Raw genomic sequence first — 57,671 nt, 5'->3', positions numbered from 1 at the left:
GAACGAGTTGCTCCTTCTCCACCCTCTGCTGGTGTAGTCATATGATAAGCATCTGCCGTTAATCCATAACCAACAACTTCTGCGTATATTTTAGCATTCCTTTTTATAGCATGATCTAATTCTTCTAGTATAAGTATTCCTGCACCTTCACCCATTACAAATCCATCTCTATCTTTATCAAATGGTCTTGATGAAGTTTTAGGGTCATCATTTCTAGTAGACATAGCCTTCATATTACAGAACCCCGAAAATGCAAGAGCTGTTACTGGAGCTTCACTTCCTCCAGCTACCATAATATCCGCATCTCCTCTTTGAATAATCTTAAAAGCATCTCCTATTGAGTGAGTTCCTGATGCACATGCTGTACATACGTTAGTGTTTGGCCCTTTAGCTCCTAAGTATATAGAAACTTGACCCGCTGCCATATTTCCTATCATCATTGGAACAAAGAACGGACTTACTCTTTTATTACCTTTATTTAAAAGAATCTTATGTTGTTCTTCTATAGTCTCAACTCCACCTATACCAGATCCGATTATAACTCCCATACGATTTCTTTCTACTGTATCTAAATCAAGTTTCGAATCTTCAACTGCCATTTTTGCAGATGCTATGGCAAACTGAGTGAATCTATCTAATCTTCTAAGTTCTTTTTTGTTTATATAATCTTCTCCATTGAAATCTTTAACTTCACCTGCAACTTGTGTTTGAAAAGTACTAGCATCAAATCTAGTTACAGTATCAATTCCACATACTCCAGATTTTATATTATTCCAAAATGTTTCTTTTCCATTTCCTACAGGTGTAATACATCCAAGACCTGTTATAACAACTCTCTTTTTCATAGAGAATACCTCCAACTATTTATTAGCTTCTATAAATTTAACTATATCTCCTATAGATTGGAATTTTTCGGCTTCTGTATCTGGTATTTCAACATCAAATTCATCTTCAAGCGCCATTATTATTTCTACTGCATCTAATGAATCTGCTTCTAAATCCTTCATTAAAGAAGTTTCCATAGTTATTTCTTTATCCTCAACACTTAATTGCTCTCTTATTATTTCTACAACCTTATTAAACATATTTTCTTCCTCCTGAAATTTAAATTAATTTTATTTTCAAAATTTTCAATCATATAGTTTTAAAACTTATCTATAAATTTATAAGCTTTATTTATTATTGCATTACCATTCCACCATCTACATTTATAACTTGACCAGTAACATAGCTTGACATATCACTAACTAAAAATGCTACAACATTAGCAACATCTTCAGGCTTTCCAAATGTATTTTTAGGAATGTTATTTAACATATTTTGTTTTAAATCATCACTTAGTATTTTTGTCATATCTGTATCTATAAATCCTGGTGCTATTGCATTTATATTTATATTTCTTGATGCTAATTCTCTAGCTGTTGATTTAGTAAACCCTATTACACCAGCTTTTGAAGCACAGTAATTTGCTTGACCAGCATTTCCTATAACTCCTACTACAGAAGACATATTTACTATTTTTCCATACTTTCTTTTCATCATAGGCTTAGTAACTGCTTTAGTGCAGTTAAATACACCTTTTAAGTTTATTTCTATAACTTTATCAAAATCTTCTTCTTTCATTCTCATAAGTAATCCATCTTTAGTTATACCAGCATTATTAACTAATATATCCACTTGCCCAAATTCCTTTATAGTCTTATCTACCATATCATTAACTTCTTCAGATTTAGAAACATCACACTTTGCAGTTATGCATTTTACTCCAATAGCTTCTATCTCCTCTTTAGTTTTTAGAGCTTCCTCTTCTTTTGAAGTATAATTAATTACTAAATTTGCTCCAAATGAAGCAAGTTTTTTAGCAACTTCTTTACCTATACCTCTTGAACCTCCAGTAACTATAGCAACTTTTCCTTCTAAGTTTATCATTATATCTCTCCATTTCTGTAAATTTGTATAAATTCATTTAAAGACTCTACACCATCTACGTTATAAATGTTTACATTAGCTTTTTTCCCAGAAGATATTTTTTTAATGAAACCTTTTAATGTTTTACCTGGTCCTATTTCTATAAAAGTATCATAACCTTCATCTAATAACTTTTCTATTGAATCTTCCCAAAGTACCGAAGAGCTAACTTGCTTTATAAGTAAGTCTTTGCCTTCATCTTCATAGTAGGCAGCATTTACATTAGAAACTACAGATACTTTTGGTTTCATAATATTAACTTTATCTAATTCTTTAGATAATTTATTTCCAGCTTCTTTTAACATTGATGAGTGAAATGGCCCACTAACATTTAGCTTAACTGCCCTTTTTGCACCATTGTCCTTAAACCTTACAATAGCTTCATCTATTTTATCAAATTCTCCTGATATAACTATTTGACCTGGAGAGTTATAATTTGCAACTTCAACAATTCCATTATCTATGCTATTTATAACAGCTTCTACCTTAGTTCTATCTAAACCAAGTATTGCAGCCATAGCACCTTGCCCATTTGGAACTGTGTCTTGCATGTATCTTCCTCTTTTTTTAACTAAAGATACTGCATCTTTAAAATCAATAGCATCAGCTGCTACTAATGCGCTATATTCCCCTAAAGACAATCCTAGGCATGCATCATAGTTTAAATCTATTTCTTCCTTTATAGCTTCTAATACAGCTATACTATGAGTTACTATTGCAGGCTGAGTATTTTCTGTTTTTGATAGTTCTTCGTCACTACCTTCAAACATAATATGTTTTAAATCCATGTCAAGAACGCTACAAGCATCATCTATTATACTTTTAGCGGTGCTATTTTTTTCATATATATCTTTTGCCATCCCTACATACTGAGCACCTTGACCTGGAAATACTAATGCTATTTTTCCCATAGCTTACCTCCTAGTTTATAGATTGATGTTTGGCATAATATTTCTTGCCTCGTTAACCATACTATCAATAATTTCTTTACAAGACTTTACATCTTTTATTATGGATGCTATTTGACCTGCCATAAAAGAACCATTATGTACATCGCCTTCTTTTGTAGCTATCCTTAAAGAACCCACACCTCTTTTATCTATCTCTTGTGAGTCAACACCTTGCTTTTCCATATTTAAAATTTCTTTGGCTAACTTATTTTTTAGAGTTCTGACTGGATGGCCTGTACTTCTACCTGTTACAATAGCATCTCTATCTCTTGACTTTAATACCATATTTTTATAATTTTCATGTACACTACATTCATCGCTGCATATAAATCTAGTTCCAATCTGAACTCCACTAGCTCCTAATGCAAAAGCTGCAACAATCCCTCTACCATCGGCTATTCCTCCAGCTGCTATGACAGGTATATTAACAGAGTCCGCTACTTGAGGAGTCAATACCATTGTAGTTAACTCTCCTATATGACCACCAGCTTCTGTACCTTCTACTATTACAGCATCTGCTCCTAGTTTTTCCATTCTTTGAGCTAGGGCAATACTTGGAACTACAGGTATTATCTTTGTTCCTATTTCTTTTAAAGAATTCATATATTTAGCAGGATTTCCTGCTCCTGTAGTTATTACAGGTATTTTTTCTTCTATTATCAATTCTATTATTTCATCTACAAATGGAGATAATAACATAACGTTAACTCCAAAGGGTTTATCAGTTAATTCTCTACATTTACGTATTTCTTCTTTTATAACGTCTTTAGGAGCATTCCCTCCTGCTATTAATCCTAAGCCTCCTGCATTTGAAACTGCACTTGCTAAATAAGCATCTGCAACCCAAGCCATCCCACCTTGAATTATAGGATATTCTATATTTAATAACTCACAAACTTTATTCATTATTTCCTCCTTGTATACTCCAATTAATTACTGAAGCTCCCCAAGTTAAACCACCACCGAAGCCTACTAAAACAACATTATCACCTTTTTTTATTTTTCCTTGTCTATAAGCTTCATCCATTGCTACCGGAACTGATGCAGCAGACATATTTCCATATTTATCTAAATTTACAAAAACTTTATCTTTATCTAATTTTAATTTTTTAGCAGATGCATCTATTATTCTAGTATTTGCTTGATGCGGTATAAGGCAATCTATATCTTCAGTAGTTAAATTTGCCAATTCAAGAGCCTTTAGAGATGCTTCTCCCATTATTCTCACTGCAAACTTATAAACGCTATTTCCAGCCATTTTTATACTGTGTAATTTATTATTTATAGTGTCTTGAGCTGCTGGAAGTTTTGAACCTCCAGCTGGTATATTTAAGACGTCTGCTCCGCTTCCATCAGATCCTAGATACGTAGATAATATTCCTCCACACTCAACATTTCCTATTACTACAGCTCCTGCTCCATCTCCAAATAATATAGATGTAGTTCTATCACTATAATCTAAAAATCTAGAAAGAGTTTCAGCTCCTATTACTAAAACATTTTTATACATTTTAGTGTCAACAAATTGCTTAGCTATAGTCATTCCATATATAAATCCCGAGCATGCTACTGATATATCAAATGCAGCTGCATTGCTTGCTCCTATATTTTCTTGTACTAAACATGCAGTTGAGGGAAAAATCATATCAGGAGTTGCAGTCGCTACAATTATTAAGTCTATATCCTTAGGAGTTAAATTCGCACATTCAATTGCCTTTAGTGCTGCTTTTGTAGATAAGTCTGAAGTTGCTTCATTTTCGCTTGCATGTCTTCTTTCACTTATTCCAGTTCTTGTTTTTATCCATTCGTCCGATGTATCCATTATCTTTTCAAAATAGAAGTTGTCAATAATAGTTTCTGGAACATAACTTCCAACTCCTAAAATACCAGCTTTTTTGTTCATATTTAATTTAAACCTCCAAGATGAGTTTATTTTATTATTCTACTTGCTTATCTTCCATATCTTTTATAAACTCTTTTATATCTTCAACAACATTTCCTTTAGCAAACTTTATTCCTTGGTTTATAGCATTTTTTATAGCTGTTGAATTTGAACTTCCATGCGCCTTTATAACTCCACCGTTAACTCCAAGTAGCGGTGCACCTCCATACTCTGAATAGTCCATAAAGCTTTTTAATTTTTTAAGGTCATCCTTTATAAACATAGCTCCTATTTTTCCTTTAGTGCTACTTAATAAAGTTTCCTTTATAAGCTTCATAACAGACATGGCTACACCTTCTGCCGATTTTAGTAATATGTTTCCTGTAAATCCATCACAAACTATTATATCTGTATAAGCATTTATAATATCTCTTGCCTCTACATTTCCTATAAAGTTTATATCTATATTTTTAAGCTCTTCGTAAGCTTTCTTTACTAAGTCATTTCCTTTTCCTTCTTCTGAACCTACATTAGCTAATGCTATTTTAGGATTATCCATTCCTAAAACCTTTTTAGCATATATATTACTCATTGCTGCAAAGTCAACTAAATTTCTAGGCTTACAATCTACATTTGCTCCACCATCTGCTATCATTGTCATTCCTCTTTTTGCATTTGGTAATACAGGGCATAAACAAGGTCTATCTATACCTTTTATTCTCCCTACTACAAATAAACCACCTGCAAGAAGTGCTCCTGTACTTCCTGCCGATATAATTGCGTCTGCCCTACCTTCTTTGACCATTTTAAGTGCAACAACCATAGAAGAGTCTTTTTTAGCTCTAATAGCCTTTACTGGCTTGTCTTCATTTTCTATAATTTCGGTAGTATGAACTATTTCTAACTTACTTCTATCAAATTCATAATTAGAAAATTCTTTTTCTAATATTTCTTTATCTCCAGTTATTATTAGATCAACATTATATTCTTTTATAGCATTAACTGCGCCCTCTACATTAGATTTAGGTGCATTATCTCCACCCATTCCATCTATTACTATTTTCATAACTTTCCTCCTAGTCTAATTCTTCAAATATGAATTTCCCTCTAAATATTTGTTCTTGTGCTTTATTATTAACAATAACTTTTACATAGTGCTTTTTATCAGCTTTTTTATAAATTTCAGCCTTCGCTATAAGCCTATCCTTTTGTTCTATTAATTTCAAGCATTTTACATTTGCAAATCTCATAATAACTTTTGGCGCATCTATTATAGCCATTGCTAATGAGTCTGCTAGAGAGAATATATATGTGTCTTTTAAAGTATTAGTTTTAGAGTAAAGCATGTCTTCTGTAACTTCTAACATAGATATTCCTAGTTGCCCTACAGATAAGTCAATTATTTCACCTGTAATTTCTTTAATTCCTAAAGTTTTAACTTTTGAACTTTCTGATTCTGCTATTGTCTTAACTCTTTCTCTTAATTCCGGTATATTTAAACTCATTCTATCTAATCTGATAGTCTGAATACTAACTTCGAATAGTGCTGCTAATTCTTCATCCGTATAAAAAGGGTCCGCCTGTAGCATTTCAACAAGTTCTTTTTGTCTTTGGGCTTTGCTTTTCTTTTTCATATTACCTCCAAGTTTTTATAGCTGTAATTAGTACCAGCTACTAATAGTAGTATATAGTATTGCATTAAATTTATCAACACTTTTATTATTATTTTTATTATTAACTTTAAATAAGAATATATTTTTATTATATCATTTATATATAAAATATCCATTATATGACATTGTAAATAAAAAAAACATGTAGACTAATCTACATGTTTTTTTTAGAAGTTATTACTTAGATACAACTTCTTTACCTTTATAATATCCACAATCTGGACACACTCTATGTGGTAATTTTGGCTCATGACATTGTGGGCAACTTACAAATCCTGTTGCTTCCATTTTTGAGTTAGCTGCTCTTCTCATATCTCTCTTTGATTTAGATGTCTTACGCTTTGGTACTGCCATTTACGCCACCTCCTTAGTCATTTTTAAATATATCTTTTAATTTAGCAAAACGGGGATCTATAGTCTCCTCGTCGTTCGCGATTTCATTGCAAGAGCATTCTTCTTTATTTAAGTTTACTCCGCATCCTTGACAAAGACCTTCGCAGTCTTCATTACACAACACCTGTGCCGGTAATTTAAAGTCTAATGTTTGTTCTATTAGATCTACAATATTTATAGCTTGTCCATCATATATAAACGCATCATCATCTTCGAAAGTATCTTCATCAAAATTTTCTTTAACTAAAAATCCTTGTATAGAATATTCGATAGGAACTTCTACTTCTTCTAAGCATCTTGAACATTTATCAACGATTATAAAACTTACATCTACATCAAGGTATAATCCTTTATTAGTATTTGAAATTTTACCATCTACACTTATCGGAGAAGATAGTTTATAACTTTCTTCACAATAATTAATAGTATCAACTTTTTGAGAAAAATTCAAGTCTATTTTATCAGTTTCTCTTCTAATTAATCTATCCAAACTAATTTGCATTAAATTCACCTCAATACATTACCAAATTTATTATACAAATCTAGCATTTGTTTGTCAAGTATTTTTACTTGATAGATATTTTTGACAGTATATAAATTATTTTATAATCTAAATACTCTCAATATTATATCACAAAACAAAACTTAAGGTAGGTTTTACCCTACCTTAAATTATTATATGCATTTATAATTATTTTACTAAAGAAACAGTATCTCTAGCTATAACTAATTCTTCGTTAGTTGGTATTAATAATATCTTAACTTTTGAATCTTCTGTAGATATTACTCTTTCTTTTCCTCTAACCTTGTTAGCTTCTGCATCTAACTTCATTCCTAAGAATTCCATGTCATTAGCTATAGCTTCTCTTATTTCTATACCATTTTCACCAACACCAGCAGTAAATACAACAGCGTCTACTCCGTTCATTTCTGCAGCATAAGATCCTATGTATTTCTTAACTTTTTGAACATAAGCATCTAAAGCAACTTGAGCTTTTTCGTCACCTTTTTCAGCAGCTCCTTCTATATCTCTAAAGTCACTTGATATACCAGTCATTCCGTATACCCCTGACTTTTTATTCATTAAATCAGATAATCCTTTAGCATCTAATCCTTCTTTTTCCATTAAGAATGGTAATATAGCAGCATCTATATCTCCACATCTAGTACCCATTATTAATCCTTCAAGTGGAGTGAATCCCATAGATGTATCTACACACTTACCACCATCAACAGCAGCTATAGAAGCTCCGTTTCCTAAGTGACAAGTTATTATCTTAACGTCTTCTATGTTCTTTCCAAGCATTGCAGCAGCTCTTTGAGATACATATTTGTGAGAAGTTCCGTGGAATCCGTATCTTCTTACACCGTACTTAGTGTATAACTCATGAGGTAATCCGTATAAGTAAGATTTTTTAGGCATAGTTTGGTGGAAAGCAGTATCGAATACTCCTACCATTGGAACACCTGGAAGTATTTCTTCACAAGCTTTTATACCCATTATGTTAGCTGGGTTGTGAAGTGGTGCTAATTCTATACACTCTTCTAATGCAGCCATAACTTCGTCAGTTATCTTAACTGAACCAGCGAATTTTTCTCCACCGTGAACAACTCTGTGTCCTACAGCTTCAACTTCACTTATTTCTTTAACTCCACCGAATTTAGCGTCAACAACACCTTCTAATACTAATTTTATAGCATCTTGATGGTTTTTCATAGGTTGTTCTATAACTAATTTACCTTCTACACCATCTTTTTCTTGCTTAAGTATAGAACCTTCTATACCTATTCTTTCAACTAATCCTATACATAAAACTTCTTCATTTGACATGTCTATTAATTGATATTTTAATGAAGAACTACCACAGTTTAATACTAATACTTTCATTAGTATACCTCCTTAAGTTTATAATTAATATGTAAAAAAACCTTCTCAGGCTTATTATTCACAAATTTTTTATTGTTGTATACATTAAACATTTCGTCATAAATAATATAACACTTTTCAATGTAAAAGTATAGTCTTTATTGTATTAATTTGTTTAATATATTTTACTTAACATAGATTATTTTTCTCCATTTGTTATAATATTATAATATAATTATTTATTTTAATTATTTTTTAAATTATACATTAAATATAAATTTAACAATTTTTTAATTTAAATTCATTTATATTTAGCAAAGGAGATTTTTATGAATATACTCGGACTTGTAGTTGAATACAATCCTTTTCACAATGGACACTTATATCATCTATCTAAATCGTTAGAAATAACTAACGCTACTCATAGTGTTGCTATAATGAGCGGCAATTTCTTACAAAGAGGAGAACCCGCTTTATTTGATAAATATACTAGAGCAGAGTCAGCTGTTAAAAACGGTGTTGATTTGGTTCTTGAGCTTCCAACTATGTTTGCTTGCCAAAGTGCAGAAATCTTTGCTCATGGAGCACTAACTACTCTGAATTCTTTAAATTGTATAGATTCTATTTGCTTTGGTAGTGAAGAAGGACATGTTGATATACTATATACAATTTCTAAAATATTAGTTGATGAGCCCGATGAATTTAAATCTTACTTAAAAAAATATTTAGACGAAGGACTACTATTTCCTACAGCTCGAAGTTTTGCTTTATTTGACTATATTAATAAGCATAATTTAGTAGATATCTCTAAAGAAGACCTTTTATCTGTTTTAAACTCTTCTAATAACATTTTAGGACTAGAATATATAAAAAGTCTACTAAAATTAAAAAGTAATATAAAACCTTATACTATTTCTAGAATTTCTGCTTCTTATAACTCAGAAAACATAGAAAGTAATATATGTTCTGCTACTGCTATTAGAAAGTCACTAAAGGAGAATAATAACTTGTCACTAATATCTAGTGTTGTTCCAAAGCCTACTTACGATACATTAGATAATAAACTAATAAGTAATTTCAATCCTATGTTTGATGATAAGTACTTTGATTTGCTATCTTCAATAATACTTAGAGATTATAATATACTAGATAACTACTTTGAAGTTAATGAAGGTATTGAAAATAAAATATACCAAAGTGTTTTCACTTCAAATTCTCTTTATGATTTGCAGCAATCTGTAAAGTCAAAACGATATACTTTAACTAAAATTAAGCGTACTCTAAATAATATCCTTCTTGGAATTACTAAAGAAGATATGAATAAGATAAAAAATATTAATTCTGTTCCTTATGTAAGGGTATTAGCATTTAATGATAAGGGACGTGAGATTTTAAAAGCTATAAAAAATAATTCTGAAATAAGTATAATAAATAAGTTTTCAAATATATCTTTTTCTATGGATGATGATGCGTTTAAAACTCTAATACATTACGATGTAAAAGCTAGTAATATGTATAATATAATTTATTACGATAAAAATAAAAATTTAATAAAAGGTCCTATGGATTTTTATACTTCACCAATATATGTAAGATAATCTTTTATATCAAAAGGCTTAAGAAAATTTCATATAATTCTCTTAAGTCTTTTTTGACTATTAAGTTAATATAATAATCATATATTCAATAACTTAATAGGTGATTTTATGAAAAAAGGTAATCTTATAACGTTTTTTACTCCTGTATTAATTGTTATACTTTTAATTTTAGGTATTATTATTTTTCCAAATGAATCTATAGTCGCAGCTAAAGAAGGGTTAAATATATGGACAACTGTTTTAATACCCTCTCTTTTACCATTTGTAATTGGTGCAAATCTAATTGTAGATTTAAAAATAGTAGATATAATAGGATTTATAATAAACCCTATAACTAAGTTTATATTTAATGTTTCAGGAAAAAGTGCTCTAGTATTTGCTATATCTACTGTATCTGGATATCCAGTTGGTTCTAAACTTGCATCTGAACTTAGAAATAACAATGAAATATCTAAATATGAAGCTCAAAGGCTAGTATCATTTTGTTCAACTTCTGGGCCTTTATTTATAATAGGTGCAGTAGCAACAGGTATGTTTCAAAATTCATCTTTAGGATACCTTATGATTACTTGTCACTATCTAGGATCCATATCTGTAGGTATACTTTTTAGAAACTATGGTAAAGAATCACTACCTAATTCTAAGTATTCATTAAGAAGAAATATAAAAAATGTAATTGATACTAAAGCATCTGATGGCAATGGATTTTTCGTTTTATTTGGAAGTGCAGTATTCAGTGGAATAAATACATTACTTATGGTAGGAGGATTTGTAATAGTATTTGCTGTTGTATTTAAGATATTTTCTTTATTTAATATAATTTCATTGATATCTTCTATACTATCTATTCCTTTATCATTATTTGGTATAACTTCTGAACTTTGCCATGCCCTTATAAGTGGTTTGTTTGAAATGACAATAGGTTGTAGTAAAGTAGCTAGTATAGTATCTATTCCTGAAGTTCTCAGAGCCTCTCTAGCTAGTTTCTTAATTGGTTTTAGTGGATTATCTATATTAGCTCAATGTTGTAATTTTCTAGCCAAGACAGATATCAATACTAATTTATACATATTAAGTAAATTTTTACATGGAATACTAGCTGGTATATTTACATTTTTACTATACCCATTATTCCAATCACCATCTGTTGTATCTAACTTTTCAAACATATACAATGTATTTTATAATAACCCTATATGGAATTATTATATTATTAATTACAAAACAATACTTCCAATATTTGTAATAGTATACATACTTGTAGCACTTATAATTTTAGAAAAAACAAGTTATAAAAATAAAAAAGAAAGCTAATGCTTTCTTTTTTATTTTTAGAAACATACCTGTATTTCAAAGTTGTTGGCGATATGAGTGAAATGAATTTTATCTATTTGGATTTAATTCTGCTTTATCTCTTGCTACTTCTTGTAATATATCTTTTAAATTATATTCTATTGTTGTAAGTACATTTTCTGCATATTCAATAGATCCTAGTTTTATTTCACTAGCTATACTTTCTGCTCTTTTTACTATCTCATTTGCTTTTTCTTCTGCTAATACTACTGGTTCACTAGATTCAACATACGCTTTTACAACTTCTTCAGAGTTTTTCTTTAACTCTTCAATATTATTAGTATACTCTGCTCTTATTCTCTCAGCCTCTTTGTTAGCTTGTTCTACTAATTCAGTTGCCTCTTGCTTTGCATCATTTATAAGTTTATGTCTTTCTTTATTTATCCAATCAGCTTGTTTAACTTCTTCTGGAATTAGTGTCTTAATTTCACTGATTATTCCTAATACTTCATCTTTATCTATACCACTTTTATGTGAGAAAGGTATTGAAGAAGCATTTTTTATAACACTTTCTAATTCTTCAAATAATTCCATCATTTCTAAATCTACATACATATCTTTTCTCCCCTATTAGCTTTTCTTTTTAGTTCTTTTAAAACAATATCAGGTACTAAATTTTTTATATCTGCATTAAATGCTAATACTTCTTTTATTAAAGATGAACTTATAAAAGAGTACTTAGTACTCGTTGGTAATATAATTGTTTCTATATTAGGATTTAACTCTTTGTTCATATGAGCCATTTGCAACTCATATTCAACATCTGCCCCACTTCTTATACCTCTAACTAAGGTATCAATCCCACTTTCTTCACAATAATCTACTAAAAGACCATTAAAACTTACAACTTTGATATTACCTAAGTGGCTTGTACATTCCTCAATAAGTTTAACTCTTTCATCAAAATTAAATAATCCTTTTTTGTTAGGGTTGTACAGAACCCCTATTTGTAGCTCGTCAAACAATTTTGATGCCCTACAAATAACGTCTAAATGACCATTTGTTATTGGATCAAAGCTACCTGCAAAAATAGCCTTTCTTATTTTCTTTTCCATTTTATGTTTATTCCTCCGGTTTATAAAATGTTATAGTAGTATTTCCATATTTTTTATCTCTAGTTTTTTCTAATCTTCCTATATTTTCTGGAAATGCATCCTTACTATCATGTTCTATAATTATTATTCCATCTTCATTTAATAAACTTGCATTATCTATTTTTTGTAATGCATCTATAAACATATTTTTATAATATGGAGGGTCCATAAATATTACATCAAATTTATTTCCTTGTATCTTTAGTTTACTTATAGCATCTTTAAAGTCTGAATTTAAAACTATACTTTCATTTTCTACTCTAGCTTTCTTTATATTAGACTTTATTATAGAAATACTTTCTTTACTTATGTCTACAAAAACACATCTATTAGCACCTCTAGATAAGCACTCTATACCTAAAGAACCTGTTCCTGCAAATAAATCTAGTACATTACTTTCCATTATATATGGATTTATCATATTAAATAAAGATTCTTTGACTCTATCTGTAGTAGGTCTTACATCTTCATTTTTAGGCGTATTTAACTTTAATCCTCTTACTTTTCCTGATATTACTCTCAACGTGTCTTCACCTCATTGTATATTTTAACATAATTTTAATTTAATTTAACGAAATTTCTTCTAAGGAATGTTCAAATTTGTCAATTATTTCGTTTTTTATATATTTATTTTCAAAATTTTGCAATTTATGGTCATTTCCTACGATATATCTAGCTTCTTGTTGTGCTATTTTTAGTATTTTCATATGTTTAAATATATTAGCTACTTTAAGCTCTGGAAGTCCATGTTGTCTTGTTCCAAAGAATTCTCCTGGTCCTCTTATTTCTAAATCCTTTTCTGAAATTTTAAATCCATCATTAGTTTCTTCCATAATTGACATTCTTTGTTTACAAACATCTGATTTTGAAGCATATATTAGAATACAGTATGATTTATGGATACCTCTTCCTACCCTTCCTCTAAGCTGATGAAGCTGAGCTAGTCCAAATCTTTCAGCATTTTCTATTATCATCAAAGTTGCATTTGGAACATTTACTCCTACCTCTATAACTGTCGTTGATACTAGTATATCTATTTCTTTATTTTTAAAACTTTTCATTATAAAATCTTTTTCACTTGCTTTCATTTTTCCATGTAATAAACCTACTCTTAAGTCATTAAAGTATTCTATTTTTAATTCTTCAACAAGCTCTACCGCTGCCTTTGCTTCTATCGCTTCACTTTCTTCTACTAAAGGACATACAATATAAACTTGCCTTCCTTTTTCAACTTCAGCTCTAACTAAAGAATTATAAGCTCTATCTCTCTTACCTTTATCAACTGCAATAGTTTCTATCGGTTGTCTACCTGGAGGAAGTTCATCTATTATAGATATATCTAAGTCTCCATATAGTATAAGTGCTAGCGTTCTTGGAATTGGAGTCGCCGTCATTACAAGTATATCTGAATTAATGCCTTTTGAAGAAAGCTTATTTCTTTGTCTTACTCCAAATCTATGTTGTTCATCAGTTATAACAAGTCCTAATTTATTAAACTCAACCTTATCTTCTATTAAAGCATGAGTCCCTATTAATATATCTACTTCATTATTTTTAACTCTTTCAAGCACATTTTCTTTTTGTTTTTTAGTAAGACTACCTACTAATAGTTCAACTTTCATTCCAAACTTTTCTAAAGTTTCCGTAAGAGAAATATAGTGCTGTTCTGCAAGAATTTCAGTAGGTGCCATTAATGCACCTTGATATCCATTTAAAGCGCAATTTGCAAGAGCTAAAAGTGCTACAACTGTTTTACCACTACCAACATCACCTTGAACTAATCTATTCATAAGCTTATTAGAATTCATATCCTGTGTAATTTCATTTAATGCTCTCTCTTGAGCTCCAGTTAATTTAAACGGTAGAGAATTTAGTATCTCTTCTAATTTTTCATGTTTCTTAAACTTTATACCATTAACTTCATCTACACCATTTTTAAACATGAATAATCCCAATTGTAAAATTAAAAATTCTTCAAATACAATTCTATAAAGAGCAATTTTTAAAGCCTCTTTACTACTGGGTGAATGAATATTTCTTATAGCATAATCTATGCTACATAGTTTATACTTTTCAATTATCCTTTGTGGTAAATATTCTTTTATTTTAAGCTCTTTATCACTTAAAACATTTTTTATTATACTTATAATGTCCTTATTAGTTACTCCGTATGTAAGCGGATATATAGGTATAACTTTACAAGTATTTTTAGGCGAATTTGTAAGATGTTCTACTTCACAAGAGCTTAACTCTATGGTTTTAAATTCTTTTTTTACTTTCCCAAATACTAATATTGTATCTCCTGGTCTGAAAGTATTTTTCACATAATCTTGATTGAAAAATACTAGCTTTGCATATCCTGTTTCGTCTCTTACATCAACTTTAGTTATATTCATACCTTTTCTAGGGCTAGATGTAGATATTCCTACTATTATAACTTTTATAGTTACTTTTTCTTCATTTTCCAATTGAATTATTTTCTTTAAATTATTTCTATCTTCAAACTGTCTAGGGAAATAATACACTAAGTCTTTCAGTGTAAATATTCCTAACTTATTAAGTTTCTCTGCCCTTCTAGGGCCTATTCCTTTTACATATTGTACATCTTTTCTTAAATCCATCATATTTATCACCTATTACAAAAATTAGCTTCACTTAAGTCACTGCGTGGGCGCTACACTTCATGCTGCTAACACAGTTACTAAAAAAAATCCTGTATAATCACTTTTATTAAGTATTATGATTATACAGGACTTTTTAATCTATTCAACTGATATTAAGTAATAATAAAGAGGCTGTCCTCCATAGTATAACTCTACATCTATATCTTCAAACTTTTCTTCTAATTCGTCACGAAGTTTAGAAGCTTCTTCTTCACTTACATCTTCACCAAAGAATAAAGTTATTATTGCAGTATCTTCATCTACTAATTTCTCAACAAGAGTTGTAGTTATTTCATCTACTTTTTCTCCTGCAGATAATAATGTTCCTTCTGCAATCCCTATTATATTGCCTTCTTTAACTTCAATATCATTCATAACTGTATCTCTAACAGCATAAGTTATTTGACCTGACTTAACTAATCCAAGCGAACTCATCATAGCTTCTTCATTTTCCTCAACAGTTGCATCACCATTGAAGTTTACTAAAGCTGTAAATCCTTGCGGTGTATTTTTAGTTGGTATAACCACAATATTTTTTTCACTTATTTCTTTAGCTTGATTTGCAGCCATTATTATATTGCTGTTATTTGGGAATATAAATATATTCTTAGCATTTATAGTATCTATTGCTCTTACGAAATCTTCTGTACTTGGGTTCATTGTTTGACCACCCTCTATTATGTGATCTACTCCAAAGTCTTTAAATATTTTAGCAAGTCCTTCACCCATAGATGTTGCTATAAATCCAAACTCTTTTTCTTCTGCTGAAGAAGCTGTCTCAGATTGTGCATCTAAAACTATATTTTCATGTTGCACTCTCATATTTTCTATTTTTATAGTTATTAATTGACCGTACTTTAAAGCATCTTGAATTACTAGCCCTGGATCATTAGTATGAACATGTACTTTTATTACACCTTCATCCCCAACAACAGCTAAACTATCTCCATACTTTAACATCATGTCTCTTATTCCAGTATCTTCTATTTTATCACTTTCTAGTATAAACTCTGTACAGTAACCAAACTTTATATCTTCAGTGTTTATAGAATTTGCTGAAGTATTTATAGTTTGTACATTATTTACGCTTGAGTCTTTTATTTTTATAGGATTACCTTTTAGAGCCGCGTGCATTCCTTCATATATAAGAACTAGACCTTTTCCACCAGAATCAACAACTCCTGCTTCTTTTAAAGCTTTTAAAAGTTCCGGTGTTCTATTAAGCGATTCGTTAGCTTCTTTTATAACCATTTCTAAAAACTTTAATAAATCATTTTCTCTTTTGTATGACTTTATTGCAAATTCTCCACTTTCTCTAACTACTGTTAGTATCGTACCTTCTATCGGTTTTATAACAGCCTTATATGCAGTATCAGAACCGTTTTTAAACGCTTTTGCTAAATCTTCAGTTGATAATTGTTCTTTACCTTCTATTGATTTTGCAAACCCTCTTATTATTTGTGATAATATAACTCCAGAGTTTCCTCTAGCTCCCATTAAAGAACCTTTTGATAATGCCTTACCTATATCTGTTATATTATCATTTTCTAACTTTGATAATTCCTTCATTGCATAAGATATTGTAAGCGACATATTAGTTCCTGTATCTCCATCTGGCACAGGGAATACATTTAGCTTGTCTACTAAATCTTTATGATTTTGAAGATTATTCGCACCAGAGACAAACATATCTCTTAAAACTTTACCGTCTATATATTGAATCATTTTCTTCCTCCTAATTACTTGACTCTAATTCCTTGCACATTAATATCTATTTTACTTACTTTTATTGACGTTAATTTCTCAACTGTATATTTTACTCTATCTATTATATTGTTTGCAACAGTAGATATATTAGTTCCATATTGTAGTATAACATAAAGTTCTATTGCTATTGTATTATCTTCAAGTTCTTCTACTAAAACACCTTTAAAGGCATTCTCACCTCTTAATAATTCTACTATACCCTTAGATTTATATGCTAAACCTACTAACCCATAACTTTCCATAGCAGATCTATATGCTATTTGTGATATAACTTGCTTATCTATTTCTATACATCCATATTGATTCATTACTTTTGCACTCATGGTTGACCCCCTTAAGTTCATTTTTATTTTATTTTGCTCAAAATATATTAAAACTTTCTATTTTTATAGTTCATAGAAAATTATATATCCTATAATACTATAAATGTGGTATAATTTAAACCTAGCCATATTATTTTAAAAATATTTTTGTAAAATATTAGGTAGATTTAAAGAAAATATTAGTATTTCTTTTTTAATATTTACTTTATACAAAACTATATATATAATTTTATATGATAACAGCAAATTCTTCAATATGTGTAGAGCAAATATATATTTCTGTTGCACGTTTTCAATATTTATGTTAATATAAATATGTTTTTAGTCTTTAAATAGTTATCATTTTAAGGAGGTGTACGAAAAATGGCAAAGATATGTAGCGTATGTGGTAAAGGTAAGGTTTCTGGAAACCAAGTATCACATTCAAATAGACACAGCAGAAGAACGTGGTCAGCGAACTTAAGAAGCGTTAGAGCTATAATAGATGGTACTCCTAAGAGAGTAAAAGTTTGTACTAGATGTTTACGTTCTGGTAAAGTTGAAAGAGCTTAATAATTCTTTAAAAGCCTACTAGTGTTAGTAGGCCTTTTTTATGTTTTAATCTTTTTTACCACTTCTCATAAACTTTAATACAATATTTGAAATCCATTTTGGTAATTTAATTGTCACCATTTTCATAATTTATTCCCCCTGTAATTTAATTTTTAATTTATTTGCCTAGACTTTAAAGGTTATTCTTAGTTTTTTTAATTATTACTAGTTATTTACCTATATAATTGCTTTTTAATTAATAAAAGAATAATAATACCCCACATCCAATAAGTACAAATGCCGTAAGTGCCGTCCATATCCAATTAGGTAGTATCATAGACAGTATTACAGCAGCCCCAGTTGCTAAACATACAATCCCCAACAAACCCTTTGATCGATTTCTCATAATCGCCTCCTATGGCTTTTAAATCTATTAGTTACTCTATATAGTTAAATTTATGCAAAATATTATAAATTTAGACCTGTCCTACTTTTTAATTTAAAAATTTAATACTCTGAATAATAAAAAGAAGTGTAAAATACACTTCCTTTATTTGCTTATACTATATACATGGTCTATTAAATTATTTATACACTTCTTATCTGCTAAGTCAATTGAACTTTCAAATCCTTTTAATAAGTTTTTATCATCATCAGTTAAATCTCTTATACCTTTCGCTTCTATATTCTTTTTCATAAATTTCATCATAGCTTTGTCTATTATACCTAATTCTTTATAACTAAATGCTCCTTTAAAGTGATATAAATCCATTTTATCTATTATCTCACCTTCAAAGTTATTTTTAATAATTTTATTTCTACATTCTTCACTATACGATTCCATTCCAACAACAAATACTATAAGATTTTTATTTAATAGATTTTCATAATTTTTAATTATAAAATCTACACCCTTTATTTTTCCAACATATAAAGGCCCACCATATATTACAGTGTCATACCTATCTAAATCTTTACTTCTTATATCTGATAATTCATATAAGTCTCCTCCTAATTTAAGAGCTATCCATCCTGCATATCGTTTTGTAGTCCCATATTTACTTTTATATATAACTGCTATTTTATCCCCCATAGTATACCTCCCTATTTATAAACTTATAATTATTATTATATGACTAAGTTTATATTTTCCCTTTAATCTTTTTAAATAAAATTCGCTTTGCTCAAATTTACTAAATTATAAATCACATATAAAAAAGATGGTTAAAAACCATCTTTTTTATTTATTTCTTATTATAAGTAAATTTCCTTTATTAACTTTTACACTGCATTTAGATTTTAACATAACATTAGATATACCAATTGGTAATGAGTACTTCATATTATAATCAGTTAATGGATATTCTAGTTCCTTAAGAGTAACTCCTATAGCATCACCTTTTATAGGTATTACAGAAATTGTATCTCCCTTATTTCCATTTATAATTTTTTCTTCATCTATTGCTATATAAATCTCTTCTTTATCAGATATTATTCTAGTACTTATATTCATACATCTTACATAATAAAGTAAATTAATATTTGCAATCATATGATCTACTCTACCACCTAATGCTCCTAAAAAGTCGATTTCTTTTGCACCAAGTTGTTTAGCTAAATAAATACATAACTCTGTGTCTGTTTCATTTTTCTTAGATGGAAATTTCTCAAATTCAACTCCACAGCTTTTATAATAATTTATAATATCATTATATACAGAATCTAAATCTCCTATTATATAGTCAGGTTTTATTTTCATATTATACGTATGATTAGCTCCTCCATCTGCGCAAATTATATAATCATACTCATTTTTAGATATTAATTGTTTTGTATTTTTATAATCTTGGATTTCTCCATTTAAAACAATACAGATTTTCATATATATTTCCTATTTAGATGCATTCTCTCTAAATAATTTAACAGTAGTTGGTATATCTTCACTATTAAATATAGCTGAACCTGCAACTATTATATTTGCTCCTGCTTTGACTACCTTATCTACATTATTAGGTTTTATTCCACCATCAACCTGTATATCAACATTTAATCCTTTACTATCTATAAGCTCTTTTAATTCCTCTATTTTAGGTATCATACCTTCTATAAATGATTGCCCTCCAAATCCTGGATTAACTGTCATTATAAGTACCATATCTACCTCAGATAATACATGTTTTATTGATTCTATTGAAGTAGCAGGATTTAGGGCAACCCCTGCTTTTATACCATAAGATTTTATATTTTGTATAGTTCTATGTAGGTGAGTACATGCTTCTTCATGAACAACTATTAAATCACATCCTGCATCTACAAAGTCTTTTATATAAAGATCTGGATTTTCTATCATAAGATGTGCATCAAATACCATATTTACATCTTTTCTTAGTGATTTTACAATCCCTGGCCCTAAAGTAATATTTGGTACAAAATGGCCATCCATTACATCTATGTGTAAGTACTCACACCCTGAATTTTCTACCTTTTTTACGTCTTCTAATAATCTAGCAAAGTCTGCTGATAATATAGATGGTGCTAATTTAATCATTTTAGTATCTCCTTTTCCCTTGTCTTATTTCATTTAGTAATTGTATATAACTATCATATCTTTGTTTAGATATTTTACCATTTTGGGCAGCCTCTTTTATAGCACAACTAGGCTCATTTTCATGTACACATCTTGAACCAAATCTGCAAGTCTCAAATTCATCAAACTCTATAAAATAATCCTTAAGCTCAGTTTCACTTATATCATCTAAAGTTAATGAACTAAATCCTGGAGTATCAGCAACCATAGCACCACAATCTAACTTTAAAAGTTCTGCATGTCGTGTAGTATGTTTTCCTCTTTTTATTTTGTCACTTACTTCTCCTGTTTGTAATTTAAACTTACTATCTATTTCATTTAGTAAACTAGATTTTCCAACTCCAGATGGACCTGCAAACACGACTACATTTCCACTTAATTCTTCTCTTATTTTATCTATATTTAACTTAGTTTTATTGCTTACAGGTATTACTTTATACCCACTAAGTTCATAAACATTTTTTAATTTATCTAATGTATCATCATCATCTAAGTCTGCTTTTGTAAGCACTATAACTATTTCTAAATTTTCCTTTTCAGCTAAAACTATAAATCTATCTAATAAGGATAAGTTAGGCTTAGGGTTTTTTATAGCAAATACTATAAGAGCTTTATCTACATTAGCGATAGGTGGTCTTACAAGTTCAGTATCCCTTTTACCTATTTCCTCAACTACACCCTTTTTATTCTCTTCATCAACTACACTTATACTAACTCTATCTCCAACTAAAGGTGTGATTTTTTCTTTTCTAAATATACCTCTAGCTCTACATTCATAAAGCCCATTTTCTGTATCTACGTAGTAAAATCCCCCTATTCCTTTTATAATTTTTCCATTTATCATTTATTTCCTCCTTAAATTCTAACTCATATAAATATTGTATCCTATTTTTATATAATATCATAATAAGCTTAAAATTTATTACTATTTATTTCTATTAATTATAATAAGTTACTTTTATAGTATATAGCTTTCTCCAAATAAAAGTTTTACTTTAACCAAATTTAATTAATAATATAAAAAAAGCTCAACCTATTAAGTTGAGCTTTTTTTTATATTATTCTTGTGATTCTGTGCTTACCTCTGGTGCTTCATTAGAACTATCTCCACTGCCTGTTCCAGGAGTCTCTGTGCCTGATCCAGTATTTCCTCCAGCGTTTCCTTCACCAGTTGATCCGCTTCCGTTATTACCTCCTGGAGTTGTTGACCCATTTGATCCATTACCATTTCCATTTCCATTAGGTTTTGATCCATGACCATTTCCGTTAGGTTTTGAACTTGATCCATTATTATTCCCTCCAGAGTGAGATCCTCCGTTTGAGTTTCCTGTTCCTTCACTGGGATTGGTAGGTTGTTGAGTTGTATTGCCTTTTTCATCGTCTTCTTTTGGAACTTCAGGCTTAACCGCCTCTGGACCTCTACTTACAACAACATCTATCTTATCGCCTTCTTCAATAGTTCCAGCTCCTGATTTAGGGCTTTGTCTTAAAACAACACCTTGTTTAAATTTGTCACTATATTCATAGCTTATATTACCTAATTGTAATTTATTTTCTTTTAATGTATTTTCTGCTTCTCCTAATGTAATTCCTACTATATTAGGTACTTCTGCATTTTTTGATCCTTTACTATATACTATGCTTATAGTATCGCCTTCTTTAACATCACTATCTGCTACTGGCATTTGAGATATTACATGATCTTTTTCTACATTTGGATCATACTCATCTCTTAACGTTACATTTAAACCTAATCTTTCAAGTTCTCTTTGAGCATCATCTATATGCATATCTTTAAGATTTGGCGCTTTTAAAACTTCTCCATCTTTAGACCCAAGCACTGGACCTAATAATTTAGCAGCAAAAATTACTTGTGAAAGTAAAACTAACACTAAAACTCCGATTAGTACTTTAAGCCTTTTTCTTGTTTTAGGACTTTCTTCTTTTTCTTGTTTTTTTCTTTTCTTTTTTTCTTTTCTGCTTTTTGGCTTTTCTTCTTCAAGCAGATCTTCATCTTCTTCATCTTCTTCAAAACCTACAGGTACAACCTTAGGCTTTGTAGATTTTTGCATATCTCTTTCATCAATTTTTTGAGTTGCATAGTTATCATATTCTTTTATAAAATCTAAGTCTATATTTTTTTCTATATAATCTATATCTTCTATTAACTCTTCAGCACTTTGATATCTATCCGAGCTTGACTTTTCAGTTAATTTCTTTATTATAGTTCTAACACTTTGAGGTATGTTTACTTTTTCATCAGGTGTAAATTCTATCTCTTCATTTATATGTTGAAGTGCTATAGATATAGGACTGTCTCCTCTAAAAGGAACTTTTCCTATTAGCATTTCGTATAAAACTATACCTAATGAGTATAAATCTGCATTATTACTTACAAATTTACCTTTTGCTTGTTCAGGAGAAAAATAGTGTACCGATCCTATTATGCTTCCAATATTTGTCATAGTAGAGTTTGAAACAGCTTTTGCTATACCAAAATCAGCTACCTTAACTATTCTACCTTCATTAGATATAAGTATATTATGAGGTTTTATATCTCTATGTATAATACCCTTTTTATGTGCTGCACTGAGAGCCATAGCTATCTGCTTAGTTATATCTAGTGCAGTATACTCATCTAAAGTTCCTTCATTTTTTATTATCTCTTTTAGGTTTTGTCCATCAATAAATTCCATTACTATATAATGAACCTTACCATCTTCACCTACATCATACACATTTACTATATTAGGATGAGAGAGGCTTGCCACAGCTTCAGCTTCTCTTTTAAACTTACCTAAAAACTCTTCATCATCTACAAACTCAGGCCTTAGTACTTTAACAGCTACAGTTCTGTTTAATAATCTATCTTTAGCTTCATAAACAAAGGCCATTCCTCCATCACCAATTTTTCTGATGATTTCATATCTGTTTCCTAAAACAGTTTCTCCCACTTTATCACCATCCTATTTATCTTCTATTAATATAACTGAAACATTATCCTTACCAGAAATATTATTAGCTGTATTTATTAACTCTTCAGTTAAATTCATTATGTCTTCATCTTTTGATATTATCTCTTTTATAACTTCATCATCTACAAATCCTGTTAATCCGTCTGTAGCAAGTAGAATTTTATCTCCTCTATCTATCTCTATCTTAAATATGTCTACTATAACTAGTTCATCGGTGCCCATTGCTCTAGTTATATGATTTCTACGAGGATGGTTTTTAGCTTCACTTTTTGTAATAATATTCGCTTCTATAAGCTCTTGAACTACAGAATGGTCTTTTGTTATTTGGTCAAATTTATTATCTTTTAATAAATAGCATCTACTATCACCTACATTGGCAATATATAAGTTATTTTTATATAATATAGCTGTCGTTAAAGTAGTTCCCATACCTTCATAATCTACACTTGATATAGATTTTTCATGTATAATGGAATTCACATTATTGTAAGCTTGTTTAATTATATCATCCACATAATCTATTTTTATGTTTGTACTTTGTAATAAATTCTCTTTAAAAAAACAAATTATATTTTCAACAGCTAATTTACTTGCAACTTCACCTTTTTTATGGCCACCCATCCCATCAGCTAACGCAAATATTCCTATAGATCCATAATCTGTATCTATAATTTCCCCCTTACAGTAATCTTCATTATTTTTTCTCACTTTTCCTATATGGGAGGCACAACTATAAATCATACAACTTCCCCCTTAAAGCTACTTATGCTTTCTTCTTAATTGTCCACAGGCTCCACCTATATCAGAGCCCATAGAAATTCTAACAGTAGCTGGTATATTATTTTTTTCTAAGATATCCCTAAACTTATAAATATAAGCTTTATCTGGTCTTTCAAAATCTCTTTCTTCCACGTTGTTTATTGGTATTAAGTTAACATGGCATAACATTCCTTTTAATAATTTTACAAGAGCTAATGCTTCCTTTTCTGAATCGTTAACTCCTTTTATTAATGAATATTCTAATGTAACTCTTCTATTAGTCTGTTGTATATAATATTTACATGCATCTAATATATCTTTTATAGAATAAGCTTTAGCCACTGGCATAATTTCTATCCTTTTTTCATCATATGGAGAATGAAGAGATAAGGCTAAATTTATAGGTAAACCTAAATCTGCTAATTCTCTCATTTTAGGGGCTATTCCACAAGTTGATAGTGTTATATGTCTATATCCAATATTTAGACCATTCTCATCATTTACTATTTTTAAAAACTGTTTAGTATTTTCAAAATTATCTAATGGTTCTCCGCTTCCCATTAAAACAAGATTTGATACTCTTTTACCCGTATCTTCTTGTATTTTTAATATTTGATCTAGTATTTCCCATGGTTCTAAGTTTCTAAGTAAACCATCTATTGTGGATGCACAGAATTTGCATCCCATTCTACATCCTACTTGATTTGAAATGCATACTGTAACTCTGTCTTCATAATCCATCATTACAGTTTCGATTATATTTCCATCATCTAATAAGAATAAATATTTTTTCGTTTTATCAACTTTTGATTCTAACTTTAATTCAACTTCTATATTACCAATGTATGATACCTCATCAAGCTTTTCTCTTAAGCTCTTAGGAATATTATTCATATCATCAAAGCTTTTAGCTCCTTTATATATCCATGAAAAAATCTGACTACCTCTAAATGGCTTTTCACCTATAGTTTTCATAAATTCTTTCATTTCTAACTCTGTAAAGTTTTTTAATGCCGTCTTTTTCTGATTCATATTATCACTACCTTACTTTCTTTAATTTTGCTATAAAGAAACCATCCATACCATGAATATTTGGATATATTTTTAAATATCCTTTATCTTGATTATCTAAATCTATATTTATTTCATCAATTGGTACTAATTCAAAATTTTCATTTTCATTTAAAAATTCATTAACTACATCAATATTTTCGCTATCTTGAATTGTACATGTACTATAAACTAATATTCCATTAACTTTTACATACTTTGATGCATTTTCTAAAATTGTCTTTTGTATTGATGGCAAATCTTTAAGTTCAGCCTTAGTTTTAAATTTTATTTCAGGCTTTCTTCTTATTATACCCAATCCCGAACAAGGAACATCAGCTAATACATAATCATATTTTTCTACACTCTCTACATCCAATTTAGATGCATCAAAGCTTTCGATTTCTACATTTTCAAGACCTAATCTTTTTACCGTATTATCTATAAGTTTTAACTTATGTTCAAACACATCTCTCGCCACTACTTTACCAGTATTATTCATATGAGTAGCCAAATGAGTAGATTTTCCTCCTGGTGCACTACATACATCTAATACTAAAGAATTTTCTTTAGGATTAATTATTTTTCCTACTAACATAGAACTAATATCTTGTATCGTAAATAATCCCTCTTTAAACAATTTATTATTTTCTATATTCTTAAGATTTTCAACTTTTAGAGCTTCTTCTACTTGAGGTACTTTATAAGCTTTTATATCCATCTCTTCTAACTTATTTATAAGTTCTTCTCTATTTATCTTTAGCGTATTAACCCTTAAATAAATACTTGGTTTTTCACTATTAGCCTCTAATAAATCTTCTGTAAATTCTTTTGAAAAATTATTAATCCAATTCTTTATCATCCAAGGACTATATGAATATTTAGTAGACAAGCTCATTATTTCGCTTTCTATATCTACCTTTAATACTTCTTCTTTGTTCCTTATTATATTTCTAAGAATTGCATTTACAAATCCAGACGATCTCTTATCATATTTTTTAACTAAATTTACAGTTTCATTTACCGATGCATAATCTGATATACTATCTAAAAATGCAATTTGATAAATTCCCATCCTTAGCAATATTTTAACATAAGTTGATAATTTTTGCGTCTTAATCTTTGAAAGTTTATCAATTATATAATCTAGATAATACTTATTTTCTACTACTCCATATATAATTTCTGTAGCAAGTCCTCTTTCTTGATTACTTAAATTTAAATTCTTAAAGTGCTTATTTATTGCTATATTAGAGTAGTTATTATTATCTTCTATATCGCAAAGTACCTTAAATGCTATTTCTCTTGCGTTCATATAAGTTTCTCCTTAAAGTTGTATAAAATTCACTTTATTTAAGCCACTGAGTTGGCTATACGATTCATATCGCCAATGACCTTTAAAAACAGGTCCATTGCTTAAAATTCACTTTTTAAATAGAAAAAGTCCTAGAAATACTAGGACAATCCCCTTTAATCATTGTTTCTATTTGCTATTGCTAATAATCTTAAAAGTTGAAGTACTGACGTTAAAGCTGCCGCGACATAAGTTAGAGCCGCTGCTGTAAGCACATCTCTACTTTGTTTCTTTTCTCTATCATCAACAATACCTAAGTTTGCAAGTTGAACTACTGCTCTATTTGAAGCATTAAATTCAACCGGTAAAGTTACTAGTTGGAATAATACTGATGCTGCAAATAATAATATCCCAATTTGTAAAAATGGACCTCTCATAATAAATCCTAACGCTATTAAAAGCCATGATATATTTGATGAAAAGTTTACTACTGGAACTAATGCACTTCTAAAGTTAAGTGGCATATATCCTTTTGCATGTTGGATTGCATGACCACATTCATGAGCAGCAACTGATATTGAAGTTATTGAAGTTCCATAATAAATATCTTGTGATAATCTTACTACTTTTCTTCTTGGATCATAGTGATCACTTAAGTGACCTCTTACCATTTCTATGCTAACATTATATAATCCATTTGAATCTAATATTTTTCTTGCCACTTGCTCTCCGCTATATCCTCTTTGAGCATTTACTCTTAAGTATTTACTTGTTGTTGAGCTCACTTTAAATTGAGCATACATTGTAAATAATATAGCAGGAATTAATATAATCATTGTTGGATCAAAAAATCCATAACCATATCCATAGTATCCAGGCATATAAAATACACTCCTATCATTAATTTTTATTTATGAAAAAGTTTATAGCTCTTTCAACTTCACTTATATCTATAGTTGTATCTACACAAGGTCCATTAGGTCTTTTATTAAATACCCCAAGTACTGGTATACCTTTAACATCTTGAACTCCTGATGTTAAATCTCTTTCACAAGCAACTGCTATAACTGCTTTAGGTTTATTTTCTATTATAATTTTTCTAGCTAAAGTTCCTCCTGTAGCTACGAATATATTTACATTTGTTTTCTCTTTTAGTTTAACTAAATCGCCTACATTACATAATCCACATTCTGCACAATTTTCTATTTTAGTTGTTACTTTTAATTTACAACTACTCTTTTGTATACAGTGAGGTATTAGTATAAGTATTTCTTCACTATTTAAATTATATTTATTGCTATATATATAATTGTTATTTAACTTAACAAATACTTTTCTTAGCTCATTTTTAGATACACCTATACTATTTCCTATAAGTGTTATTACAGGAAATAGTAAACTTACTATGTTAAAATTAATTTTCATAAAATGCGGACTAACTTTTTTATCTTTAATAACATTATTTGTAATAATTAATGAAAATATTATTATACATACTAATACTACAACTATAATGTTTATTAATACTGAAAAAACATGAGTTAAATTAGATACGAATAAATTTATACCTAATCCTCCAACTATAAGTATTCCTATTAATATACCTACAGTAGTCATATACTTTTTTGCGTCCATAATGTCTTCCACCTAACCTAAAACTATACCGGTTTCTATACTATTTCCTTTTATATATTCTGATACTAAAACTCTTTTCTTTCCTGGCATTTGCATTTCTTCTATTAAAATTACATTATCTTTTGTAGAAACTCTTATACCCTCTTTATCTGCTTTAAGTATTGTTCCAGGTGCTTTTGTACTACTTTCACTTAGAACTTTAGTTTTCCAAACTTTCATAGTAGCATCATTATAAGTTGTATAAGCACTTGGCCATGGACTTACTCCTCTTACAAGATTATGTATTTCTCTTGCACTTTTATTAAAGTCAATATTACCTAATGATTTATTCATCATAGGAGCATAAGAAAATTCATCATGATTTTGAGCTATTCTAGGAGCTTCTCCTTTTTCTATTAAATCTATTGTCTCTTTTAAAGTTTGAGCTCCAATTTCCATCATTTTATCATGAAGTTCTCCAGCTGTTATTTCATCATCAAGATCAAATTCAGATGTTAATATCATATCTCCTGTATCTAAGCCTTCATCCATATACATAGTTGTTACACCTGTTTTTTCTTCTCCATTTATTATTACCCAATTTATCGGAGCTGCTCCTCTATACTTTGGTAATAATGAAACATGGACATTTACACATCCAAGTTTTGGAATATCTAAGATTGATTTAGGTAATATCTGACCAAATGCAACTACTACTATTAAGTCTGGATTTAATTCTTTTAATATATTAACAAATTCTTCATCTCTAGCCTTTACTGGTTGATATACATCTATATCATATTTTAAAGCAAGCTCTTTTACAGGTGGCATACCTAGCTTTTTTCCTCTTCCAACCGGTTTGTCTGGTTGAGTTACTACACCTATAATATCATGTTTTTCATCTATAATTTTTTGTAAACATCCAACTGCAATGTCAGGCGTTCCCATAAATAATATTCTCATTAAATCAACACCTACTACTTTCCTATTTTATCTACGAATAATACTCCGTCTAAATGGTCTATTTCATGACAGAAAGCTCTAGCTAATAGCTCTTCACCTTCCATTTCAAATAATCTACCTTGTCTATCAAATGCTCTTACTTTAACATAATATGGTCTTCTAACAGCACCTGACTCGCCTACAACACTTAAGCATCCTTCGTCATCTACTTGCTCTCCAGAGTTTTCTATTATTTCAGGATTTATAAGTTCTATTAATCCATCTCCAATATCTATAACTACAACTCTCTTAAGTATACCAACTTGTGGTGCAGCAAGACCAACACCATCTGCATTATACATAGTATCTGCCATATCATCTAATAATTGTATTATCTTATTATCTATTTGTTCTACCTTTTTTGATTTTTTTCTAAGTACTGGTTCTCCAATTTGAACAATCTCTCTTAATGCCATTTTTCTTTCCTCCTAAATTTATAATACGCTATTTGGGTTAATATCTATTGATACATTAATTTCTTTATTAAATACTGTATCTCTTTTCGTTATACATATATATTTTATTATACCCTTTAATAAATTAATTTCAATATTATCATCCTTAAATAATATCTGCCATCTGTAATTTTGATTTATTTTAGATATGGAACAAGGATTTGGACCTAATACAAAATCAAAATCATTTATCCCCCTACTTTTAAGTAAGTAAATAATCGAATCATACATATTTTGAGCGTTTTGCTTTACTAATCTTTCATTTTCTCCACTTATTACCACACTTATCATATTATTAAATGGTGCATACCCAAAAGCCATTCTAATTTTTATTTCATCTTCATAAAATCCTTCATAATCATAGTTTATAGCTCGTCTTATTGCATAGTGGTCTGTATCATAAGTTTGAAGTATTACCTTTCCTTCTTTGTCAGATCTACCTGCACGTCCTGAAACTTGAGTAACTAATTGGAATGTTGTTTCAAAACTTTTAAAATCAGGGAAATTTAAAATCATATCAGCAGATAAAATTCCAACTAAAGTAACATTATCAAAATCTAATCCTTTACTAAGCATCTGTGTTCCTATTAATACTTCAGCTTCCTTATTTTTAAATTTATTTAAAATTTCTTCTAAAGAACCTTTTTTGGATGTTGTATCTTTATCCATTCTTAATACTTTGATATCTTCAAATATACTTTTTAATTCTTCTTCAATCTTTTGTGTCCCTATACCAAAAGGTTTTACATAATTACTACCACATTCAGGGCACTCTTTTGGTATTTCTTTTTCGTACCCACAGTAATGGCATCTTCCACTATTGCTTCTTTTGTGATAAGTAAGAGATATATCACAGTTTTCACACTGAAATACATATCCACATTTTCTACAAGATACAAAACTTGCATATCCTCTTCTATTTAAAAATAGTATTACCTGATTTTTATTTTTAATTGCTTCTTCTATTTCTCCTTGAAGCCTATTACTAAATATACTTTTATTTCCGTTATTTAGCTCAGACTTCATGTCTACAACTTCAATTTTAGGAAGAGGCTTTTTATTTGCTCTTTGATTTATTTCAATAAGTTCATACTCACCATTTTTTGCTTTATAATATTCTTCAACTGAAGGAGTCGCTGATCCTAAAACTAAAGATACATAATTTTTCATAGCCATATATCTTGCTACTTCTATTGCACTAAATTTAGGGTTCTTTTCTGATTTATATGATGATTCATGAAACTCATCTATTATAATAACACCTAAGCTGTTAAATGGTGCAAATAATGCCGACCTTGCACCTATTAAAATTCTTACTTTACCAGACTTTATAGCTTTATATACATCATGCTTTTGGCCTTCTGATAATTGACTATGAAATACTCCTACAATATCACCAAATCTATTTTTAAATCTAGATATCGTTTGAGGAGTAAGTGCTATTTCAGGAACTAATACAATACTATCTAATCCTTGGTTTAGTGCATAATCTATAATTTCCATATATACTTCCGTCTTACCACTGCCAGTAACACCTTTTAATATATATGGCTTTTTATCTTCATCAAACATTTCTGATGTTACTTTATTTATTACATAAGCTTGTTCATCATTTAATGTTATATCTTTATTTACCGATTTATATATTTCATCTGGATTTCTATAATAATCTTTTAACTCTAATGTAATTAAATTTTTATCATGTAGAGAGTTTATACTTTGTTTTGATGCTTTTAATATTTCAACTAAATCATTTATTTCAACATTATCATTATTTTTTAGGAATTTTATTATTTCTTTTTGCTTACTTCCTAAATTTATTTTATTTGTCTTTATAAATTCATCTATTTCATCACTTTCAATAGCTAATGATATATAGCATATCTTTTTTTCATTCTTATGATTTTTATATTCCCAACTTAACTTAACGATATTTTTCTTACTCATTCTATCTAATAAGCCGTTTATATTTTGTATATATTTTAACTTTTCAACCTTAACTTTACCTTTACTTTTTAAAATTTCATCTACTATTTTACTTTGATTTTCATTTAACGTTTCTAGAACTTTTTGAAATTGAATGTTACTTAAACTTAAAAGTTCATCACTTAAACTTACAACTTTATAGTTATTAAGCTTATATCCCTTTGGATATATTAAGTTTATACAATCTATATATGTACACAAGTATCTGTTTTTCATCCAATTTACTAATTCTAAATCTTCTACCCTAAATATAGGATTTTCATCTAATAAATCTATAACTTCTTTAGCTTTTATTTTTTCATCTATATCATCTGTAAGTTCAAATACAAAGGCTTCCGTTGGCTTATTTCCCTTTCCAAATGGAACTAAGATCCTATGACCTATATGTAATTCATCTATAAAAAAATCCGGAACTTGGTATGTAAATAGGTTGTCTGTATGTATAGTATTACTTCTAACTATGACTTTTGCATATTTTTCCATATTATAACCTCGATTTTTATCATACTGTTATTTATAATTTAAAATTCATTTCTCAAATTTAGTTTCTAAAAATTATATTTTTTCCATAAACCAGATAAAATATAATTTTATTGTACTTAAAAAATATAAGCATCTATTAAATAGATGCTTATCTTTCAAGTAGTGATTTAACTTTATCTAAAATAACGTTAGCTACTTCTTCTTTTTTCATTTTTGGGTATTCAGTAATGTTTCCATCCTTATCTACGATCTTTACTATGTTAGTGTCAACTCCAAATCCTGCACCTTCTTTAGTTAAATCATTTGCTACTATAAAATCAAAGTTTTTCTTTTTAATTTTACCTTTAGCGTTTTCTATAAGGTCATTAGTTTCTGCTGCAAATCCAACTAATATTTTATCATTTTTAACTTTGCCTATTTCATAAGCAATATCTTTATTTCTATCTAATTCTATAAATAAGTCATCATTAGTTTTTTTGATTTTTTTATCAGAATAATTTTTAGGCTTATAATCCGCCACAGCTGCACTTTTTATAATTACTTGATTATCATCCATATTATTTATAACTGCATCATACATTTCTTGAGCTGTTTCTATTCTAATTAACTTTTTAAGATTTTGTGGTGGATTTATATTTGTAGGTCCAGATATTAAAGTCACATCAGCACCCCTACTTATAGCTTCACTTGCTATTGAATATCCCATCTTTCCACTTGATCTATTTGTTATATATCTTACTGGATCTATACTTTCCATTGTTGGTCCTGCAGTAACTATTATACTTTTACCACTTAAATCTTTTTCTTTTGTAAGTAATTTGACAACTTGATTTACTATATCTTCTGGAGTTGCTAATTTTCCTTTACCAACATCTCCACAAGCAAGTCTACCACTTTCAGGTTCGACGAATTCATACCCTAGTTCTTTTAATATCCTTATATTTCTTTGAACTATAGGATTTTCATACATATTAGTATTCATAGCTGGTGCTATTAATATTTTTCCTTTTGTTGCCATAACTGTTGTTGTAAGCATATCATCAGCTATTCCATTTGCCATTTTCCCTATTACATTAGCCGTTGCCGGTGCTATTAAAAATACATCCGCAGATTTAGCTAGTGATATATGTTCTACATCCCAAGTTTTCGGCTCTTCAAACATGTCATAAACTACATAATTTTGACTTAAAGATTGAAATGATAGCGGAGTAACAAATTCAGTTGCTGACTTAGTCATTATCACACGTACATTTGCGCCTAATTTTTTTAGTCTACTTACAACATCTAATGCTTTATATACGGCTATTCCGCCACTTACACCAATTACAACAGTCTTGTTTTTAAGCATTTGGATTACTCCTCTATTATGTTTTGTCTTTGTTCTGCTTGAGTTTTAGCTTCTTCTATATCTATTTCTTCTTGAGTTAATAATCTATAAGTTATTTCTCCTTCAGCAACTTCTTGAGTAGCTATGCTAACTGGTTTAGTTTCATTTTGTCTATTATAAACATAGATATCTGCACCGTCGATTATTTCTCTAGCTCTTTTTGCAACAGTTCCTACTAAGTAGTATCTATTGTCTATTTTGTTTAATACTTCATTGATTGATGGTTTTAACATATTATAATTCCTCCTTAAACTTTTCTATTATATTATTTTTATATCTAGTAACTTTATTCTTTTCAGCTAATATTATGCTTTCTACTTCTTTTGTTGATTGTTTTACATCTTTATTTACTACAAAGTAATCATAATTTACTATTTGATTTATTTCTTCAAATGCACAGCTGAATCTTTTATCTATTTCTTCTTTTGTTTCTGTTCCTCTTCCAACTATTCTATTTTTTAGTTCTTCAAGAGATGGAGGAAGTACAAATATAAACACTCCTTCAGGATAAACTTCTTTTATTTGCTTAGCTCCTTGCATTTCTATTTCTAATACAACATCTTGCCCTTTTTCTAAGCATTCTATTATAGCTGCTTTTGGAGTACCATAAAAATTATCATAAATTTGAGCATACTCTAAAAACTCACCTTTTCCTATCATATCTGTAAATTTCTCTTTCTCTATAAAGAAATAATTTACTCCATCAACTTCTCCATTTCTTGGTTTCCTTGTTGTTGCTGATACGGATAATTTTATCTGATCATTTTTTTGTAATAACTCTTTGCATATAGTACCTTTTCCAGCACCTGATGGCCCTGATACAACTAATAATAGCCCTTTTCTCTTAAGCATTAATATCTTCCTTTCTCATTATACAAATGTTTCTCATTTTTATTAGAATCTATGTTATAGTTTTTATTTCTATCTACTCTATATTTTGTATTTGTTCTCTTATTTTTTCTAATTCACTTTTTACTTCAACAACTAAGTTAGTTATATTTAAGTCTGATGACTTTGAGCCTATAGTGTTAGTCTCTCTATTCATTTCTTGAATTAAAAAGTCTATTTTTCTTCCTATTGATTCATTTTTTATAACTGTCTTTTTAAGTTGTTCTATATGAGAATTAAATCTAACTATCTCTTCAGTTATACTACTTTTATCTGCGTATATTGCAACCTCTTGAGCTAGTCTATTTTCATCTATTATGCTAGGGTTTTCCAGAATTTCACTTATTCTATTATTTAACTTCTCTTTATAGTCAATAACAACATTATATGAGTACTTTTCAATTTCTTCAATATAATTTTTAAGAAGGTCACATCTCATTGCAATATCTTCTGCTAATTTTTTTCCTTCTTCACTTCTCATTTCTTTTAATTTTACTAAAGCTTCTTCTAATGCTTTTTTAAACATAGACCATAGTAGTTCTTCATCTTCTTCTTTTTCTTCACTTTTAACTACATCAGGAAACTTTGCTACATTCATAACACTTATATCGTCTACTAAATCAAATTTTTCTTTAATTTGTTTTAATATACCTACATATTGAGTAGCTAGTGTCTCATCAAACTTTAAGTTTACATCTTCACTACCTAGGAAGTCAAGTTTTATGTATAAGTCAACTCTCCCTCTTTTAACGTGATCTTTAATTAAGTTTCTTGCCTTATCTTCTAAAAATGATATCTTTCTTGGAAGGCGAATATTTATATCTGCATATTTATGATTTATAGTTTTACACTCTACTAAAAAATAGTAGTTATCATCTTTATATTCTCCTCTTCCAAAGCCTGTCATACTTACAGCCATCTTATACCTCCAAGTTTCCTTCACATATTTTTACAGCAGGTCCTGTCATATAAACAAAATCTTCTATATCTATCTTTACACATCCACCTTGTGATGTGACATTCACACTTTTATCTACCTTATTTAAATAATTACAAATTACTGCACATGCACTCATTCCTGTTCCGCATCCGAATGTATATCCACATCCTCGCTCCCATGTATGGACATGTATGTTTTTATGATCGTTTATTTTAACAAAATTTACATTTGTTTTATTAGGGAATATATTATGATTTTCTATTTCTTTTCCATATTTAAATACTTCTTCTTTATTTAGTTTATCGACTAATATTACTACATGAGGTACACCCATTAGTACAAAGTTTATATTGAATTCTTTATCTAGAATTTTAATCTTTTCATTTATAAGTTTATCTTTATTGTTATCTAATAAAATATCATTAGATTTAAAACTATATTTCCCCATATTTACTTTTATAGTTTTATCTCCTGTATTAATCTTTATATTTTTAATACCATCTAATGTTTCTACACTAAACTCTTCTTTAGTAACTATATTATTATCATAAACAAATTTTACAAAACATCTAAGTCCATTTCCACACATTGCAGCTCTTGAGCCATCTGAGTTATAGTATACCATTTCCACATCTACTATGTTAGAATTTTTAACAATTAATAAACCATCTGCTCCAACTGAAAATCTTCTATGACATACAAGTCTAGCTAAATTAGAGTAGCTTGAGGATGATTTTTGATCAAATCTTTTGTCTATAGCAATAAAATCATTTCCTATTCCATGCAACTTCCAAAATTTCATAATATCTCCCCTTTTATTTTTAATCTCTAACTTATAATTATACAATATTTCACTTAGAAAAGGAAATTTTATTAAGTTAAAAAATATATTAAATATTCATCTAAAAAGTTGATTAAATAAAGCTGACTATTCACAATATATATATATTATGTAATAATTAGTTTATAACGTACTACGTTTATGAAAGGAGTGATATCATGGCTTTAGATGGTTTAGTTATACATTCTATAGTAAATGAGTTATCATCAAAAATTTTAGGTGGTAAAGTAGATAAAGTTCATCAACCAGAAAATGATGAATTAGTTTTACATATAAGAAACAATAAAGAAAATTTTAAATTAATACTAAGCGCTAGTTCTTCTAATCCTAGGGTATATATTGCAGAAAATTATAAAAAAGAAAACCCAATAAGTGCACCAATGTTTTGTATGTTATTTAGAAAATATATTCAAAACGGAATCGTCGTCGGAGTATCTCAAATTGGATTCGAAAGAATTATAAAAATTAGTGTTGAATCTTTTGATGAACTAAAAGAAAAAACTACTAAGGATATATATATAGAAATAATGGGAAGACACAGTAATATAATACTTACTCATGCATTAGATAATAAGGTTATAGACTCTGCTAAAAGAATTCCTTTTAGCGTAAGTAGAGTTCGTCAATTATTACCCGGTGTAACTTATGTTTTACCTCCTTCTCAGGATAAACTTAATCCACTTGATAGTATATCTAAGGAGGACTTTATAACAACTTTAAAGAGCTTTGAAGGACCAATCTTTAAGTCCGTATACTCTAAATTCTTAGGTATAAGTCCTATTGTTGCTAAGGAAATTTGTTTTAGGTCTAATATAGATGAAAAACTTAATACTACAGATTGTAATTATAGTCAATTTGATTCTCTTTATGGTGAGTTTTCAAATTTATTCAATAATATAAATAATAATAAATATAATCCATGTATTGTTATTAATGAAGATATAGATAAAGTTATAGATTTTAGCTGTATTGATTTAACTTTATTTAAAGAATTATCATTTATAAATGATGAAAGTATGTCTAAAATACTAGAGGATTATTATAGAACTAAAGATATAAAAGATAGAATACATCAACGTTCTTCTGATTTAAGAAAAAGTATCTCTATAAAGCTTGATAGACTTTACAATAAGTTACACAAACAAGAAGAAGAGTTAATAGAATCTGAAAATGCAGATATTTTCAAAGTTAAAGGTGAGCTAATAACTTCTTATATTTATATGGTAGAAAAAGGAATGGAAAGTGTTGAAGTTTCTAATTTCTATGATCCTGAATATAAAAGCATTACTATATCTTTAAATAAAAATCTTACACCTTCTGAAAATGCACAAAAGTATTTTAAGAAGTATTCTAAGATGAAAACTGCTAAAAAAGAACTTGCTCATCAAATGGAAATAACTAATGATGAAATTAACTACTTAGAAAATATTATTTTAAGTATAGAAAACTGTGAAAACTTAGCTGAACTTTTAGATATAAGAGAAGAACTTTCTAAAGTTGGATATCTAAAAATTAAAGGTAAAAATAATAAAAAAATAAACACTAATAAAGAATCTAAGCTTACTACAAAACCTCATGAATTTATAAGCTCTGATGGCTTTAAAATTCTAGTTGGTAAAAATAATAAGCAAAATGACCACCTTACTTTAAAGATTGCAGACAATAATGATCTCTGGATGCATACTAAAAATATACCTGGATCTCACGTTATTATAAAAACTGAAGGTAAAGAAGTTAGTGATGAAGCTATATTTGAAGGCGCTATGCTTGCAGCATATTTTAGTAAATCTAAAATGTCATCACAAGTTCCTGTTGATTATACTAAAAAGAAAAATATCAAAAAACCTAATGGAGCAAAACCTGGTATGATAATTTATGAAACTAATTCTACTGTATATGTTACACCAACAGAAGAATTAGTTGCAAAATTAAAAATAAAAGAATAAAAAATAGCAGCTTGAAATTAATTTTCAAGCTGCTATTTTTTATTCTTTTATAGATTTTTATCATTAACAATTAACTAGTCTTTACACCTTTCCATACATTTGTATAGTTGAAATTTTCATTGCAGTATGACCAGTATCCTTCAAAAACTCTTGCATTAGTTGAAAATATTAATTGTACATTTCCACTATCATATGGGCAAGAATAACTACCAGCTTCATACCATTTCCCTATGAAAACATTACCTATTATTCTTCCTTCCATACTAGCCTTTCCTAGCTTGTACGAGCCTAATGCTACTCCTCCATTTTGAACAAATCTTATATTTCCAATATTTGTATTCCAATCGCCGGATATATTTAGCGGCTCTGGACCAACAATTCTTATGCCTTCATATATTTTATTTCTATCTGCGTTTTCATCACAATCTAGAAAATATATTTTTGCATTATTTATTGGTATATCAAATTCTATACGTATCTTTCCTTTATCATTTGGGCATTTATAGGTAGGTCCTTTATTCCATTCACCATCTACTATAAACTTATTTAAGTTATCATGTTTTACAATATCTCCATATAATCTAATAGGGTTTTCACTTAATCCTTCTATATAAGTTCCCTCAACTTTTCCATTCCCTTCTTCTAAAAGTAACATACCATTATTAACCGACCATGAACCACCTACACTTGTTGATTCTGGTTTAGCAATTTTTGCGCCTACCCATACTCCGCCTTTTGTTAGATCACAATATGACCAGGTTCCATCAAAACTTTTGCCTGTAATAGAAAATTTAAAATTTAATTCACCTTTAAGATCTGGACATTCATAAGTTGGTGGCTCTGACCAAATACCTTTTAAACTATATCCATCTATTGTTCCTTCGAATCTGCCATTATCCCATTCATAATTTCCAATAACTCTATTCCCATCCTGTGTTAATTTTAAAAGCCCCCAATTTGTTGACCACTGGCCTGATACATCTAATTTATCTTGTCTTTTATTGTATTTTTTAAGACTATTAAAAGACTTGTATTGATTTAATATATAATTACTAAACAAACTGTTATACCAAATTTCATTTAAAGTATCCTTATCTTTTTTCATAATTATTCCCCCTCCATTCCTTTAAATTTAGTTAAAAGATTATATAATTGAATTTATTATCTATATTTAATATTAATAATTAATTAATCTTTACTCCTTCCCACACATTATCATAGTTAAAACTTTCATAGCAATATGACCAATATCCGTCAAAAACCCTTGCATTAGTTGAAAATATTAACTGTACATCACCGCTGTCATATGGGCAAGAATAATTACCCGCCTCATACCATTTTCCTATAAGCATATTACCCACTATTCTACCTTCTATGCTAGCCTTTCCTATCTTGTATGAACCTATTACAATTCCGTCATTTTGAATAAATTCAATCTTCCCAACATTACTCTCCCAATTGCCTGATACATTTAAAGGTTTTGGCCCTGCTATTCTCACGCCTTCAAACATTTTAGTTTTATCTATGTTTCCATCACAGTCTAATAGATATATTTTTGTATTATTTATCGGTATATCAAATTCCATATATATCTTTCCTTTATCACTTGGGCATTCCTTAGTAGGGATTTTAGTCCATTCACCTTCTACTGTAAACTTGTTTAAGTTATCATCTTTTACAATATCTCCATATAATCTAATAGGATTTTCGTTTAATCCTTCTATATAGTTTCCAGCAATTTTTCCATTACCTTCTTCTAAGAGTAATATACCATTATCAACTTTCCAGGAACCATTCACGCTTGTTACTCCTGGCTGAGTAATTTTTGTACCCATCCATACTCCAGCTTCCATTAAATCACAATAAGACCAGCTTCCTTCAAAACTTTGACCCGTAATAGAAATATTAAAGTTAAATCCCCCTTTAAGATTTGGGCATTCGTATGTTGGTGGTTCTGACCAATTTCCTTTAAAGTTATATCCATCTAATATTCCTTCTATTCTTCCATTATCCCATTCATAAGTTCCAACAATTACATTTCCTTCTTGAACTAATTTCATAACTCCCCAATTTGTTGACCACTGACCTGACATATCTATATTACTTTCTCTTCTATTATAGTTTTTAAGACTATTTAAGGATGCATATTGCTTTAAAATGTAGCTACTCAACATATAGTTATACCAAATTTCATTTAAAGTATCTTTTTTCATAATTATTCACCTCTATTCCTTTAGATTTAGCTAAAAGGTTATACACTTTAATTTATGAACTATATTTAAGATAAGATACAATTAATATGCTAAAAAGCCATAAGTCTGATATAATATCAAACTTATGGCTTTTTACTTTTATTTAAAATACATAATTTATATAAAAGATTATCTTTATTTTACTAATTTATTGTATTCATCTTCACTCTTAGGTACTGATATTTCTCCATTTAATACCTTTTCTCTTTGACTGTTAACATAATCTAAAATTTCTTTAGGAACATGTTTAGATGTATTTTCAGCTAATCCAACACCATCTTCTTTTAATCCATAAACCTTACCTTGTCCACCTTTATATTTACCTTCAACTAATTCTTTAGCTAAATCATAAGATGCTACATTTAATTTTTTTAATGCTGATGTTATAACACTTTCTTCAGCTAAATAATTTTGATCTCTATCTACTCCTATTGCAAACTTCTTATTTTCTTTAGCTGCTTCTATTGATCCAACTCCTGTATCTCCTGCTGCTGCTAATATTATATCAGCATTTGATCCAAACATTTGCTTAGCTATAGATTTTCCTTTTGCTTGGTCCGTAAATGTATTTGCATATTGTTCTAAAACTTTTGTATCTTTATTTGTAGTTGTAACTCCGTATTTAAATCCATAATGATATTTAACAACAGATGGCGCTGGTAATCCTCCTATAAATCCTACTGTATTAGTCTTAGACATTTTAGATGCTATTATTCCCGCTAAATACGCTGCTTCTTCTTCTTTAAACGTTACAGGAACTACATTTTCTGGTATCTTATCATATGTTTCATCCATCATAGCAAATTTTTGATCTGGATAATTTTTTGATGCTTCAGCTATAGATTCTTTTAACTGATATCCAACCCCGATTATTAAACTTGTATGTTGATCTATTAAAGTTTCTATGTTTTGTAAGTAATCAGATTTTTGCTTAGATTCTAAATATTTAACTTCAACTCCAAAATCTTTTTCAGCTTTCTTTAATCCTTCCCACGTAGATTGATTAAATGATTGGTCATTTATACTACCTTCACCTAAAACGATTCCTATTGAAAGTTTTTCTTCTTTATTTTTTGAGTTTGAAGAACATCCTGTTAATAAAGCTGTCGATACTAACACAGATGCTGCTATTGATAATAGTTTTTTGAATTTCATAATGTCCTCCTAAGTTTCATTTTCATGAACTTTATTATGTTTTTTAAAAGTTTCGTTCGTTAACAGAATTTTATTTTACAAGAAAAATTAAATTCTGTCTATATTTTTTATTTTATTTTTTATTATTAAGTTTCCCCATCTGAAAGTATTAATTCATATATCCTATTATTCACTTTATTTTTTGTCGATTTTTACAATTTATTTTAAAAATAATTAACTATATTTATCCATTTGTTTTAAAATAATAATTTAAGATTTTTTTTAATAAAATAAAAAAATCACCTATTATAAAATTATAATAGGTGATTTTTTATTTATATTGATGTAGCTTTTAATTCTACTACATTCTCATTTTCATTATTTTTAAAGTCTTTATTGTTTAATACTCTATTTAATACAATACCTACTATAGCTGATAAACTAAGTCCTGTTATAGTTACACTTTGAGTTATAGGTATTCCTATTGTTATACCTTTGTTTCCTAAGTAAGTAGTTCCTAAGCCTATTATCATTATAGTTAATATTATTATTATATTGTTTTTATTTTTTATGCAATCACTGTCTTTTACAGTTTTTGCTCCTACAAAAGTTATCATAGAAAATAGTATAATACTTATTCCACCCATAACTGCAGTTGGTATACTTTGTAAGAATCCTCCAAACTTTCCAATACACGAAAGTAATATTGCAAATACTGCGGTTCTTCTTAATAGTGATGGGTCATAGTTTTTAGTTATAGCAAGTACTGCTGTGTTTTCTCCATAAGTAGTATTTGCTGGTCCTCCTAAAAATCCTGCTACTATCGTAGCTAAACCATCTCCTAATAAAGTTTTATTTAACCCTGGATTTTCTATGAAATTCTTACCTACAACAGCTCCATTTGTTGTCATATCTCCTATATGTTCCATAAATACTGCTAAAACAACCGGTGCTATTAAAACAATAGCCTCTAAGCTAAACTTTGGCATAGTGAATGCTGGTATTTGAAGTAATGGTGCATTTATTATAGTAGATTGATCTATAATTCCCATAGCTAGACATATTAAATACCCTGAAATTACTGCTATTAATATACCTAGTTGCTTTATAAATCCTTTAGCAAACTTATTTATAACAAGCGCTATCGATAAAGTAATAAGTGCTATTAATATATTATTTGATGCCATATCAAATGCTGTTGGTAATAAGTTAAGTCCTATTACTGCAATCATAGCACCTGTAACTTGAGCTGGGAAATATTTTTTTATTTTATCTACTCCTACCATCTTAACTAAGAATGACATAATTACGTATATAATACCTGCTACTACTATTCCACCTTGTGCATAAGATAAGTCTCCACCAGATGCTTCTTTAGCCGCTAGTATAACTGGTATAAATGCAAAACTTGAACCTAAGAATACTGGTACTTTCCCTTCTGTGCAAAAATGGAATATTAAAGTACCTACTCCTGCACAAAATATTGCAACTGCAGGATTAAATCCTGTTAGTATTGGTACTAATACTGTAGCTCCAAACATTGCTAATAAATGTTGTAATGACATTACTGTTTTTCTCATAAAAAACCTCCCAAATATAATTTTAGGGAGATAAAAATCTCCCTTTTTCAGTATCTCTGTACTGAATTAAAAGGCAATATAAACTCTTTATAGTCTATGTGTCTATTCTTTTATTGTTACTGAGTCTTCTTCATCAGTTTCAACTAATTTTACTGATATAATCTCATGTCTTGATGTAGGAACATTTTTTCCTACATAATCAGCTCTTATTGGCAATTCTCTATGCCCTCTATCTACTAAAACTGCTAGCTGAATTGATTTTGGTCTTCCTATATCCATAATAGCATCTAGTGCTGATCTAACTGTTCTTCCTGTGTATAAAACATCATCTATTAAGATAACTATTTTATCATCTATATTAAAATCTATTTTTGATCCATTAAGTATTGGGTCAATATCTATTTCTTTTAAATCATCTCTATATAAAGTTATATCAACTTCACCTGTGTTAACCTTTGTTCCTTCAATTTGTTCTATCTTTTTAGATATTCTATCTGCAATAGGTAAACCTCTAGTTTTTATTCCTACTAAGACTATATCTTCTACACCTTTGTTTTTTTCTATGATTTCATGACTTACCCTTGTTATAGCTCTTGAGATTGCTTTTTCATCCATTAATTGGGCCTTTTCTCTCATTTCTGACCTCCTAGTATTTTAAGTTAAATTAAAAAAATTCGCTTCGCTCATGTCGCTCAAGTAATTCGCCAACACGTTGCTTAAACGACTGAGTCCGTTGCTCAAATCTAAAAAGCTCCTTATCATAAGACAAGAAGCTTGTATGTATCAAAATATACAAATATATTACTCACTTTTGCCTTATGATATCTCTGTATCAATTAAAGGTATTTAGTTACCCTTAATTATATAATCTTGCAATGTTTTTTGCAAGAATTATTTTATTTTGGCAATTATATCCTCGAAATATTTTGGTAATTTAGAATCAAACTCAACATATTCTTTGCTAGTTGGGTGTATAAATCCTAACTTTTTAGCGTGTAGAGTTTGACCTTTTAGTTTAAACTTACTATTTTTAGGACCATAGACAACATCTCCTAATAACGGATGATTTATAGATAAAGCATGTACTCTTATTTGGTGAGTTCTCCCTGTTTCAAGGGTAGCTTTCATATGTGTAAAATTATCATACCTTTCAATAACTTCAAAATGAGTTACTGCACGTTTTCCATCCTTCACAACTGCCATCTTTAATCTATCCTTAGGATTTCTACCTAGAGGCTTATCTACAGTTATTTTATCTTCTTTAACAAGACCATGACATATAAACTCATACTCTCTAGTTATAGAATGATCTTTTAGTTGCTTTGCTAAAGAGTTATGTGCATTATTATTTTTCGCTATCATTAAAAGTCCAGAAGTATCCTTATCTATTCTATGAACAATACCTGGTCTTATAACTCCATTGATAGAAGATAAGTTGTCCTTGCAATGATAAAGTATTGCATTAACTAAAGTATTGTCATAATTGCCAGGAGCAGGATGAACAACCATATCCTGTGATTTATTAACTATTAATAAATCATTATCTTCATAAACTATATCTATTGGTATATCTTGAGGAGTTACCTCTAAAAGTTTTGGTGCTGGTATTTCTACCATTATCTTATCATCTTCTTTTACTAGATACTTAGCTTTTTCCACCTTTGAGTTTACACTTACTTTTTTATCCTTTATTATCTTTTGAATGTAACTTCTAGACATATCTCCTAACTCATTTGCTAAGTATACATCTAATCTATCACCTTCATCTTCTTCTAACACTAAAAACTCTCTTACTTCTTCCATATCGTCACCTACTTTTCATTGTCAAAGAATAATATATATACACATAAAAGTATCGTTCCTACAACTACGAATACATCTGCTACGTTAAATACATATTCCCATATAAATCTAAAATCAAAATAATCTACTACAAAGCCTAATCTTACTCTGTCTATTAAATTTCCTATAGCACCTGAAATTATAAGAATTATTCCAGTTTTTCCTAGTAAGTTTATATTTTTATTTTTATTTAGATAATATATCCCAAATATAGATGCCGATAGTGCAACTATTACAAATATCATTTGGTTATCTTGGAACATTCCAAAAGCTGCCCCTCTATTTTCTACATATGTAAGATGAAATATATTTTCTATTATAGGTATACTTCCAATGTCTTTTAAAGAATTTAAAGCCCATACTTTAGATAACTGATCTATCCCTATTAATAAAACTATTATTAGCGCATATAACAATATATTTTCCTCCTAAATTTTTATATAATACTATTATACAAAAAAAAGCTTCCTAATTGGAAGCCTGTTATTTGTTATTTTCTGTTTGTTTTTCATTATTTGTATGTTTTATAAGCTCTGATACGGTTACAAATTTATATCCTTGTTCTTTTAATCTTGGTACAACTATTTTTAGTGCTTGCACTGTCTGAGTTGTTGAATTTCTAGCATTGTTATAATCATGTAAAAGTATTATTGTACCATTTTGAACTTTATTCATTATAGTATCTACAATATAATTTACACCTGGGTTTGACCAATCTCTAGGGTCTAAATTTGACCATAATACTATATTCATATTTTTATCTTTTGCTATAGTGCACATATTTTTACTTATTGCTCTATATGGTGGTCTAAATAAATTGGGTTCTTTTCCTATAACCTTTTTTACTGCTTCTTGTGTTTCGCTTATTTCTTTATTTATTTCAGAATAACTTCTTTTTGCAACATTTATATGAGTAAAAGTGTGGTTTCCAATTTCATGACCTTCATTATATTCTCTTTTTAATATTTCCGTGTTCCACTCTACCATTTCTCCTACTACAAAAAATGTTGCTTTTACATCATTGTCTTTTAATATATCTAATATTTGTGGTGTAAAATCTTTATCTGGACCATCATCAAATGTTAATGCTATTAACTTTTCTTCATCATTACCATGTTTTATTATAATATCTTCATAATCATTTAAAATATCTTTATTTAAACTTATAACCTCTTCATCTTTTATGCCTGCTTTATTATGAAAGTACATACCTACTACCAGAAGTAATAGTACAGGAATCATATATAATATCTTTTTCATATTACATTCCTTCTTTCTTATAAACTTTATTTATTATACTTATTACTTGTATTATTATATCTTTTAGCAACATCATTTATATCATTTAGTTGAATTAGTATTTCATCATAAAAACTAGCACCTTCATTTATTAGATTTTGATTATATTTTCCACTTGTTATTGGTAAATCGGGTTGGTGTTTTGAACAATGTGCACATAAATTAGTTTCTGGAACTATATCTAATCTATCTTCATCTATTTTTTTATGGCACTGTTCGCATACTCCATAAGTTCCATTTTCTATTTTATATAAAGCATTTTCTATATTATCTAGCTTTCCTCTTTCATGGATAGTTAGACTATTTTGCATATCTTGCATATATACTTCAGTACCCATATCTGCTGAATGATTATCATAACTTGATAGGTCTCCTGATGTATATCTTTCACTAGAATGTTTAGTTGTATTTCCAAACATAGTATTATCTTGCATTTCTACTATTAATTTCTCTATTTTTTCTTTTTCATTTAATAACTCTTTTTTATATTTGTTTATGTCCATACTATTACCTCTTTCCTCTGTAAAGTTCTACTATATTAACTAATTCAGCTATATACTCTCCTATAATAGGCAGATTTACCCACGAAGCAAGTATGTAAAGTGCAATGGCTGCTAGTATTGTAAGTCCTATCGCCTGACCAAAACCTTTCCCTAATCCTGCTACAAAATTTATTGTAAATAGTCTTCTTTTGCTATCAGTTAGCATCATATACTCTCTAATTCTACTTCTTTCTATTGTCAGCATAAGTCTTTCTAAGTATCTTTTTATTAAACCTAGGTCCTTTTTAGTATCATCTGATAAATACATTTCATTTATTATTTTATCCAATTCTTTCATACTTATAGGAATTACATCTTCTTCCTTTTTCTTATTGTTAATAGATATCACATCCTTTTTGAAACAATTACATATAATTGTAGTATGTGATAAATTACTTATAAAAATGCAAAAGGATTATAGAGAAATTATTTTTTATAATTTCTCTATAATCCTTTTACTTTTATTTTAGCAACGGACCTGTTTTTCAAGGTCGTTGGCAATATGAACTAAGAAAATTTTATAAGAATTTTCTTTCTATTAATCCAACTTTTTTATATACTTTTCTAAGTGTTTTTCTAGCTTGTTGTTCAGCTTTACTAGCACCCATTGCATATACAGTTTCTAAGTAGTCTTTATTGCTTAATAAATCATTATACTTATCTCTTATTGGTTTTAAAGATTCTACTATAACTTCAGCTACATCTTCTTTAAATACACCATATCCTTTACCTTCATACATTGATACTAATTCTTCGATACTTTTATTATCTAATTTAGAATATATTTCAAGTAAATTTTTAATTCCTGGCTGTTCATCACTATAATTTACTGCGCCTATTGAGTCAGTAACACTTCTTTTTATTTTTCTTCTTATAGTATCTGCATCATCTGCTAATAATATGAATGCATTTTGATCTTCATCTGATTTACTCATTTTTTTAGTTGGCTCTTGTAAACTCATAACTCTTCCTACTTCTTTTGGAATGTATGGTTCTGGTACTTTAAATGTTGGTGAATATCTATTGTTAAATCTACTAGCAAGATCACGAGCCAACTCTAAATGTTGCTTTTGATCTTCACCTACTGGTACTAAATCTGTTTGGTATAAAAGTATATCAGCTGCCATAAGTACTGGATAAGTAAATAAACCTGCATTTAAATTAGCTTCACTTTTTTGAGACTTATCTTTAAATTGAGTCATTCTACTTAATTCACCCATGTACGTCATCGTATTTAATATCCACATAAGCTCTGTATGTGCACTTACATGAGATTGTATAAATATTGTATTTTTTTCAGGATCTAATCCGCAAGCTAAATATTGTGCTAATAATTCCATAGTGTTAGCTCTTAAATCTTTAGCCTGTTGAGGTACTGTTATAGCATGTAAGTCAACTACACTATAAAAACAATTATATTCATCTTGAAGTTTAGTCCAGTTTTGTATAGCTCCTAAATAATTTCCTAGAGTCATTTTCCCAGAAGGTTGAGCTCCACTAAATATTATTTTTTTATCACTCATTTAAAAATCCTCCTATAATGATTTTAACATTTTTAAAACTATATCTTTAGAATTATGAGCTGCATCTTGAACAAACTCATCATAAACTACATCAGCAGTTCCATCAGCCCTATCTGACATTGCCCTTATTATTACAAATGGTACTTTGTTTAAAGAACAAACGTGAGCTATAGATGCTCCTTCCATTTCTCCACAGTATGCACCGAAATCATTTACTAATTCTTCTTTTAATTCTTTAGAACTTATAAATATATCTCCTGTCACTACTCTTCCTTTTAAAACTTTATGGCCTTTGTTTTCAGACACTGAAGATTCATACGCTGCATTTATAAGTCTTTCATCAGCTATGAAAGTCGAACTTTCCATTCTTGGTATTATTCCTTTTTTGTATCCAAAAGCTGTAGTATCTACATCATATTGAATTGCATCAGTTGATATTACTATATCTTGAACATCAAGATCAGAATGTAGTGCTCCTGCAACACCAGTATTAACTACTGCATCTACATTAAATTCACTTATTAATATTTGTGCACATAATGCTGAATTTACTTTACCTATTCCACATCTTACTAAAACTATGTTTTTTCCTTCTAATGTTCCTTCGTAGAATTTCAAACTTGCTTTTTCTATAGTTTCTTTAATGTCCATTAATTCAACTAATATATCTACTTCTTCATCCATCGCTCCTATTATACCTATTCTATTCATTAGTTCCTCCTAAAGTTTGTTATATTTGTGTATTAAAAAATCCGTCCTAAATTAATAGGACGGATAAATTTTCCGTGGTACCACCTAAATTATATATACTTAATTTAAATATATATCTCTTAATGTCTGCTATAACGTGCAGTTACGATATAAGCTAATTTGTATAACTACATTTCACTTTACTCCTCTAAGGTCCATTCACTAAAATTTTCTTGTTAAGATCTCATCATCCTTAACTTTCTGTATTGAATCTTTTTTAGATACTACTCCTTTTCACAGGATTTAATTTATTATTAATTTCTTTATTTTATAATATGTCTTACTTAATAAATTGTCAACTATCTATATAAGTTTATCCATAATATATTAACTTATACACCTTCAGTTCACAAGACAAGTACGCTAATCATAGTATAACTATCGTTAAAATTTATTAAATTAATTAAGGGGGTTTTATATGTGCACGACTATTATTGTTACTAAAGGTGCTATGGCTGATGGATCAATGGTTGTTACACATTCTTGTGATGATGAGTTAGGTGATCAAAGGCTAATATATATTCCTGAAAAAAATTACGAACCCGGCCAACTGAGGCCCATTTTTGCAGAACATTATCGTTATCCTAGGATTGTAAGTGAAGATAGAGGACCTGGGTACAATACAACTTCTTATCCTAAAACAGATCCAATTGGGTATATTCCTCAGGTGACTCATACTTATGCCTACTTTGATGGAAATTATGGAATAATGAATGAGCATAATTTAATGATAGGTGAGTGTACAAATGCAGCTAACTATCAGCCTACATTTGTTACAGAAAATGAATCTATTAATACCGGAAAACATATTAGATTATTTTACAGTCAAGAGTTATCTCGTATAGCTCTAGAAAGATGCAAGACTTCAAGAAATGCAATAAAACTTATGGGAGAACTTATAGATACTTACGGACTATATTCAACAGGTGAAACACTTTTAGTTTCTGATGAAAATGAGGCTTGGGTATTTGAAATGTGTGCTCTTCCTAATGAGAAATACCATTCTGCTTGGGTTGCTAAGCGTGTTCCTGATGGTGAAGTATTTGTTGCAGCTAACGAGTTTCGTATTCGTGATATTTTAAAAGATAGCGATGATTTTATGTACTCTAAATTTCTTCATCCTGGAATTTATAAGCTAGGTTGGTGGAAAGAATCAGATGGCCCTATTGATTGGCTTAAGGCTGTAAGTCCTGGTGAATAATAATCATCCATATTATTCTTTAAGGCGTATTTGGCGCATATTTGATAGAGTTAATACTGACTTATTTTTAAATCCATGGGTCAAAGATGGATATACTAGAGATTATCCATTTTCTATAAAACCTAAACACAAATTAACTCTAAGTGATGTTTTTTCACTATATCGTGACCATTATGAAGGGACTGAATTTGATTTAACTAAAGGTGTTGCTTCTGGCCCATATAATGATCCTAATCGATTTGTAGGCCCCTATGATGGCAATCAAAATAATATTACAAAAGATAAAAAATATTATGGAGCATGGGAAAGGGCAATATCAATATTTTATCAAGGATATACTTATGCATGCCAAATAAGACCATATGCCCCAGAGTCTACTAAAGGTTTATTATGGTTTGCACCTGATGTATCATATACTAGCTGCTTTGTTCCATTCTCCAGTAAATCTACTAGCATACCTTTATCTTATCAAACTGGCTCTCCTCAAAAATATGATTCTAATTGCGCATTTTGGATTTTTAATTTTGTAGGTAATTGGGCTAGATTAAACTATAAGCAAATGACTGAGCACGATATATTTGATTTACAAAGAAAACTTGAGATTATGTCATTTGACTTTATTAAAAGTTGTGATGAGAGATGCAAAAATACTTCTCATATAAATACTATAGAATATATTACAAAAGCTTGTGAAAATAATGCAAATATAGTTCTAAAATCTTGGTTAAAACTTGCTGCTATGTTAATAGCTAAATATGCAAACGGATATTGTAATTTAGAAGACCAATCATCTCCGAAAGATATTGGATATTCAGCAACTTGGCTTAGTTATACAAACTATAAAGATGGTCCTACTTCATATGATATGAAATAAAAAATAGGATGGATATCCATCCTATTTTTTATTTTATGTAGATTTACTTTAAGGTATATTTATAATTTTAATGTATGCACCTTCTTTTATTTTATTGTAAGCATTTTTATTTATTTCTTTAATTTCTTCACAAATATCAGATATCTTATATACACTGTTATTAATTTTAACTTCTGGGTCTATTAATCTTACTTTAAATTTTTGATGTATATCATAGCCAACTTTATCTTCTTTAAGAATTACATTAGAGTTAAATTTATTTAATAAATTTTGTATCTCTTTATCTTTGCTACTCTTTAAAATATCAATAACTTCATCATCATTTTTCAATAAATCATCTAAGGATAATATATTTTCTTTCAATGCTATTTTTATAATATTAACTAATAAGTTATTTCCATATACACTTAACGGATGCATAAAATATTCTGTTACTTCTTTACAATATAAATTAACAAACCATTTAGCAATTTTTATATCATCTATCGCTATCATATTATCTACTACAATAAGTGAATCTAAAAATTTTCCTACATCATTTTTATTTATACTTTTATAAGCATACATATCTCTTAATGTATAATCTATTCTATCTGCACAAAGATGTGGTGCTTTCTTCTCAAGTAATGTATATTTTTTATTATCATTGCCTAATATATTTTTGTGGTCATATCCATATTTATTTAGTATTTTTGGTATATCAGAGTCTTTTATTACTTTGTCATATATTTTTTCATGATAATCTTCTTCTTTATAATCTAGAGCATAGTCTACTACATGAGAAAATGCAGTATGAGATATATCATGCAGTAACCCTGCAATTTGTTCCTTAATACTTCCACCTAATGTTTTAATTAATAACATTACCCCAACTGAGTGTTCATACCTAGTAACATTCCAACTTTCATTTACTAAATAACTTGCACCACCTTGATGCACATGTTTAAGTCTTTGAACAGATCTACTATTTATTAGTTCTTCTATTAAAGGTTCTACTTCAAATTCTCCATATAAATTATCCCTTATTATCATTTATTCTCCACTTTCTTCATCTTCAATATACTCTAATATATCTCCTGGCTGACATTCTAAAATTTTACATATTTCATTTAATGTAGAAAATCTTACTGCCCTTGCCTTATTATTTTTTAATATTGATAAATTAGCATTAGTTATATCTATCTTTTGCGCTAATTCAGTTAAAGACATCTTTCTTTTTGCCATCATTACATCTAAATTAACTATAATTGCCATATTCTTCTCCTTATATAGTTAAGTCATTTTCATCTTTCATTTGCATGGCCTTTTTAAACACATCTGCCATTACAAAACACATAAGTGATGCTATTATACATACTAGCATCATAGGTGTTAATGCTCCATTTGGAGTTGCTATTATTTTTATCATTTCACCTTGTCTACCTGCTCCATATCCCATTATACACTCTAATATAGAATTTATTAACATACAAATTCCCATAAATTTAAATCTTTTTACATTTTCATTTGTAAATGGACTTTCTTCACTACTTCTAATTAACAGTATTAACTGTCTTATAGTTATAAAATACATTCCAAGATAAATAATACCAGATAATGCATCAATAATTCTAGTTCCTGGTTCTGTGCTTTTAAAATCATATAAACCAAATATTAATCCACCTAACAAATACGCTAAAAAAAACCCTATCACTACCTGAAATATCCATAGTACTCCCTTAAATAAAAATTTTCCTGCACTTTTATCCATATACATACCCCTTTTAATTATTATTTTACTTCTAACTTAAAGATATCATATGTATTATTCATTTTTCAATATTTTTTTATTGTTTTACGATAATTTTTTATAGATATAAAGAGAGTATATTGAAAATAAATTTATTTTCAATATACTCTCTTTATATCTAATTTTTTATAATATATTTTTTAATATCATCTATACCATCATATATTTCTTCTTTTGAAAAATTTAAATCTTTTAATTCTTCATCACTTTTATTCATTAGCATTGTATAAAATTCAATAACTACATAAGATAGATTTTTAATTTTATTATGTTTTGCTTCATCAAATAACATATCTTCTGCTTCGTTTGCTTTTCCTTCAAAAATAAATCTTTTTAAAGTTATTAATAATACATCCTCCTCTATACCATGATTTATCATTATCTCTTCATAATTATCAAAGCTTTTACCGAATAAAAGTTTTGCAACCATCCTTTTTATAGATTCAGCTACCTCTTCTACTATTCCCATTTTGCTTCCTCCTTGTTTAATAGTGCATATTTCATCTAATCTAAATCTTAAAAAACTATTTTTCTAGCTAAACTACTATATACATTATATAGTAATTTTAAATAAAATAAGAAGACATTTCCTAAAATTTAGAAAATGTCTTCTTATTTTATATAATTATAATATACTTACTAATATTGCTCCTTGTGCTGTATAAGTTCCCATAACTGATCCAACTTCACTTATAACTACATCTTTAAATTTATGATTTTCTTGTATTAATTCTTTCACCTTTAATGCCTTATCTAAACAGTTTGAGTGACCTATTGCAAGCCTTTTTTGCTCACAGTTTATTGCATTCGTATCAACATATTCTAAAACTTTTTTTAAGGTCCTTACCTCTCCTCTAGCTTTATCTATAGGCTTAACAACACCTTCTGTTATATGAATTATAACTTTAAAGTTTAATGCATTTATAATACCGCCTTTTATTGCACTTATTCTTCCACCTTTTATCGCATTTTCTAAAGTTTCTAATGCTCCATAAAATACTACTTCTTCCTTACATTTTTCTATTTCTTTGACTATTTCATCTATAGTTTTTCCTTCTTCTATTAATTCAGCCGCTTTTATAACCAATAGCCCTGCTCCTACAGATCCACTTGCAGTGTCTATAACTTCTATTTTTTTATTTCCATTTTCTTTTATAAACATATCCTTTGCAAGTACAGCTGTAGAATAAGTTGCTGATAATTTAGATGTTAAAGTTAAAACTAATACACTTTCTTCCTCGCATTCATATGATTTAATAAATCTATCTGGTGAAGGACAAGATGTTTTAGGCAATTCTTTTTCTTCTCTCATTTTTTTATAGAAAGTTTCATTATCTATATCAACTCCACCAACGAAGCTATCTTCTCCAAATGAAACATTTAATCCAATTAAATCTATATTATATTTGTCTATTATCTCTTTTGGCAAATCACATGAACTATCTGTTACTAGCTTTATTTTATTCATATTAATTATAACCTCTCTTTTATATAATTTCATATCCAACCTTCTCAGTCGGTCGAGCGACCGATTATTAATTATTATTTTATACTTCTATATATTAAAAGTCAATAAATACTTTCTATCCAAGTTTTTTCAATATGTTGACGTGTTGACAATATTTTTTCGCAAGTTTATAATATTATTGACTTATACCATTTATCCATTAAATGTAGAAAGGTTAAATTTATGAAATCAAATAATAATATGAAACAAACAATTTTGATATCTGCCACTGAGTTAATTACCCAAAACGGAATAAAAAAGACGAGTTTAGCTGATATTGCAAAACATGTTGGAATAAGTAAAGGTACATTATACTATCACTATGCATCTAAAGATGATTTAATATGTGATATTGCTGATGTGCACTTAAAAATAATAACTAAAGCTGTTTTAGACTGTGTTCAAAATGTACAAACTGACCATCCTAAAGATGAAATAATAAAGTCTATACTAGAAAAGATATCTACTATAGAAGGTACTGGTAGAGTGCATATGTATCTTCTTTGTGAAGCAATCACTGGTAATGAACCTTTAAAAGATAGAATTAAATTAAACTATATAAATTGGAGAGCTACTCTAAAAGCTGAAATTGAAAGAACATTAAATAGTACTGATGAATCTGCTGAATCACTTTCTTTCTTATTAGTATCTATAGTTGATGGATTAGTTGTCCAAAGTTTATTAAAAACAGAAAAAATTCCTTTTGAAGGAATAGCATCATTTTTAATAAATCACTGGTGTTAAATAAAATTTCCCTTTAAGCCACGTGTGGGCGAATTATTTTGTTCATATTACCAACAACTACGTACGTTGCTAAAACTTTAGGCAATCCTTATAATTAAAAAAGAGATGCTAAGCATCTCTTTTTTAATATGCATGTTGATGGTGATGTGAGTGAACTCCACTAAATCCATCTTCATGAACATGATCGTGACCTAATCCATTTACATGTTCATGACTATGCATAAATGAAACTTGTAATTTTTTATTTATTGGATTAACTCCTACATAAGCATTTACTCCAAATACTTCTTTTAACATTTCTGAAGTTATTACTTCTTCTACTGTTCCGAACTTTATTATTTTACCTTTATTTATAAGTATTAAATAATCACAATACATAGATGCTATATTCATATCATGAATAGCTGACAATGTAGTTATATTTAAACCTTTAACCAAATCCATAAGTTGTATTTGATATCCTATATCTAAATGATTGGTTGGTTCATCTAATATTAGAAAATCAGTATTTTGAACCAAAGCTCTAGCAATTAACGTTCTTTGTTTTTCTCCCCCTGATAAATTTGAAAAACTTCTATCCCCATAATCATCTAATCCCACTTTTTCTAGCATTTCCTTAACCATTTGTAAATCACTTTTAGAATAGTCTTCAAAAGTAGATTTATATGGATAACGCCCCATTTTTACTATTTGCTCAACAGTAAAATCAAATTGAGAATTACTCTCTTGTGCCAAAACAGCAATTTCTCTTGCACACTCTTTATCCTTCATCTTAGATAAATCTTTATTATCTAAAAATATTTCCCCACCAGATGGTTTATATAATCTATATATATTTTTAAGTAAAGTTGATTTACCTGACCCATTAGGACCTATAACCCCAACAAATGACCCTTTTTCTATATCAAAAGATATATCTTTTAAGATTTCATTTTTATCTATATCAAATCCTAAATTTTTAATTTGTAATTTAATCATTAGTCTTTTCCTCCAAATGAATAATTTTTCTTAGATATAAGGTATAAGAAGAATGGTCCACCAACTAATGAAGTTATTATGCCTATAGGTATCTCTATTGGAGGGAAAAGCCCTCTTGCAGCAACATCTGATAATATTAAAAATATTGCCCCTACTAAAGATGATAGTATTATAAGTTTTTTATGGTCACTTCCTGCTATTGTTCTACATACATGAGGAACTACAAGGCCTATAAATCCTATTGCACCCGTTATAGCAACTAAAGTTGATGTTAATAAAGTTGCTAAAATTATTAAAATTGATTTTACAAACTTTACATTTATACCAAGTATTATTGCACTATCATCTCCTAAAAGTAACACATCTAGTGATTTTGACATTACAAAAGATATTACTACTACTATAACTAATGCTATAAAAGGAATTAATAGTACATCCCATTTAGCTCCTCCTAAACTACCTATAGTCCAAAACAATGCATTTTTTGCTTGGTTAGAATTTTTTGCTGAATATATAAGCAAATTAGTAAGTGCAGAAAATATTGTTGATATTGCCATACCTGAAAGTACTAATCTTGTTGTAGATGTAGTTTTACCCATTTGTGTGCCTATTGCAAATACTAATATACCAGATAATATTGACCCAACAAATGCTCCTCCTGTTATACTACTTATACCAAGTGTCGATATTCCACCAAGTACTATAACTGCTACTGCACCACAAGATGCTCCTGATGATATACCAAGTATATAAGGCTCTGCTATTGGGTTTTTAGTTACACATTGCATAAGTACTCCACATAAAGCAAGGCCTGCTCCACAAATACCTCCAAGTATTACTCTTGGTAGTCTTATTTCCCATATTATATTTTCAAACATTGTATTCCAATTTGGTTCAAAAACTGCTCCATTTGACAACTTATTAAGTAATACTTTATAAACTACTCCAGGTTCTATATATGTACTACCTATAGCTATAGCACATATTATTGTTATTACTAAAACTATACTAAGAGCTATAGTCCAAAACAAGAAACCTTTCTTTTTAGAAAGGTTTCTTGTCTTTTGAACACTAATATCCATTATTTATTTTCTCCATAGAAGTATCCGTGCATTTTTTCTATAACTTGAGAATTTCTAACTCCTGGAGATAAGTCAGCTAATCCTACAACGTATATTTTATTATTTTTTATAGCATCTACATTTTTAAGTGCTGGATGTTTCTTTAAGAAATCTATTTTTTCTTGTACTGGAGACCCTGCAAGATAATCAGTAACTACTATAACTTCAGGATTCTGGGCAACTACACTTTCCCAAGTCGCATTTATGTAAGGTTTATTTTCTTTTCCAAATACATTTTTTCCTCCTGCAAGCTCTATTAAATTATT

Annotated in this window: 63 protein-coding genes and 1 other annotated feature (2 of these 64 cut by a window edge); of the genes, 7 read left to right on the top strand and 56 right to left on the bottom strand. The window is 28.8% G+C overall.

The window, feature by feature from the left end; translation table 11 throughout:
• From fabF to JNUCC81_RS03910, 11 genes are all read right to left on the bottom strand, one after another.
• On the bottom strand, positions 1–845 hold the 5' portion of the coding sequence (gene fabF / locus JNUCC81_RS03960) for a beta-ketoacyl-ACP synthase II (RefSeq protein WP_454095395.1). It extends 391 nt beyond the left edge of the window; 845 of the gene's 1,236 nt are visible here — the first part of the coding sequence; its start codon is at positions 843–845; its stop codon lies beyond the left edge, outside the window.
• 15 nt (positions 846–860) lie between these two features.
• The gene (gene acpP, locus JNUCC81_RS03955) at positions 861–1,085 is read right to left on the bottom strand and encodes an acyl carrier protein (protein WP_042271830.1); all 225 of its coding nucleotides are present in this window, start codon (positions 1,083–1,085) and stop codon (positions 861–863) included.
• Positions 1,086–1,179: 94 nt separating this feature from the next.
• Complete coding sequence (gene fabG, locus JNUCC81_RS03950; RefSeq protein ID WP_208332772.1) at positions 1,180–1,929, bottom strand: 3-oxoacyl-[acyl-carrier-protein] reductase; 750 nt, start codon at positions 1,927–1,929, stop codon at positions 1,180–1,182.
• Positions 1,929–2,879 (bottom strand): ACP S-malonyltransferase, encoded by a 951-nt coding sequence (gene fabD / locus JNUCC81_RS03945; RefSeq protein WP_454095394.1) that lies wholly within the window; start codon positions 2,877–2,879, stop codon positions 1,929–1,931. The genes fabG and fabD overlap by 1 nt, the downstream gene beginning before the upstream one ends.
• A gap of 15 nt (positions 2,880–2,894) precedes the next feature.
• Entirely contained in the window at positions 2,895–3,824 is a 930-nt protein-coding gene (fabK, locus tag JNUCC81_RS03940; RefSeq protein ID WP_208332768.1) for an enoyl-[acyl-carrier-protein] reductase FabK, read from the bottom strand.
• Positions 3,817–4,821 carry a beta-ketoacyl-ACP synthase III gene (locus JNUCC81_RS03935; protein WP_208332766.1) on the bottom strand — a complete coding sequence of 335 codons (1,005 nt, stop codon included), beginning with the start codon at positions 4,819–4,821 and terminating at the stop codon, positions 3,817–3,819. The genes fabK and JNUCC81_RS03935 overlap by 8 nt, the downstream gene beginning before the upstream one ends.
• A gap of 34 nt (positions 4,822–4,855) precedes the next feature.
• Positions 4,856–5,866 carry a phosphate acyltransferase PlsX gene (gene plsX / locus JNUCC81_RS03930; protein ID WP_454095393.1) on the bottom strand — a complete coding sequence of 337 codons (1,011 nt, stop codon included), beginning with the start codon at positions 5,864–5,866 and terminating at the stop codon, positions 4,856–4,858.
• A gap of 10 nt (positions 5,867–5,876) precedes the next feature.
• The gene (fapR, locus tag JNUCC81_RS03925; protein ID WP_042271817.1) at positions 5,877–6,434 is read right to left on the bottom strand and encodes a transcription factor FapR; all 558 of its coding nucleotides are present in this window, start codon (positions 6,432–6,434) and stop codon (positions 5,877–5,879) included.
• Positions 6,435–6,650: 216 nt separating this feature from the next.
• Entirely contained in the window at positions 6,651–6,827 is a 177-nt protein-coding gene (gene rpmF / locus JNUCC81_RS03920) for a 50S ribosomal protein L32 (RefSeq protein ID WP_042271813.1), read from the bottom strand.
• Between the two features lie 13 nt (positions 6,828–6,840).
• Positions 6,841–7,368, bottom strand: coding sequence for a YceD family protein (locus JNUCC81_RS03915; protein ID WP_454095392.1), 528 nt, complete (start codon positions 7,366–7,368; stop codon positions 6,841–6,843).
• Between the two features lie 189 nt (positions 7,369–7,557).
• Positions 7,558–8,754: an acetate/propionate family kinase gene (locus JNUCC81_RS03910; RefSeq protein ID WP_454095391.1), complete on the bottom strand. Its 1,197-nt coding sequence runs from the start codon at positions 8,752–8,754 to the stop codon at positions 7,558–7,560.
• A 308-nt stretch (positions 8,755–9,062) separates the two neighbouring features.
• On the opposite strand from JNUCC81_RS03910, the gene JNUCC81_RS03905 reads away from it, so the two are divergent.
• Both JNUCC81_RS03905 and JNUCC81_RS03900 read left to right on the top strand, forming a co-directional pair.
• On the top strand, positions 9,063–10,331 hold the full coding sequence (locus JNUCC81_RS03905) for a nucleotidyltransferase (protein WP_454095390.1): 1,269 nt from the start codon (positions 9,063–9,065) through the stop codon (positions 10,329–10,331).
• A 108-nt stretch (positions 10,332–10,439) separates the two neighbouring features.
• The gene (locus JNUCC81_RS03900) at positions 10,440–11,645 is read left to right on the top strand and encodes a nucleoside recognition domain-containing protein (protein WP_454095389.1); all 1,206 of its coding nucleotides are present in this window, start codon (positions 10,440–10,442) and stop codon (positions 11,643–11,645) included.
• Positions 11,646–11,714: 69 nt separating this feature from the next.
• On the opposite strand, the gene JNUCC81_RS03895 is transcribed toward JNUCC81_RS03900, so the two are convergent.
• The 6 genes from JNUCC81_RS03895 to JNUCC81_RS03870 all read right to left on the bottom strand — a co-directional run bounded on the left by JNUCC81_RS03895 (position 11,715) and on the right by JNUCC81_RS03870 (position 17,531).
• Entirely contained in the window at positions 11,715–12,239 is a 525-nt protein-coding gene (locus tag JNUCC81_RS03895) for a hypothetical protein (RefSeq protein ID WP_208332755.1), read from the bottom strand.
• The gene (gene coaD / locus JNUCC81_RS03890) at positions 12,230–12,739 is read right to left on the bottom strand and encodes a pantetheine-phosphate adenylyltransferase (protein WP_208332754.1); all 510 of its coding nucleotides are present in this window, start codon (positions 12,737–12,739) and stop codon (positions 12,230–12,232) included. The genes JNUCC81_RS03895 and coaD overlap by 10 nt, the downstream gene beginning before the upstream one ends.
• Positions 12,740–12,746: 7 nt before the next feature.
• A complete protein-coding gene (gene rsmD / locus JNUCC81_RS03885; protein WP_454095388.1) occupies positions 12,747–13,301 on the bottom strand; it encodes a 16S rRNA (guanine(966)-N(2))-methyltransferase RsmD in 555 nt (184 codons plus the stop codon).
• A 40-nt stretch (positions 13,302–13,341) separates the two neighbouring features.
• The gene (gene recG / locus JNUCC81_RS03880; protein ID WP_454096372.1) at positions 13,342–15,399 is read right to left on the bottom strand and encodes an ATP-dependent DNA helicase RecG; all 2,058 of its coding nucleotides are present in this window, start codon (positions 15,397–15,399) and stop codon (positions 13,342–13,344) included.
• A 141-nt stretch (positions 15,400–15,540) separates the two neighbouring features.
• Positions 15,541–17,166, bottom strand: a complete 1,626-nt coding sequence (locus JNUCC81_RS03875) for a DAK2 domain-containing protein (RefSeq protein WP_454095387.1) — start codon at positions 17,164–17,166, stop codon at positions 15,541–15,543.
• A 14-nt stretch (positions 17,167–17,180) separates the two neighbouring features.
• Positions 17,181–17,531, bottom strand: coding sequence for an Asp23/Gls24 family envelope stress response protein (locus tag JNUCC81_RS03870; RefSeq protein ID WP_208332749.1), 351 nt, complete (start codon positions 17,529–17,531; stop codon positions 17,181–17,183).
• Positions 17,532–17,894: 363 nt separating this feature from the next.
• Between JNUCC81_RS03870 and rpmB the strand changes: the two genes are divergently transcribed.
• Positions 17,895–18,083: a 50S ribosomal protein L28 gene (gene rpmB, locus JNUCC81_RS03865; protein ID WP_042271781.1), complete on the top strand. Its 189-nt coding sequence runs from the start codon at positions 17,895–17,897 to the stop codon at positions 18,081–18,083.
• Positions 18,084–18,318: 235 nt separating this feature from the next.
• On the opposite strand, the gene JNUCC81_RS03860 is transcribed toward rpmB, so the two are convergent.
• From JNUCC81_RS03860 to dapF, 19 genes are all read right to left on the bottom strand, one after another.
• Entirely contained in the window at positions 18,319–18,468 is a 150-nt protein-coding gene (locus tag JNUCC81_RS03860; protein ID WP_454095386.1) for a 2-oxoglutarate translocator, read from the bottom strand.
• Between the two features lie 144 nt (positions 18,469–18,612).
• A complete protein-coding gene (locus tag JNUCC81_RS03855) occupies positions 18,613–19,155 on the bottom strand; it encodes a flavodoxin domain-containing protein (protein ID WP_454095385.1) in 543 nt (180 codons plus the stop codon).
• A 147-nt stretch (positions 19,156–19,302) separates the two neighbouring features.
• Positions 19,303–19,944, bottom strand: a complete 642-nt coding sequence (locus JNUCC81_RS03850) for a thiamine diphosphokinase (protein ID WP_454095384.1) — start codon at positions 19,942–19,944, stop codon at positions 19,303–19,305.
• Between the two features lie 9 nt (positions 19,945–19,953).
• Complete coding sequence (rpe, locus tag JNUCC81_RS03845; protein ID WP_454095383.1) at positions 19,954–20,610, bottom strand: ribulose-phosphate 3-epimerase; 657 nt, start codon at positions 20,608–20,610, stop codon at positions 19,954–19,956.
• Position 20,611: 1 nt separating this feature from the next.
• The gene (gene rsgA / locus JNUCC81_RS03840; RefSeq protein ID WP_454095382.1) at positions 20,612–21,493 is read right to left on the bottom strand and encodes a ribosome small subunit-dependent GTPase A; all 882 of its coding nucleotides are present in this window, start codon (positions 21,491–21,493) and stop codon (positions 20,612–20,614) included.
• A gap of 214 nt (positions 21,494–21,707) precedes the next feature.
• Positions 21,708–23,603 (bottom strand): Stk1 family PASTA domain-containing Ser/Thr kinase, encoded by a 1,896-nt coding sequence (pknB, locus tag JNUCC81_RS03835; protein WP_454095381.1) that lies wholly within the window; start codon positions 23,601–23,603, stop codon positions 21,708–21,710.
• Between the two features lie 12 nt (positions 23,604–23,615).
• A complete protein-coding gene (locus JNUCC81_RS03830; protein ID WP_454095380.1) occupies positions 23,616–24,365 on the bottom strand; it encodes a Stp1/IreP family PP2C-type Ser/Thr phosphatase in 750 nt (249 codons plus the stop codon).
• Positions 24,366–24,383: 18 nt separating this feature from the next.
• Positions 24,384–25,415 carry a 23S rRNA (adenine(2503)-C(2))-methyltransferase RlmN gene (gene rlmN / locus JNUCC81_RS03825; RefSeq protein ID WP_454095379.1) on the bottom strand — a complete coding sequence of 344 codons (1,032 nt, stop codon included), beginning with the start codon at positions 25,413–25,415 and terminating at the stop codon, positions 24,384–24,386.
• 7 nt (positions 25,416–25,422) lie between these two features.
• Positions 25,423–26,748 (bottom strand): 16S rRNA (cytosine(967)-C(5))-methyltransferase RsmB, encoded by a 1,326-nt coding sequence (gene rsmB, locus JNUCC81_RS03820; protein WP_454095378.1) that lies wholly within the window; start codon positions 26,746–26,748, stop codon positions 25,423–25,425.
• A gap of 155 nt (positions 26,749–26,903) precedes the next feature.
• On the bottom strand, positions 26,904–27,608 hold the full coding sequence (locus JNUCC81_RS03815) for a zinc metallopeptidase (protein WP_454095377.1): 705 nt from the start codon (positions 27,606–27,608) through the stop codon (positions 26,904–26,906).
• Between the two features lie 19 nt (positions 27,609–27,627).
• Positions 27,628–28,365 carry a DUF116 domain-containing protein gene (locus JNUCC81_RS03810; RefSeq protein WP_454096371.1) on the bottom strand — a complete coding sequence of 246 codons (738 nt, stop codon included), beginning with the start codon at positions 28,363–28,365 and terminating at the stop codon, positions 27,628–27,630.
• A gap of 9 nt (positions 28,366–28,374) precedes the next feature.
• The gene (gene fmt / locus JNUCC81_RS03805) at positions 28,375–29,304 is read right to left on the bottom strand and encodes a methionyl-tRNA formyltransferase (RefSeq protein ID WP_454095376.1); all 930 of its coding nucleotides are present in this window, start codon (positions 29,302–29,304) and stop codon (positions 28,375–28,377) included.
• A gap of 14 nt (positions 29,305–29,318) precedes the next feature.
• Entirely contained in the window at positions 29,319–29,759 is a 441-nt protein-coding gene (gene def, locus JNUCC81_RS03800) for a peptide deformylase (RefSeq protein WP_454095375.1), read from the bottom strand.
• A gap of 18 nt (positions 29,760–29,777) precedes the next feature.
• On the bottom strand, positions 29,778–32,267 hold the full coding sequence (gene priA, locus JNUCC81_RS03795; protein ID WP_454095374.1) for a primosomal protein N': 2,490 nt from the start codon (positions 32,265–32,267) through the stop codon (positions 29,778–29,780).
• Positions 32,268–32,415: 148 nt separating this feature from the next.
• Entirely contained in the window at positions 32,416–33,615 is a 1,200-nt protein-coding gene (gene coaBC / locus JNUCC81_RS03790; protein ID WP_454095373.1) for a bifunctional phosphopantothenoylcysteine decarboxylase/phosphopantothenate--cysteine ligase CoaBC, read from the bottom strand.
• 5 nt (positions 33,616–33,620) lie between these two features.
• Entirely contained in the window at positions 33,621–33,887 is a 267-nt protein-coding gene (gene rpoZ / locus JNUCC81_RS03785; protein WP_208332720.1) for a DNA-directed RNA polymerase subunit omega, read from the bottom strand.
• A 1-nt stretch (position 33,888) separates the two neighbouring features.
• Entirely contained in the window at positions 33,889–34,506 is a 618-nt protein-coding gene (gmk, locus tag JNUCC81_RS03780) for a guanylate kinase (protein ID WP_454095372.1), read from the bottom strand.
• 73 nt (positions 34,507–34,579) lie between these two features.
• The gene (locus JNUCC81_RS03775) at positions 34,580–35,461 is read right to left on the bottom strand and encodes a YicC/YloC family endoribonuclease (RefSeq protein ID WP_454095371.1); all 882 of its coding nucleotides are present in this window, start codon (positions 35,459–35,461) and stop codon (positions 34,580–34,582) included.
• A 1-nt stretch (position 35,462) separates the two neighbouring features.
• Positions 35,463–36,284 (bottom strand): diaminopimelate epimerase, encoded by an 822-nt coding sequence (gene dapF, locus JNUCC81_RS03770; protein ID WP_454095370.1) that lies wholly within the window; start codon positions 36,282–36,284, stop codon positions 35,463–35,465.
• Between the two features lie 197 nt (positions 36,285–36,481).
• On the opposite strand from dapF, the gene JNUCC81_RS03765 reads away from it, so the two are divergent.
• Entirely contained in the window at positions 36,482–38,269 is a 1,788-nt protein-coding gene (locus JNUCC81_RS03765) for an Rqc2 family fibronectin-binding protein (protein WP_454095369.1), read from the top strand.
• Between the two features lie 70 nt (positions 38,270–38,339).
• Here JNUCC81_RS03765 and JNUCC81_RS03760 read toward each other — a convergent pair whose 3' ends face one another.
• From JNUCC81_RS03760 to JNUCC81_RS03705, 12 genes are all read right to left on the bottom strand, one after another.
• Positions 38,340–39,374 carry a hypothetical protein gene (locus JNUCC81_RS03760; RefSeq protein ID WP_454095368.1) on the bottom strand — a complete coding sequence of 345 codons (1,035 nt, stop codon included), beginning with the start codon at positions 39,372–39,374 and terminating at the stop codon, positions 38,340–38,342.
• Between the two features lie 79 nt (positions 39,375–39,453).
• On the bottom strand, positions 39,454–40,482 hold the full coding sequence (locus JNUCC81_RS03755) for a hypothetical protein (RefSeq protein WP_454095367.1): 1,029 nt from the start codon (positions 40,480–40,482) through the stop codon (positions 39,454–39,456).
• A gap of 174 nt (positions 40,483–40,656) precedes the next feature.
• A complete protein-coding gene (locus JNUCC81_RS03750) occupies positions 40,657–41,676 on the bottom strand; it encodes a BMP family lipoprotein (RefSeq protein ID WP_454095366.1) in 1,020 nt (339 codons plus the stop codon).
• A gap of 314 nt (positions 41,677–41,990) precedes the next feature.
• Positions 41,991–43,235, bottom strand: coding sequence for a uracil-xanthine permease family protein (locus JNUCC81_RS03745; protein ID WP_454095365.1), 1,245 nt, complete (start codon positions 43,233–43,235; stop codon positions 41,991–41,993).
• Between the two features lie 102 nt (positions 43,236–43,337).
• Positions 43,338–43,871 carry a bifunctional pyr operon transcriptional regulator/uracil phosphoribosyltransferase PyrR gene (gene pyrR / locus JNUCC81_RS03740; RefSeq protein ID WP_208333912.1) on the bottom strand — a complete coding sequence of 178 codons (534 nt, stop codon included), beginning with the start codon at positions 43,869–43,871 and terminating at the stop codon, positions 43,338–43,340.
• Between the two features lie 255 nt (positions 43,872–44,126).
• Positions 44,127–45,038: an RluA family pseudouridine synthase gene (locus JNUCC81_RS03735; protein WP_454095364.1), complete on the bottom strand. Its 912-nt coding sequence runs from the start codon at positions 45,036–45,038 to the stop codon at positions 44,127–44,129.
• 8 nt (positions 45,039–45,046) lie between these two features.
• On the bottom strand, positions 45,047–45,493 hold the full coding sequence (lspA, locus tag JNUCC81_RS03730; RefSeq protein WP_208333914.1) for a signal peptidase II: 447 nt from the start codon (positions 45,491–45,493) through the stop codon (positions 45,047–45,049).
• Between the two features lie 67 nt (positions 45,494–45,560).
• Positions 45,561–46,337 carry a polysaccharide deacetylase family protein gene (locus JNUCC81_RS03725; RefSeq protein WP_454095363.1) on the bottom strand — a complete coding sequence of 259 codons (777 nt, stop codon included), beginning with the start codon at positions 46,335–46,337 and terminating at the stop codon, positions 45,561–45,563.
• 26 nt (positions 46,338–46,363) lie between these two features.
• On the bottom strand, positions 46,364–46,879 hold the full coding sequence (locus tag JNUCC81_RS03720) for a TraR/DksA C4-type zinc finger protein (protein WP_454095362.1): 516 nt from the start codon (positions 46,877–46,879) through the stop codon (positions 46,364–46,366).
• Between the two features lie 4 nt (positions 46,880–46,883).
• Positions 46,884–47,216 carry a DUF5665 domain-containing protein gene (locus JNUCC81_RS03715; protein WP_286184152.1) on the bottom strand — a complete coding sequence of 111 codons (333 nt, stop codon included), beginning with the start codon at positions 47,214–47,216 and terminating at the stop codon, positions 46,884–46,886.
• Between the two features lie 220 nt (positions 47,217–47,436).
• Positions 47,437–48,441 (bottom strand): tryptophan--tRNA ligase, encoded by a 1,005-nt coding sequence (gene trpS, locus JNUCC81_RS03710; protein WP_454095361.1) that lies wholly within the window; start codon positions 48,439–48,441, stop codon positions 47,437–47,439.
• Between the two features lie 12 nt (positions 48,442–48,453).
• Complete coding sequence (locus tag JNUCC81_RS03705; protein WP_454095360.1) at positions 48,454–49,152, bottom strand: 5'-methylthioadenosine/adenosylhomocysteine nucleosidase; 699 nt, start codon at positions 49,150–49,152, stop codon at positions 48,454–48,456.
• Between the two features lie 52 nt (positions 49,153–49,204).
• Positions 49,205–49,438, bottom strand: a binding site (T-box leader).
• Positions 49,439–49,609: 171 nt separating this feature from the next.
• On the opposite strand from JNUCC81_RS03705, the gene JNUCC81_RS03700 reads away from it, so the two are divergent.
• Both JNUCC81_RS03700 and JNUCC81_RS03695 read left to right on the top strand, forming a co-directional pair.
• A complete protein-coding gene (locus JNUCC81_RS03700; protein ID WP_454095359.1) occupies positions 49,610–50,392 on the top strand; it encodes a C69 family dipeptidase in 783 nt (260 codons plus the stop codon).
• Positions 50,385–51,266: a C69 family dipeptidase gene (locus tag JNUCC81_RS03695; RefSeq protein WP_454095358.1), complete on the top strand. Its 882-nt coding sequence runs from the start codon at positions 50,385–50,387 to the stop codon at positions 51,264–51,266. Before JNUCC81_RS03700 ends, JNUCC81_RS03695 begins: the two co-directional genes overlap by 8 nt.
• Positions 51,267–51,314: 48 nt before the next feature.
• Here JNUCC81_RS03695 and JNUCC81_RS03690 read toward each other — a convergent pair whose 3' ends face one another.
• The 5 genes from JNUCC81_RS03690 to JNUCC81_RS03670 form a co-directional block, all read right to left on the bottom strand.
• The gene (locus JNUCC81_RS03690) at positions 51,315–52,298 is read right to left on the bottom strand and encodes an HD domain-containing protein (RefSeq protein ID WP_454095357.1); all 984 of its coding nucleotides are present in this window, start codon (positions 52,296–52,298) and stop codon (positions 51,315–51,317) included.
• Positions 52,299–52,520 carry a helix-turn-helix domain-containing protein gene (locus JNUCC81_RS03685; RefSeq protein WP_208334954.1) on the bottom strand — a complete coding sequence of 74 codons (222 nt, stop codon included), beginning with the start codon at positions 52,518–52,520 and terminating at the stop codon, positions 52,299–52,301. It abuts the gene before it with no gap.
• Between the two features lie 10 nt (positions 52,521–52,530).
• On the bottom strand, positions 52,531–53,016 hold the full coding sequence (locus JNUCC81_RS03680; RefSeq protein ID WP_454095356.1) for a DUF2975 domain-containing protein: 486 nt from the start codon (positions 53,014–53,016) through the stop codon (positions 52,531–52,533).
• Between the two features lie 157 nt (positions 53,017–53,173).
• Positions 53,174–53,524, bottom strand: a complete 351-nt coding sequence (locus tag JNUCC81_RS03675; RefSeq protein WP_454095355.1) for a DUF6483 family protein — start codon at positions 53,522–53,524, stop codon at positions 53,174–53,176.
• Positions 53,525–53,680: 156 nt separating this feature from the next.
• Positions 53,681–54,523, bottom strand: a complete 843-nt coding sequence (locus JNUCC81_RS03670) for a DegV family protein (RefSeq protein WP_454096370.1) — start codon at positions 54,521–54,523, stop codon at positions 53,681–53,683.
• A gap of 222 nt (positions 54,524–54,745) precedes the next feature.
• Here JNUCC81_RS03670 and JNUCC81_RS03665 point away from each other — a divergent pair, with 222 nt between their 5' ends.
• Complete coding sequence (locus tag JNUCC81_RS03665) at positions 54,746–55,306, top strand: TetR/AcrR family transcriptional regulator (protein ID WP_208334653.1); 561 nt, start codon at positions 54,746–54,748, stop codon at positions 55,304–55,306.
• Between the two features lie 123 nt (positions 55,307–55,429).
• Here the strand turns inward: JNUCC81_RS03665 and JNUCC81_RS03660 are convergent, their stop codons facing one another.
• The 3 genes in view from JNUCC81_RS03660 to JNUCC81_RS03650 are tightly spaced (each overlapping or abutting the next) and all read right to left on the bottom strand, a layout consistent with a single transcriptional unit that may run on beyond the window.
• Positions 55,430–56,284, bottom strand: coding sequence for an ATP-binding cassette domain-containing protein (locus JNUCC81_RS03660; RefSeq protein ID WP_454095354.1), 855 nt, complete (start codon positions 56,282–56,284; stop codon positions 55,430–55,432).
• Positions 56,284–57,366 (bottom strand): FecCD family ABC transporter permease, encoded by a 1,083-nt coding sequence (locus JNUCC81_RS03655; RefSeq protein WP_454095353.1) that lies wholly within the window; start codon positions 57,364–57,366, stop codon positions 56,284–56,286. Before JNUCC81_RS03655 ends, JNUCC81_RS03660 begins: the two co-directional genes overlap by 1 nt.
• Positions 57,366–57,671, bottom strand: the end of a protein-coding gene (locus JNUCC81_RS03650; RefSeq protein ID WP_454095352.1) for an ABC transporter substrate-binding protein. The gene runs 717 nt beyond the window's last position; the window shows 306 of its 1,023 coding nt (coding positions 718–1,023); its start codon lies off the right edge, out of view; its stop codon occupies positions 57,366–57,368. Before JNUCC81_RS03650 ends, JNUCC81_RS03655 begins: the two co-directional genes overlap by 1 nt.

The organism is Faecalimicrobium sp. JNUCC 81, assembly GCF_053667625.1.
This window is presented reverse-complemented; position numbering and strand designations above follow the sequence as displayed.

Bases quoted from the DNA above. Each gene is read 5' to 3' on its own strand.
- fapR (WP_042271817.1), bottom strand. From the start codon at position 6,434: ATGAAAAAGAAAAGCAAAGCCCAAAGACAAAAAGAACTTGTTGAAATG.
- rpe (WP_454095383.1), bottom strand. From the start codon at position 20,610: ATGATTAAATTAGCACCATCTATATTATCAGCAGACTTTGCTAGATTA.
- JNUCC81_RS03755 (WP_454095367.1), bottom strand. From the start codon at position 40,482: ATGAAAAAAGATACTTTAAATGAAATTTGGTATAACTATATGTTGAGT.
- JNUCC81_RS03855 (WP_454095385.1), bottom strand. From the start codon at position 19,155: ATGGGGGATAAAATAGCAGTTATATATAAAAGTAAATATGGGACTACA.
- JNUCC81_RS03670 (WP_454096370.1), bottom strand. From the start codon at position 54,523: ATGAATAAAATAAAGCTAGTAACAGATAGTTCATGTGATTTGCCAAAA.
- dapF (WP_454095370.1), bottom strand. From the start codon at position 36,284: ATGAAATTTTGGAAGTTGCATGGAATAGGAAATGATTTTATTGCTATA.
- rpmB (WP_042271781.1), top strand. From the start codon at position 17,895: ATGGCAAAGATATGTAGCGTATGTGGTAAAGGTAAGGTTTCTGGAAAC.
- def (WP_454095375.1), bottom strand. From the start codon at position 29,759: ATGGCATTAAGAGAGATTGTTCAAATTGGAGAACCAGTACTTAGAAAA.
- pyrR (WP_208333912.1), bottom strand. From the start codon at position 43,871: ATGAGAGAAAAGGCCCAATTAATGGATGAAAAAGCAATCTCAAGAGCT.
- JNUCC81_RS03765 (WP_454095369.1), top strand. From the start codon at position 36,482: ATGGCTTTAGATGGTTTAGTTATACATTCTATAGTAAATGAGTTATCA.
- coaD (WP_208332754.1), bottom strand. From the start codon at position 12,739: ATGGAAAAGAAAATAAGAAAGGCTATTTTTGCAGGTAGCTTTGATCCA.
- priA (WP_454095374.1), bottom strand. From the start codon at position 32,267: ATGGAAAAATATGCAAAAGTCATAGTTAGAAGTAATACTATACATACA.
- recG (WP_454096372.1), bottom strand. From the start codon at position 15,399: ATGGATTTAAGAAAAGATGTACAATATGTAAAAGGAATAGGCCCTAGA.
- fabK (WP_208332768.1), bottom strand. From the start codon at position 3,824: ATGAATAAAGTTTGTGAGTTATTAAATATAGAATATCCTATAATTCAA.
- trpS (WP_454095361.1), bottom strand. From the start codon at position 48,441: ATGAGTGATAAAAAAATAATATTTAGTGGAGCTCAACCTTCTGGGAAA.
- JNUCC81_RS03900 (WP_454095389.1), top strand. From the start codon at position 10,440: ATGAAAAAAGGTAATCTTATAACGTTTTTTACTCCTGTATTAATTGTT.
- gmk (WP_454095372.1), bottom strand. From the start codon at position 34,506: ATGCTTAAGAGAAAAGGGCTATTATTAGTTGTATCAGGGCCATCAGGT.
- JNUCC81_RS03690 (WP_454095357.1), bottom strand. From the start codon at position 52,298: ATGATAATAAGGGATAATTTATATGGAGAATTTGAAGTAGAACCTTTA.
- JNUCC81_RS03680 (WP_454095356.1), bottom strand. From the start codon at position 53,016: ATGGATAAAAGTGCAGGAAAATTTTTATTTAAGGGAGTACTATGGATA.
- JNUCC81_RS03655 (WP_454095353.1), bottom strand. From the start codon at position 57,366: ATGGATATTAGTGTTCAAAAGACAAGAAACCTTTCTAAAAAGAAAGGT.
- JNUCC81_RS03705 (WP_454095360.1), bottom strand. From the start codon at position 49,152: ATGAATAGAATAGGTATAATAGGAGCGATGGATGAAGAAGTAGATATA.
- rlmN (WP_454095379.1), bottom strand. From the start codon at position 25,415: ATGAATCAGAAAAAGACGGCATTAAAAAACTTTACAGAGTTAGAAATG.
- JNUCC81_RS03850 (WP_454095384.1), bottom strand. From the start codon at position 19,944: ATGAAAATCTGTATTGTTTTAAATGGAGAAATCCAAGATTATAAAAAT.
- JNUCC81_RS03725 (WP_454095363.1), bottom strand. From the start codon at position 46,337: ATGAAAAAGATATTATATATGATTCCTGTACTATTACTTCTGGTAGTA.
- JNUCC81_RS03875 (WP_454095387.1), bottom strand. From the start codon at position 17,166: ATGATTCAATATATAGACGGTAAAGTTTTAAGAGATATGTTTGTCTCT.
- JNUCC81_RS03735 (WP_454095364.1), bottom strand. From the start codon at position 45,038: ATGGAAGAAGTAAGAGAGTTTTTAGTGTTAGAAGAAGATGAAGGTGAT.
- JNUCC81_RS03720 (WP_454095362.1), bottom strand. From the start codon at position 46,879: ATGGACATAAACAAATATAAAAAAGAGTTATTAAATGAAAAAGAAAAA.
- rsgA (WP_454095382.1), bottom strand. From the start codon at position 21,493: ATGATAAATGGAAAAATTATAAAAGGAATAGGGGGATTTTACTACGTA.
- JNUCC81_RS03675 (WP_454095355.1), bottom strand. From the start codon at position 53,524: ATGGGAATAGTAGAAGAGGTAGCTGAATCTATAAAAAGGATGGTTGCA.
- fmt (WP_454095376.1), bottom strand. From the start codon at position 29,304: ATGAGAATATTATTTATGGGAACGCCTGACATTGCAGTTGGATGTTTA.
- fabD (WP_454095394.1), bottom strand. From the start codon at position 2,879: ATGGGAAAAATAGCATTAGTATTTCCAGGTCAAGGTGCTCAGTATGTA.
- JNUCC81_RS03860 (WP_454095386.1), bottom strand. From the start codon at position 18,468: ATGAGAAATCGATCAAAGGGTTTGTTGGGGATTGTATGTTTAGCAACT.
- JNUCC81_RS03775 (WP_454095371.1), bottom strand. From the start codon at position 35,461: ATGGCTGTAAGTATGACAGGCTTTGGAAGAGGAGAATATAAAGATGAT.
- rpoZ (WP_208332720.1), bottom strand. From the start codon at position 33,887: ATGTTAAAACCATCAATCAATGAAGTATTAAACAAAATAGACAATAGA.
- JNUCC81_RS03700 (WP_454095359.1), top strand. From the start codon at position 49,610: ATGTGCACGACTATTATTGTTACTAAAGGTGCTATGGCTGATGGATCA.
- JNUCC81_RS03685 (WP_208334954.1), bottom strand. From the start codon at position 52,520: ATGGCAATTATAGTTAATTTAGATGTAATGATGGCAAAAAGAAAGATG.
- acpP (WP_042271830.1), bottom strand. From the start codon at position 1,085: ATGTTTAATAAGGTTGTAGAAATAATAAGAGAGCAATTAAGTGTTGAG.
- JNUCC81_RS03660 (WP_454095354.1), bottom strand. From the start codon at position 56,284: ATGATTAAATTACAAATTAAAAATTTAGGATTTGATATAGATAAAAAT.
- JNUCC81_RS03715 (WP_286184152.1), bottom strand. From the start codon at position 47,216: ATGAAAGAATTGGATAAAATAATAAATGAAATGTATTTATCAGATGAT.
- JNUCC81_RS03760 (WP_454095368.1), bottom strand. From the start codon at position 39,374: ATGAAAAAAGATAAGGATACTTTAAATGAAATTTGGTATAACAGTTTG.
- rsmB (WP_454095378.1), bottom strand. From the start codon at position 26,748: ATGAACGCAAGAGAAATAGCATTTAAGGTACTTTGCGATATAGAAGAT.
- fabG (WP_208332772.1), bottom strand. From the start codon at position 1,929: ATGATAAACTTAGAAGGAAAAGTTGCTATAGTTACTGGAGGTTCAAGA.
- JNUCC81_RS03905 (WP_454095390.1), top strand. From the start codon at position 9,063: ATGAATATACTCGGACTTGTAGTTGAATACAATCCTTTTCACAATGGA.
- JNUCC81_RS03895 (WP_208332755.1), bottom strand. From the start codon at position 12,239: ATGTATGTAGATTTAGAAATGATGGAATTATTTGAAGAATTAGAAAGT.
- plsX (WP_454095393.1), bottom strand. From the start codon at position 5,866: ATGAAAATAGTAATAGATGGAATGGGTGGAGATAATGCACCTAAATCT.
- rpmF (WP_042271813.1), bottom strand. From the start codon at position 6,827: ATGGCAGTACCAAAGCGTAAGACATCTAAATCAAAGAGAGATATGAGA.
- JNUCC81_RS03750 (WP_454095366.1), bottom strand. From the start codon at position 41,676: ATGAAATTCAAAAAACTATTATCAATAGCAGCATCTGTGTTAGTATCG.
- JNUCC81_RS03935 (WP_208332766.1), bottom strand. From the start codon at position 4,821: ATGAACAAAAAAGCTGGTATTTTAGGAGTTGGAAGTTATGTTCCAGAA.
- JNUCC81_RS03910 (WP_454095391.1), bottom strand. From the start codon at position 8,754: ATGAAAGTATTAGTATTAAACTGTGGTAGTTCTTCATTAAAATATCAA.
- JNUCC81_RS03665 (WP_208334653.1), top strand. From the start codon at position 54,746: ATGAAATCAAATAATAATATGAAACAAACAATTTTGATATCTGCCACT.
- JNUCC81_RS03815 (WP_454095377.1), bottom strand. From the start codon at position 27,608: ATGCCTGGATACTATGGATATGGTTATGGATTTTTTGATCCAACAATG.
- coaBC (WP_454095373.1), bottom strand. From the start codon at position 33,615: ATGCTTAAAAACAAGACTGTTGTAATTGGTGTAAGTGGCGGAATAGCC.
- JNUCC81_RS03745 (WP_454095365.1), bottom strand. From the start codon at position 43,235: ATGAGAAAAACAGTAATGTCATTACAACATTTATTAGCAATGTTTGGA.
- JNUCC81_RS03915 (WP_454095392.1), bottom strand. From the start codon at position 7,368: ATGCAAATTAGTTTGGATAGATTAATTAGAAGAGAAACTGATAAAATA.
- JNUCC81_RS03870 (WP_208332749.1), bottom strand. From the start codon at position 17,531: ATGAGTGCAAAAGTAATGAATCAATATGGATGTATAGAAATAGATAAG.
- JNUCC81_RS03830 (WP_454095380.1), bottom strand. From the start codon at position 24,365: ATGATTTATAGTTGTGCCTCCCATATAGGAAAAGTGAGAAAAAATAAT.